Source organism: Kluyvera sichuanensis, assembly GCF_014218705.1.
Lineage (GTDB): Bacteria > Pseudomonadota > Gammaproteobacteria > Enterobacterales > Enterobacteriaceae > Kluyvera > Kluyvera sichuanensis.
The window spans coordinates 113,878-169,965 of record NZ_JABBJF010000001.1; the positions used below are offsets into that span (position 1 = coordinate 113,878).

Genomic DNA, 56,088 nt, shown 5'->3' on the forward strand with positions numbered 1-56,088 from the left:
TGCTGGATCTGCAACAGCATACCCTGCGTCAACTGACGGAAGGGCCGGGTGACAACAGCTTTGACGGCTTTATCACCGAAGATGACCGCGCCCTGATCTTTATGCGCCACAACCGCCATATTGTCAGGGTTGAGTTGGATACCCTACGCGAAGAGGTGCTCTACGAGCTGCCCGCGCAGTGGGTCAGCACCAGCGCCTGGGCACCGGACAGTACTGGCAGCAAGATGATCGGCATGTCGCTGTCAGCGGATACCTGGATCCCGCTGAACGACTGGAACGATTTCCAGCGGCAATATCACCTGAACCCGACCACCCGCTGCGAGGTTATCGATCTTGCCAGCGGGCATTCGGAGGTGCTGTTTGAAGAGCCGCGCTGGCTGGGCCACCCTGGCTTTCGTCCGAATGACACCAATACCATCATGTACTGCCATGAAGGGCCGCATGACCTGATTCGCAACCGCATCTGGCTGTACGATCGCCAGACCGGCCTTTCGGCGCCGGTAAGCCAGCCGGAAGTGGAAACCTTCACCCATGAATTCTGGGTGCCTGACGGTTCACGCATCGTTTTCGTCTCGCTGAATAAAGAGACGCATCAACGCCATATCTGCCAGACGCTGGCCGGCAGCGCACAGAGCGAGAAGGTGATGGAAATGCCTGCCTGTTCGCACCTGATGAGTAATTACGACGGCTCGCTACTGGTCGGCGACGGCTGCGGCACGCCGGTTGATTTAACCGATGAGGGCGGCTACACGGCGTTAACCGATCCGTGGCTCTACCTGTTTGAGCCAGGCCAAAAGCAAACACGCAAAATTACCCGTCACGACACCTCCTGGCGCGTGATTGACGGGCAGTGCCAGGCGAGCCACCCGCATCCCTCTTTTAGCCCGGATTTAAGCCACGTGCTCTACACCTCTGACCGCGACGGCCTGCCTGCCGTCTATCTGGCAGAGATTGCCCCTTTACTGAAAGGAAGCTCGAAATGAAAAAGATTGCCTTCTCGTTAATGCTCGCCTGTAGCGGCCTGCTGTGTACGGCCCCGGCGTTTGCGGACGACAGCGACACGGTGACGCTGCGTGTGGCCTGGTGGGGAGCGAACTCCCGTCACCAGAACACCCTGAAAACCATTCGCGCCTTTGAGCAGGCGCATCCGAATATCAAGGTGAAAGCGGAGTACACCGGTTGGGATGGCTTTGTGTCACGTCTTTCCACGCAGATTGCCGGGAAGAATGAACCCGATGTGATGCAGCTCGACTGGAGCTGGATTCAGGTGTTCTCACGCTCGGGCAACGGCTTTTACGACCTTAACCAACTGAGCAAAGAGGTGGGGCTGGATAACTACGCGGGCAAGCTTGGCACCGTCACCGTCAATGGCAAAGTGCAGGGGCTGCCGGTGTCGCTGGTGGCTCCCATTCTTTACTACAACACGGAAACCTGGAAGAAAGCCGGACTGGCTTACCCAAAAACCTGGGATGAACTCTTCGCCGCCGGACAGGTGTTTAAAGAGAAGCTCGGCGATAACTACTACCCGGCGATCGTCACTACCTCAATGGAGCTAATCAACTCGTGGATGGTGCAGAAGTACAACCAGCCGATGCTCAATGAAAAAGGCGAGTTCACCTACAGCGAAGCCCAGTGGCTGGAATTTGTACAGATCTACCAGAAACTGGTCGCCGAGCATGTTCTGCCAAGCCAGAAGTACATCCAATCTTTTGGCAAAGCGCAGCCGTTTGAGATGAAACCGTGGATCAATGGCGAATTTGGCGGCTCGAACCTGATGAGCTCGGCGGTCGCCAAATATGAAGACACCCTGACGCCGCCGGCGAAGCTGGAAGTCGGGCCCTATCCGCTGCTGCCGGGCGCTAAAGATGCGGGGTTGTTTATTAAACCATCGATGATCTTTGCTATCAGCCGTAACACGCAACACCCGAAAGAGGCGGCCATGCTGCTTGATTTTATGGTCAACCAGCCGGAAGGCGTGCAGCTAATGGGGCTGGAACGCGGCTTCCCGGTCAGTAAAGCGGCGGCGGACTTCGTGGTGAAAACCGATATGGCGCAGCCGAACGACCCGGTGATCACCGGGCTGAAGCTGGTGGAAAGCATGCCGTCGGACAACGTCTACGTCTCGCCATACTTCAAAAACCCGGAGATCGAACAGTACTGGCTGGATCTCACCCAGCGGATCGACTACGGCAAAATCAGCGCTGAAGATGCAGCAAAAGAGTTTGAACGCACGGCGAAACGCGCGCTGCGTAAACATGCACCGACGAAGTAAGGGGAGTTCATGGAGAGGAAACAACTGCAGTTTAGCGTCGATGAAACGGTGCTGATGACCGAAAAACTGATCGATGCGCTGGTGAATATTCGCGACGAAAACGGCGCATTTCTGATGACGCTGGCCGATGGGCGCGTGGTTGACACCAAAGGGTGGGGCGGCTGGGAATGGACCCACGGTGTGGGGCTATACGGGCTCTGGCAGTACTGGCAGCAAACCCGCGACCCGCGATGGCTGGCGATTATCGAACAGTGGTTTACGGATCGTTTCCGTGAAGGCACGCCAACCAAAAACGTCAACACCATGGCGCCAATGCTGACCCTGGCCTCAGTGTATGAAGAGAACGGCTACACCCCGTGGAAGCGCTATATCGAATGCTGGGCTAACTGGGTGATGTACGAGATGCCGCGCACCGAGCTGGGCGGGTTGCAGCATATGACCTTTAACTATGCGCACCATCAGCAGCTATGGGACGACACGCTGATGATGAGCGTGATGCCGCTGGCGAAAGCGGGCCTGGTGCTGAATCGCCCGGAATGGGTTGAAGAGGCCAAACGGCAGTTCCTGCTGCATTCGCAGTATCTGTGCGATGCGCCTACGGGGCTGTGGTACCACGGCTGGAATTTCGAAGGCCGACATCACTATGCCAAAGCGCTGTGGGGGCGCGGTAATAGCTGGGTGACGGTGGCGATCCCTGACTTTATTGAGATGCTTGACCTCCCGCAGGGCGACCCAGTGCGCGAGTTCCTGTTAGGGCAGCTTTCGCGTCAGGTAGCCGCGCTGGCGGAGCGTCAGGATAAAGAGAGCGGGCTGTGGCATACGTTGCTGGACGATCCTACCTCCTACCTGGAATCTTCCGCCTCAGCAGGTTTTGCCTACGGCATTCTGAAGGCGGTTCGTAAGCGTTATATCGATAAACGCTTCCTGGCGACCGGGGTGGCGGCGGCGGAAGGGGTCATGCGCCAGATTACGCCGCAGGGCGAGTTGGCAAACGTCTCTTTCGGCACCGGAATGGGCAAAGATCTCGACTACTACCGCAATATCGAACGCACCTCCATGCCGTATGGACAGGCGATGGCGATGCTGGCGTTGATCGAGTATCAGAATCTGTTTATCTAAGCCGCAACGGCTCCTGGTCTCAGGACTGGAGAGCCGTACGGTGGTTTATCAGCGGAAACAGCCCGTACTTGCGTACCGTGCGCGGCGGCATGCCGAAAAAGAGTTTGAAGCGATGGGAGAAGTAGTTGCTGTCGTTAAAACCGCACAGGTAGGCGATATCGGTAATGGACTGTTCCGAAGTGACCAACAGATTCATCGCATGGCATAAGCGGACGTGGGTGATGTAATCGTTGGGCGTCAGGGCGGTAATAGATTGCACTTTTCGCTCCAGCATGCGCTTTTGAATATTAAATTTCTGTGCCAGATAATCAATGCTTAATTGATCGTTTGCATAATTGTGATGCAAATAATTCAGCAAATAGATAATTGAATCTTCCTTGGCGCAGCGATGAGAGGTTTGACTCACGTGACCACGTTGTAAAAATACGGCGAGTTGCGTAAATAACGTTTCCAGCATAATGGAGCGCCAGGCTAAATCTTTGTTTAATTCTTCATTTAATAGGTTGGTATAAAATGCACTATGTACGATGGTTTGATGGGTAGCCATAAATTGTTTATTTGGCGCGAAGTCAGCTAGCAGCGTCAGCAGCGTCTCGGTGAGAAAATCCGGATGAATGAGGATATTGAGCAGTGACAGTTTTTCAACTTTCTCAAAATAATGCTCTTCATTCGGCGAGACGATAAATACCGAACCACAGCTGATAGGCCACGAGATCCCGTCAATGACGTGCATCCCACTGCCGGATGAGACGCAAACCATTTCATAAAAGTCATGGGCGTGCAGTGGACAGACATCCTGGTCAGCGATGTGCTTAATCATCAGTGATGCATTTTCAGGAAAATAGGTGGAATGACGACGCAATGCCATAGCAATAGCCTTCAGAAGAAAGATTATTTTTCGACTATAGGTTTTAATCTTTAAAAAATGAAATGTTTTTTCATTATTCTGCTGGAGTTCACAGCTAAAATTAATCAGGCAATATTAAATGTGATAAAGATCACTATGCAAACCGTTAACGCGGGTCGTTGTGCAAGATATCTTTATTATATTAGAGGAATCTATGAACGAGAATAAGTTATTAGGGCTGGCATGGATCTCACCGTACATAATAGGGCTAGTGGTGTTTACCGCTTTTCCCTTTATTTCGTCTTTTTTATTGAGTTTTACCCAGTACGATTTAATGAGTCCACCGGAATTTAACGGCATTGAAAACTATCGCTACATGCTGACGGAAGATCCACTCTTCTGGAAATCCATGGCGGTGACCTTTGTCTACGTGTTCCTGACCATTCCCGTCAAACTGGCGTTCGCGCTGGGCATTGCCTTCGTGCTTAATTTCAAACTGCGGGGCATCGGTTTCTTTCGCACCGCGTACTACATCCCGTCGATTCTTGGCAGCTCGGTAGCTATTGCGGTCTTATGGCGAGCGCTGTTCGCCATCGACGGCCTGTTCAACAGCATGCTGGGGGCGATCGGCGTAGATCCGATCAACTGGCTGGGTGAACCCTCGCTGGCGCTGATTTCCGTTACGCTGCTGCGCGTCTGGCAGTTTGGTTCGGCGATGGTCATCTTCCTGGCGGCGCTGCAAAACGTCCCGCAGTCGCAGTATGAAGCCGCGATGATCGACGGCGCGTCGAAATGGCAGATGTTCCTCAAGGTGACGGTGCCGCTGATTACGCCGGTAATCTTCTTTAACTTTATTATGCAGACCAGTGGTACCTTCCAGGAATTTACCGGCCCGTATGTGATTACCGGCGGGGGCCCGACCTACTATACCTACCTGTTCTCGCTCTATATCTACGATACCGCGTTTAAATATTTCGATATGGGCTACGGCGCTGCGCTGGCGTGGGTCCTGTTCCTGGTGGTGGCTGCCTTTGCGGCCGTGGCCTTCAAATCATCGAAATACTGGGTCTTCTACTCCGCCGATAAGGGAGGCAAAAATGGCTGATCTGCAAACCATGTCTGCTACCGAGCAGGAGGCCGCACGTGAAGTGGCCCGCACGCTGCGCCACGAAAAAGTGAGTCGGTCGCTGCGTTATACCATTCTGCTGGTGGTCGGGCTGATGATGCTCTATCCGTTGGCGTGGATGTTCTCGGCATCGTTTAAACCGAACCACGAAATTTTCACTACCCTGAACCTCTGGCCGGTTCATGCTACCTGGGATGGGTTTATCAACGGCTGGAAAACGGGGACGGAATACGACTTCGGTCACTATATGATTAACACCTTCAAATATGTGATTCCGAAGGTGATTCTGACCATTGTCTCTTCTACCATCGTGGCCTACGGCTTTGCCCGCTTCGAGATCCCATGGAAGAAATTCTGGTTTGCCACGTTGATTGCCACCATGCTGTTGCCGAGCACGGTGCTGCTGATCCCGCAGTACCTGATGTTCCGCGAAATGGGCATGCTCAACAGCTATCTGCCGCTGTATCTGCCGACGGCGTTTGCCACACAAGGGTTCTTCGTTTTTATGCTGATTCAGTTCCTGCGCGGCGTACCGCGTGACATGGAAGAAGCGGCGCAGATTGACGGCTGCAGCTCCTGGCAGGTGCTGTGGTACGTGGTGGTGCCCATCCTTAAACCGGCGATTATCTCGGTGGCGCTGTTTCAGTTTATGTGGTCGATGAACGACTTTATCGGCCCGCTGATTTACGTCTACAGCGTGGATAAATATCCGATTGCACTGGCGCTGAAAATGTCCATCGACGTGACCGAAGGCGCACCGTGGAACGAAATTCTGGCGATGGCGAGCATCTCGATTCTGCCGTCAATCATTGTCTTCTTCCTGGCGCAGCGCTACTTCGTCCAGGGTGTCTCCAGCAGCGGAATTAAAGGTTAAGAGGGAACTATCATGGCTGAAGTGATTTTCAATAAACTGGAAAAGGTCTACTCCAACGGCTTCAAAGCGGTACATGGTATCGACCTTAAGATTGCGGAAGGGGAGTTTATGGTGATTGTCGGCCCGTCCGGCTGCGCCAAATCGACTACTTTACGCATGCTGGCGGGGCTGGAAACCATTAGCGGTGGGGAAGTGCGCATTGGCGAGAAGATTGTCAACAACCTGCCGCCGAAAGAGCGTGGGATTGCGATGGTGTTCCAGAACTATGCGCTTTATCCGCACATGACGGTGCGCGAGAACCTGGCGTTTGGCCTGAAGCTGAGCAAGCTGCCGAAAGAGCAGATTGCCGCACAGGTGAATGAAGCAGCGAAAATTCTTGAACTGGAGGATTTGCTTGACCGCCTCCTGCGTCAGCTTTCCGGCGGCCAGGCGCAGCGCGTGGCGGTAGGCCGCGCGATTGTGAAAAAGCCGGACGTGTTCCTGTTCGATGAACCGCTGTCGAACCTTGATGCCAAACTGCGCGCGTCAATGCGTATTCGTATTTCCGATCTGCATAAATCGCTCAAACGCTCCGGTAAACCGGCGACCACCGTTTACGTCACCCACGACCAGACCGAAGCGATGACCATGGGTGACCGTATCTGCGTGATGAAACTCGGCCATATTATGCAAGTCGATACGCCGGATAATCTCTACCACTATCCGCAAAATATGTTCGTGGCCGGGTTTATCGGCGCGCCGGAGATGAACATCAAACCGGCCAGTATTGTGCGGAAAGATGACGGTCTGCACATCACCGTCGGCCATGACACGCTACCGCTTAACGCGCAGCAGCAGGAGAAGGTGGCGCACTACGTCGATAAAGCGGTCTGCTTTGGGATTCGCCCCGAGTACGTTCACGTCTCAACGCAGCCGTTTGCTGAAGGCGGTGGTCGGGGTACGCTGATTCGCGTTGAGAATATGGGCCACGAGTTCTTTCTCTACCTGCAGGTGGGGGATTTTGAACTGACGGCGCGGATGCCTTCCGATCAGGTGAAGTCGATTCTGGATGCCGGTCTGAATAGCCAGGTATGGTTCCGCTTTGAGATGGCGAAATGCCATATTTTTGATGCCGAGAGCGAGCTGAATATTTCACTTTAAGAGAGGGAATAAAGAGGTCGCCGTTTAGTGATAAACGGCGACTATGACCTTATTTATTGAGCAAATGCCCCATCTTGGCCGCTTTGGTATCGAGATAGTGGGCATTTTTTGGGTTACGGCCCACGATCAGCGGCACACGTTCAACGATATTGATGCCCGCTTCGGTCAGGATCTCAACCTTTTTCGGGTTGTTGGTCAGCAGACGTACGGCGTCTACGCCCAGCAGTTTAAACATATCGGCACACAGGGTGAAATCACGCTCGTCGGCGGCGAAACCCAGCTGATGGTTTGCCTCAACGGTGTCATAGCCCTGATCCTGCAGCGCGTAGGCGCGGATTTTATTGAGCAGACCGATGTTACGGCCTTCCTGGCGATGGTACAGCAGGATCCCACGGCCTTCTTCCGCAATGTGCGACAGCGCGGCTTCAAGCTGGAAACCACAATCACAGCGCAGACTGAAAAGCGCATCGCCGGTCAGACACTCAGAGTGGACCCGCGACAGTACTGGGGTTTGCCCGGTAATATCACCAAAAACCAGCGCGACGTGGTCGTGCCCGGTTGCCAGTTCTTCAAAGCCCACCATCAGGAAATCGCCCCAAGGGGTTGGCAGTTTGGCTTCTGCCACTCGTTTAAGCTGCATGTGATTCTCCAGATTATCTCAGCGCGATCAGCGCCTTCTGTTTTCCTTATTTTGCCACAACGTGCTTTACTTCACCTAATTGTGCGCGGGTGACCGCTCGTAAAGCGCACAAATTTGACACTTTATCCTTAGGTTGGACGATGACATTGATGCAAGAGGGAAGAGAAATGCGCACCATCGCGGGACGAACGACCATTGCCGCCGCCCTATTGCTACTGATGCCGCTGGCGGTGTGGCTTTCCGGCTGGCAGTGGCTGCCAGCGCCGAGCGGATGGGGGCTACACGCGCTGTATGCGATAACGGAAACCGTGACCCAACCGTGGGGCATTATTACCCATTTGCTGCTGTGCGCGCTGGTTATCGTGATGTTGCGGCCTGGGCGGCGCAATGCGATTATCCTGGTTCTGGTACTCAGCGCGACCGTGCTGCTGGGCCAGGGGGCGAAATCGCTGGTAAAGGAGCAGGTGCAGGAACCACGGCCTTTTGTGGTCTGGCTGGAAAAAACGCAGCAAATTCCCGTCGCACAGTTCTACACTTTAAAGCGTAAAGAAAGGGCGGCGCTGGTGAAAGAACAGCTGGCGCAACAAAATGATATTCCCGGCTTTTTACGCCATCACTGGCAAAAAGAGACCGGATTCGCCTTTCCCTCCGGTCACACCATGTTTGCGGCGACCTGGGCGCTGCTGATGGTGGGGCTGCTGTGGCCGCGTCGTCAGGTGCTGACGGTGGCGCTGGCGATGGCCTGGGCGATAGGCGTGATGGGCAGCCGTCTGCTGTTGGGCATGCACTGGCCGCTGGATCTGATGGTGGCGACGGTGATGTCGTGGCTGCTGGCAACGGTAGCCTGTTGGCTGGTGCGCTATTGGTGTGGGCCGCTGGAAAAAACGGCATAAACGCGGGCGCGGCGAAGAGAATTCAGGGGAAAGGGTTGATTTCCATCGTGGCTAACCACAGATCTAAGCCTCTCAGTGCGCTTTTCCATTTCGTCGTCGCGGTGAAGATGTTATTTTATAAGGCTGGGTGCGGTGTCGACACTGCCAAAGCCACATAACGGGAAGTCATGTGAAATACCTACTCATTTTCTTATTGGTGTTAGCGATTTTTGTCATTTCGGTGACGCTGGGTGCACAAAACGATCAGCTGGTAACCTTCAACTACCTGCTTGCTCAGGGCGAATTCAGAATTTCTACGCTGCTGGCGGTGCTGTTTGCCGTGGGCTTCGCGATTGGCTGGCTGGTCTGCGGCCTGTTCTGGCTGCGCGTGCGCGTCTCGCTGCTGCGTGCCGAACGTAAAATCAAAAGACTCGAACATCAAATGACGCCCGACGCGACGGCACCGGTAACCCCGGCCGTTCCGGCGGCGAAGGAATAATTACATGCTGGAGTTGTTGTTTCTGCTTTTACCCGTAGCAGCAGCCTATGGCTGGTATATGGGCCGCAGAAGTGCACAACAGTCCAAACAGGACGAAGCGAACCGCTTGTCGCGTGACTACGTGGCAGGGGTGAACTTTCTTTTAAGCAACCAGCAGGATAAAGCGGTTGACCTGTTCCTCGATATGCTCAAAGAGGATACCGGCACCGTGGAAGCGCACCTGACGCTGGGCAACCTGTTCCGCTCACGCGGCGAGGTTGACCGCGCTATCCGCATCCACCAGACGCTGATGGAAAGCGCCTCTCTGACCTATGACCAGCGCCTGCTGGCGGTGCAGCAGCTGGGCCGTGACTATATGGCCGCTGGGCTGTATGACCGTGCCGAAGACATGTTTAATCAACTGGTAGACGAAACCGACTTCCGCATCAGCGCGCTGCAGCAGCTGCTGCAAATCTACCAGGCTACCAGCGACTGGCAAAAGGCTATCGATACCGCCGAGCGCCTGGTGAAGCTGGGTAAAGATAAACATCGCGGCGACATCGCTCACTTCTGGTGCGAGCTGGCGCTGCAGCAAATGGGCAATGACGATCTCGATAAAGCCATGTCGCTGCTCAAGCGCGGCGCGGCGGCCGACCCGTCAAGCGCGCGAGTGTCCATTATGATGGGGCGCGCGTGGATGGCGAAAGGCGACTACGCCAAAGCGATGGACAGCCTGCTGCGGGTGATTGACCAGGATAAAGAGCTGGTCAGCGAAACCCTGGAAATGCTGCAAACCTGCTATCACCAGCTCGGCAAAGACAAAGAGTGGGAGCATTTCCTCCAGCGCTGCGTGGAAGAGAACACCGGTGCCACGGCGGAGCTGATGCTGGCGCAGGTGATGGAACAGAGTAAAGGCGGAGAAGCGGCGCAAACCTACGTGACGCGCCAGCTGCAGCGTCACCCAACCATGCGCGTGTTCCACAAGCTGATGGACTACCACCTCAACGAGGCGGAAGAAGGGCGCGCCAAAGAGAGCCTGATGGTGCTGCGTGACATGGTCGGCGAACAGGTACGCAGCAAGCCGCGCTATCGCTGCCAGAAGTGCGGCTTTACCGCCTATACGCTTTACTGGCACTGTCCATCCTGCCGCTCCTGGTCGACCATTAAGCCGATTCGCGGGCTGGACGGCCAATAACTTCTGAAAAATAGCCCGCTTAGTTACAACATACTTTAATTTCCTTCTTCGTTCATGCCCTCGGCATTGTGCCTGTTCGGTCAGGCAGGTAGAATGCTGCCCGTTTACCTTTTCCGCACCCCGCGTGCCCATCAATAAGAAGGTCCAGTCATGTCCGTTGCTTCATCTTCTTCTCGTGTTGTCATCACCTCTCCCGTTGTTGTTGCCCTTGACTACAATAATCGCGACAACGCGCTCGCCTTTGTTGATCGCATTGACCCGCGTGACTGCCGCTTAAAAGTGGGCAAAGAGATGTTTACGCTGTTTGGCCCGCAGTTTGTGCGTGACCTGCAGCAGCGTGGCTTTGAGATTTTCCTGGACCTGAAATTCCACGATATTCCGAACACCACCGCCCATGCGGTTGCCGCGGCGGCGGATCTGGGCGTCTGGATGGTAAACGTACACGCATCCGGCGGGGCACGAATGATGACCGCGGCGCGTGAAGCGCTGACGGCGTTTGGCGCTGATGCGCCGCTGCTGATTGCGGTTACCGTGCTGACCAGCATGGAGTCTAGCGACCTGCAAGACCTGGGCATTGCACTGTCTCCGGCGGACTACGCCTTGAAGTTGGCAACGCTGACCAAAAACTGTGGTCTGGATGGCGTGGTGTGCTCGGCACAGGAAGCCGTTCGCTTTAAGCAGGAACTGGGCCAGGCGTTTAAGCTGGTGACCCCGGGCATTCGCCCAACCGGCAGCGAAGCCGGCGATCAGCGTCGTATTATGACGCCAGAGCAGGCGCTGACCGCAGGCGTAGACTATATGGTTATCGGTCGCCCGGTCACACAGTCTGCTGACCCGGCGCAAACTCTGCGCGACATTAATGCATCGCTGAATCTGGGGGCCTAATGAGCGACAACAACAGCCGTCTGGTCTACTCGACGGAAACCGGCCGTATCGATGAGCCTAAAGCCGCCGTGGTGCGTCCGAAAGGCGACGGCGTGGTGAGAATTCAGCGCCAGACCAGCGGGCGTAAAGGGAAGGGCGTTTGTCTTATCACCGGTATCGATCTCAACGACGATGAGCTGACCAAACTTGCCGCCGAGTTGAAAAAGAAATGCGGTTGCGGCGGTGCGTTGAAAGACGGCGTGATTGAAATTCAGGGCGACAAGCGCGATTTGCTTAAAACGCTGCTGGAAGCCAAAGGGATGAAGGTCAAGCTGGCTGGCGGTTAATTGCCGGATGGCGCTACCGATCCTGTAGCCCGGGCGAGCGCATGCGAGCCCGGGAATGTCACCTTTACTCACGGTGAAATAAAAAGGGCCCCGATTCTCATCGGAGCCCTGATATTCGAATTGCGGTTTATTTGCCGACCTGATGGCCGATAATACCACCTACCGCTGCGCCGCCCAGCGTACCCAGCGCGCTACCGTCCGTTAACACCGCACCACCGATTGCACCTGCACCGGCACCCAGCGCGGTATTACGGTCACGTTTGGACCAGTTAGAACATGCACTCAGCGACATTACCAGCGTTACCGCTAAAACAGCAGCCGTCATTTTTTTCATTGAAGTCATTTTTTTCTCCTGAATATTCTATTCACGGAAAAAGCCCTTTAACTATAGCAGTTGCCACCAGTACTCAGTGCATATTCCGTGAAGCTTGTTGCGCAGGTTGTAAATTTTGTTGCTAAAAGTCACGCAAGTGATAGTTACTTCCTGTTATATCGCTAACATTAATTTTACGAATTTGTGATGTAAGTTCCAGGGAAAAAGTCTTAATTCCGGCGTAGGAAAAGTCTCATAGCGAAACGGGGCAAATGGGGGGAGATAAAACGGGAGAAAACCCGACGCCAGAACAGGCATCGGGCGGGGTGACTAAGGGCGCTTGACGATATTCACGGTAAGCCCGGTTTGCTCCAGCTGCAGCTGTTTTTCCGTGGATAAATTGTCGTCGGTAATCAAACGATTGAAGTGGCTCATCGGCCCGAGCGGATACGGATGCGTAGCGCCAAACTTCGAGCTGTCGGTCAGAACGATGGCTTCGCTGCCTTTTTCCAGCACGGCGTTAACAATATCGGCGCGCATCATGTCGCGACCGGTAAAGCCGGTCTCCGGCTGCCACCCGTCAATACCGATAAACGCTTTGCTGAAATGCACCTGCTGAATGTACTGACGCGTCAGCGGGCCAACCATGCTCTCGCTCTTCTTCTGGTAGATCCCGCCGAGCAGGATAACTTCACCCGGGGTCTCTTTCAGCAGGTGCGCGATATAGCTGCTGACGGTGATGATGGTAATATCCGGCTGCTTTGCCAGTTCGCGCGCCAGCAGCGCATTGCTGCTACCGTTCTCAATAAACACCGTTTCGCCCGGACGCACCAGCGAGGCCGCAAAGGCCGCCAGTTCACGCTTGAGCGCAAAGTTGTTCATCATGCGTGTTTCCACGTCTTCGCTGTCCAGAGGAACGGCGAAACCGTGCGTACGTCTCAGATAGCTCTGCTTTTCCAGCAGATTCAGATCCTGACGAATAGTGACTTCCGAAACGCCGGTCATTTTCGCCAAATCGGCGACGCTCATTCGGCCTTTATCAATCACCAGTTGTAATATGGTTTGCTGTCGGGAATTCATAATCAATGCATCAATTTTTAGGGCGAGGGCGGAAATTGCGATTAGGCCGCCGCTCGCAGGGCGAATGGTGTCAGATTTCCCACGGGGATTTTGGCTGACCTGTGCGGCTGTCGCGTTCGTCTGCCGCGTAGGCCAGTAATTCCGCTTTGAGTATTTCAAGATTATTGATTGCGGAATGGGTGTCGCCGCCAACCAGAATATCAAGTACGGTATCAATACGTTGGGCTACCTGACGCGCATCGAGCTCGGACATAATGGGATCCTGTTGATAAATTCGATTGAAATCAATGATGCAAAATTTACCGACAAAAGAGAAGTGAAAAAATGGCTTACCTTATAACCCCGAATGCTCACTCAGCCAGCGTTCCAGCTCGGCGACGGGCATGGGGCGCGCAAAAAGGTAGCCCTGTCGTTCATCTACGCCGTGCAGCTTCAAAAACGCATCGTCAGCCGCGTCCTCGACGCCTTCCGCAATAATGCGCAAATTCAATGCTCGGGCCACGGCAATAATCGCCACTACCAGCGATTGGGAGACCGAATGGTCATGCACGCTCTGCACAAAAATATGGTCGAGCTTAATGGTATCGATAGGGAAGCGGGCCAGCTGCGACAGCGACGAATAGCCGGTGCCGAAATCATCTAAATGGATTTGCGCTCCCAATGCGCGAAACTGTTCCATCACCGCCAGCGCCTGTTCGGCGTTATCAATAAGGCAGCTTTCGGTCAGCTCAATGTCTATCGGGCACGTCTCGAATCCCTGAGCGGCCATCGCCTGTTTCAGATCGCTGAAGATAGCGTGATCGACCAGTTGCCTTGCAGAGACGTTAACCGCCACGCGCAGGTGAATGCCTCGGTCGCGCCACTGCGCCACCTGACGAATCGCGTCCAGCATTACCCAGCGCCCCAGCGGAACAATCAGCCCCGACTCCTCGGCGTAAGAGATAAAATCCATCGGCGGGATAAGCCCACGTTCGGGCGAGTTCCAGCGCACCAGCGCCTCCAGGCTATGAACCTCGCCGTTTAAGTCCACCTTAGGCTGATAATAGATAACCAACTGGTCGCACTGCAGGGCTTTGCGCAGGTTGGTATCCAGCCACAGATACTCAAATACCCGCAGATTCATCTCCGGTTTAAAGACGCTAAAACGCCCGCGCCCGTTCTCTTTGGCGGTGTACATCGCCGTGTCGGCGTTGCGAATCAGGCTCTCCCGGTCTTCGCCGTGCTGCGGGGCGATAGAGATGCCCAGCGAACAGCCGCTATAGACCTCAATCAGGCCGATGCGGAAAGGATCGCGCAGGCGGGTCAGCACCCTGGATGCCATCGCTTCCAGTTCGCTCTGTGAGGTGTGGGTGGCAAGGACGATAAACTCATCGCCGCCCAGACGTGCGAGGGTCTGGTTCTCTTCCAGGCAGCTTAAAATCGACAGAGCCACCGACTGTAGCAGTTGATCGCCAAAGACGTGCCCGTAGGCGTCGTTCACCTTCTTGAAGTTATCGAGATCGAAATAGACCAGACCAACTTGTTCGTCAGGCTGACGGCTTTCGATGGCACTGCCGATCAGCTCATTGATGGCATGACGGTTGGGCAAGCCGGTGATAGTGTCGGTGTTCGCCAGCACCCGCAACCGTTCTTGCGCTTTGCGCTCCTCGGTAATATCGGTGCCGGAACAGATAAGGTAGATCTCGTTCTTACCGCTACCGCTGTGGACGAAGCGGTTGCGAAACAGAAAAAGGCGTGGCCCTTTGCGGGTTTTGATCCAGCGTTCGACTTCATAGGGCCCGCCGTTGCTAAAAAAACGGCTCACGTTCTCCCGCGCGGCGGCGGCTTCCGGCGCAGACATAAAAAGCTCAAACGCGGTTTTGCCGATCACGTCCTGCTCTTTTACCCCGGTGTACTCTTCGCATAGCCGGTTGAAGCGCTGAATTTTGCCTTCCCGGTCGAGAATAACAATCACCGAATTCGCTTCTGACACCACCTGTTCGGCAAACAGTAGCCCCTGCAGCAGGTCGCGGGCGACGGAGGAGGTATCAAACCAGGAAGACGCCGTGCCGGCCCATTCCGTACAGCTCACCTTGCGACCAATAAGATGAATGGGCACATCATGGCCGTTGACCTGAATATTGACCGCCAGGCTTGAGGTGGTGACGCTCATGGTATGAATGCGCTGGACATTTTCTTCGCTGAGAGGGATGGCGAGGTCGGACCCAGCGCCGGAATCGGGGTCAATGCTTAGGTAGAGGATAGGTTCGGCACGTGACAAACGCCAGTAGAGACTGGTTTCACTGGGGGTTGGGTCGAGCAGATTTTGTGCCAGAGACTTCACCATGCGTGCTCCTCGTACACCTGCATTCGAATGCGTCCGGATCCAATACCATGGTATTCAGTGTGAACGTTTTTTGAAATTTCGCGTAGAAAAAAGAGGGTAGAGGTATAGGGGCGGGCAAAAAAAACGGCCCCCGAAGGAGCCGCTTTAGACAGCAGAGAACGCTTACGCCGCAGGGCGAGCAATCACGCTGCGAGTCTCCATGCGCACTTCCGCAATGGTGACATCAATGACGTCAGTGACCTTATAAACCACTTCACCTTTGATCTGCACGGTACCGCTCTCCTGGCTGCAAACCATCTCATCACGCACGGCGTGCAGGAATGGCGCAGGGATAAAGGCAACCGCGCCGTTATCCACCAGACGTACGCGCATGCCGCCGCGGCTAACGTCGATGATCTCCGCTGCGAAACGGGTATCTTTACCCGCCTGCGGATTCAGATAACGGGCGTACAGCCAGTCAGCCACATCGCGTTCCGCCATGCGGTTCAGGCGACGACGCTCGGCCATCTGCACGGTGACATCTTCTTTCGGACGGGAAGGGTTTTCGCCTTTGATGATCGCTTTCAGCAGACGATGGTTCACCATGTCACCGTACTTACGAATTGGCGAAGTCCAGGTCGCATACGCTTCGAGGCCTAAACCAAAGTGTGGGCCCGGCTCGATGCTGATTTCCGCAAATGACTGGAAGCGGCGAATGCGGCTGTCGAGGAAGCCAGAAGGCTGAGCGTCAAGCTCGCGGCGCAGCTTGCAGAAACCGTCCAGGGTCAGCACTTCAACCGGGTCGACGTGAACGTCGTGGGTTTTCAGCAGCGCAGCCAGCGCTTCGGTGTTGTCTGGCGCAAAGCCGGTGTGGACGTTGTAGATACCAAAGCCCAGCTTGTCGCGCAGCACGCGAGCCGCGCAGATGTTGGCCGCAATCATCGACTCTTCAACGATGCGGTTAGCAATGCGGCGCGGTTCGGCGACGATATCCAGCACTTCGCCTTTCTCACCCAGCACGAAGCGGTAGTCAGGGCGGTCTTTGAAGACCAGCGCATGGGTTTTACGCCATTCGCTACGAATCTGGCAAACGCGCTGCAGCAGGGTAATCTGACGCGCGATGGCATCGGTCTGCGGCTTCCAGTCGCCGCTGTTTTCCAGCCAGTTGGAAACGTCGTCATACACCAGTTTGGCTTTTGATTCGATGTTAGCGGCGAAGAACTCAATGTTGTCTTCGATGGTGCCGTCGGCCGCCAGCGTCATGCGGCAGGCCAGTACCGGGCGAACCACTTCCGCACGCAGCGAGCAGAGGTCGTCGGACAGCTCACGCGGCAGCATCGGGATGTTGAAGCCCGGCAGATAGTTGGTGAAGGCGCGAATTTTCGCGGCGTCGTCCAGCTTGCTGCCTTCCACAATCCAGGCGGTCGGGTCGGCGATAGCCACGGTCAGCAGCAGTTTGCCGTCGGTGGCTTCTTCCACAAACAGCGCATCGTCCATATCTTCGGTGCTGGCGCTGTCGATGGTGACGAAGTCGAGGGCGGTCAGATCGCGACGCTCCAGACCTTCATCCTGCATTTCGGTCGCCACGCCGTTTGGCGCTTCTTTTTCCAGGTTATGACGGGCGAGGGTTACCCACCACGGCACAAAGTGGTCGTCACCAAAGGTGATGAATTTGGTCAGCTCAGCGTAGAAGCTACGATCGCCTTTCAGCGGATGACGGCGCATTTCAGCAACGGCCCAGTCACCCTCTTTGAAATCATGTGTGACACCGCGTTCAGCGCGGCAGGGAATGGCATCTTTTAACAGCGGATGGTCAGGAACGATAGACAGTCTGTCATCCTTGCGGTGAATCTTTCCGACAAAACGGGTCAGGAAAGGCTCAACCAATTCTTCCGGCTCGGCGCTCTCTTTCTCTTTTTCAGAGTGGATGACAGCGATAATACGGTCGCCGTGCATCACTTTTTTCATCTGCGGCGGCGGAATAAAATAGCTTTTCTGCGCGTCGACTTCGAGGAAACCGAAGCCTTTTTCCGTGGCTTTTACGACCCCTTCAGCACGAGGCGTCTGGGAGTGAAGTTGCTGTTTTAGCTGCGCGAGCAGCGGGTTGTCCTGAAGCATATTGATCTATTTTCGTGGCCAAAAGAGCGGCTGACATTGTTACGCGAATCTATAGGTTGCAGCAAGCGCTCTTTCACCCTTTTACGTAACTTGTTGCGCGTTGCCAAGGGCGATGCGCAGGCGGTTTAGCCAGCCGCTCAATGCGCTCCAGGCAAGCAGCGTGATGGCATCCGGTACCGAAAGACCTTGCTCGATGACTGGTGTTAGCTGAGCGGCGCTAAACCGGTCCGGCGCGCGGGTTAAAAGCTGTGTTGCCTGCGCCATTGCCCGCTCACGCGGATAGTGGTGGCTCCAGGCCTGGATAGCGCGCTCGCCGTTGCGTACCGCCTCCGGCAGACCGCTGGCGCCTTGCCACTGACCGCTGTAGTAATGAAAACAGCTCGTGCTACCGTTGATGCGGGCCGGGATAAGCGAGGCCAGCGGCTGAAGGGGATGGGCGAAGGCGAGGGCGTCGATAAGCTCACCCAGTCCCTCCAGCAGCGTCTCCTCGGCGACCAGTGCGTTTGCCAGATCCGTAAGTTCGGGTAGCTGCTGCCAGCGTGCCAGCGCGTCACCCTGCGGGGTATTGGCCTGGTGCGGTGCGGTACTGACAAAGTCGGTATGCCACGGCGCGCTTTCACTCTGGAAGCGTTCTGCGTCAGCATCCTCCTGCACCGGCATACCGGGTATCCAGCGCACCGGGAAACCGAGATGCGCCTGGAAAATGGCGATAACGCGCGCCTGAAAGCCGACGAAGCCGACCACCTGGTTAATCAGAATAATATCGTGTGCGGTAAGCCCTACGCCGTCCAGTTGTTGACGTTCGCGCGGTGTGATCACCGACGGTGAGCTGGCAAGCTGGCGGGCGTACTGGGTGATTTGCGCCAGCCGATGGTTGCTTTCGCGCGATGAATCCGGCCCCGGCAGAGGCGCCAGACGCGCGGCGTAGTGGTTACATAGGCGCTGAACCCCGGAAACCTGCGCGACGGTGAGTGCAGTACTCAAACGGTCGTAGGCGCTGAAGGTGCGCAGGCGGTTGACGGTGACCACATCCGGGAACAGCGTTTGGGCAAACGTACGGGCAACGCGCAGCCAGCGCTGATTGGCGCTGTAGAGGGCATCAGGTAACGTGAGGTCCAGTAAAAAACGGTCGTCAACGTGTGCGGCTTCGGGAACCAGCGGCATCACGTCGCTGTGTTGGGCTCTCGACTGGGTTTCGTGATACCAGTGGCTTTTGCCGTAAACGCGGCGTGGCTCCATGGGTATTCCTTGATCTATAGGTGGCGAGCCGGCGGGTATTGAGAGGGGTTGCCGGATCGTTATAGGTAAATATCCTGGCGCATGCGTGGCGAGGGAGAAAATATTGTTCGGCGATAATTAATAACTGACTGGAATAACAGAAGGGTAAGAAGCGGTGAATCGTAGCCCGCCGAACGCCGTGACGCCGGAGAAATTCCCGGCGTCGGCGTAAACGCCTTGTCCGGGCTACTGAGTGAGGTGCGTTGTAGCCCGGCCGAACGTAGTGACGCCGGGAAATCCTAAGGCCTACAGTTCGAGTTCGTTCATCGCAGCGATGCTGAAACCGCCGTCAACGTGCACCACTTCCCCGGTTATCCCAGCGGAAAGATTAGAGCACAGGAACGCCGCTGAATTACCGACATCTTCAATGGTGACGGTGCGGCGAATCGGGGTTACCGCTTCGCAGTGTGCCAGCATTTTTCGGAAATCCTTGATGCCGGAGGCGGCAAGTGTGCGAATCGGGCCAGCCGAAATCGCATTGACGCGAACGCCCTCCGGCCCCATCGCGTTTGCCATATAGCGCACGTTGGCTTCCAGAGATGCTTTCGCCAGCCCCATCACGTTGTAGTTCGGAATTGCACGCTCAGCGCCCAGATAGGAGAGGGTTAGCAGAGCAGAGCCAGGGTTCAGCATGCTGCGGCAGGCTTTCGCCATCGCCACAAAGCTGTAGGCGCTGATGTCGTGGGCGATTTTGAAGCCTTCACGGGTTACCGCGTTGACGTAGTCGCCGTCCAGCTGATCCGCTGGCGCAAAGCCGATGGAGTGGACGAAACCGTCAAACGTCGGCCAGACCTTAGCCAGCTCGGTGAACAGAGATTCGATGCTCGCATCTTCCGCCACATCGCACGGCAGGACGATGCTGGAGTTCAGAGAAGCGGCGAACTCTTCTACGCGGCCTTTCAGTTTGTCGTTCTGATAGGTGAACGCCAGCTCGGCTCCTTCACGCTGCATCGCCTGGGCGATACCGTAGGCGATGGAGAGCTTACTGGCGACGCCTGTAATCAGAATACGTTTACCGGAAAGAAAACCCATGGTGTTTGATCCTTCTCTTCAGTGTTAGCGGTCTTTACGCCAGGCGTCGGCGGTCAGCGCCTCGCCAAAGTGGCCCGCAATCAGGCGCTTGGTTAAATCGTGCAGCGGGGAGGCCAGCACGTCGGCGGTGCTGCCGCGTTCTACCACTTCCCCCTGGTGCATCACCAGCACCTGATCGCTAATGTGCTTCATCATGCCCAAATGCTGGGTCACGTAGATATAGGAGATACCCTGTTTTTCCTGCAGCTCCAGCATCAGGTTCACCAGCTGCGAGCGCATCGACATATCGAGTGAAGCCAGCGCTTCATCGCAGATAATCACTTTTGGACGCAGGATCAGCGCGCGGGCCAGGCCCAGACGCTGTTTCTGCCCCGGCGCCAGCATATGCGGGTAGTAGCTGACGTGGTCCGGCAGCAGGCCGACCAGGCGCAGGGTGTCGATAATCTGCTTCTGGCGCGCTTCCGGTTCGAGATCGGTGTTGAGACGAAGCGGGAAATCGAGGATCTGGGAAATACGCTGACGCGGGTTCAGCGAGGTGCTCGGATCCTGGAAGATCATGCGGATACGCTGGCTGCGGAACGAGTAGTCGCCGAACTCCAGCGGATGGTCGTCAATCAGCAGCTCGCCGGTGGTCGGTTCCACCATCCCCGCCAGCATTTTTGCCAGCGTTGATTTGCCCGAGCCGTTCTCGCCGATAATCGCCAGCGTCTGCTTTTCACGCAGGGTAAAGCTCAGCGGTTTGACCGCCTGCAGCGTCTGACGATGGAACCATCCGGTGCGGTAGCGAAAGGTCTTACTCAGATTACGCACTTCAAGCAAGGTTTCGACCATTTCACTCTTTCTCCATGTTCAGCGGGAAATGACAGGCGAACAGGTGGTTCTTCGCACCCGTCAGGCGCGGGGTTTCAATACATTTGCGCTGGGCGTAAGGGCAGCGCGGCCCCAGACGGCAGCCCATCGGCAGCTGCTCCAGCAGCGGGATCGCACCAGAGAGCGTGTTCAGGCGGCTTTTATGCGGCATGGAACGGCCAAAGTCAGGAATCGCGCGGATCAGCGCCTGGGTATACGGGTGATGCGGAATGGTCACCAGCTCTTCGCTTGGCGCACTCTCCACCGTCTGCCCGCAGTACATGACGTTAATCTTATCCGCCCAGTGGGTCAGCATCTGCAAATCGTGGGAGATCAGCAAAATGGTGGTGTTGTTGTTCTGGTTAAGACCGGTGAGCAGGCGGAAGATCTGCGCCTGAGTGGTCGGCTCCATGGCATTGGTCGGCTCATCGGCAATCAGCAAACGCGGCTGATTGGCCAGCGCGATAGCGATCATCACCTTCTGACACTCCCCTTCGGTCAGCTCGTAGGGGAAGCTGCGCATTGCGTCTTTGTGGTCTTTAATCCCCACGCGGTGCAGCAGTTCGATAGCGCGGCGTTTACGCCAGCCCAGGCGCTGCCACCAGTGGCCTTTAAAGGTCCAGCCTGGAATGTTCTGCATCAGCTGTTCACCGATACGTTCAGATGGATCGAGACAGGACTGCGGCTCCTGGAAAATCATCGACACGTTGTGGCCGACTAGCTTGCGGCGTTCACGGTTGGACAGGCGCAGCAGGTCGATATCATCAAAACGCATACGGTCAGCCGTCACGCGCCAGTTATCTTTAGTGACGCCGCAAATCGCTTTGGCGATCAGGCTCTTGCCCGAACCGGACTCGCCGACCAGCCCGCGAATTTCACCTTCGGCCAGCGTCATGCTGACGCGGTCCACGGCCTTCACCCAGCCTTCGTTGGTCTTAAATTCTATGGTTAGGTTGCGAATATCAAGTAACGGCATTATTCCACCCCCGCGTTGATGGCACGGCGAATGCCATCGCCCAGCAGGTTAACCAGCAGGACGCTGACCATAATGGCCGCACCCGGCAGCATCACCGTCCACGGTGCAACGTAGATAAGCTCCAGCGCATCGCCCAGCATCGCGCCCCATTCCGGAGAAGGAAGTTGTGCACCCAGATCAAGGAAGCCCAGCGCGGCGATATCCAGAATCGCCATCGACAGCGCGCGGGTGATTTCGGTCACGAGCCCTGCGGCAATGTTCGGTAAAATCGCAAACCACAGAATGTTGAGCGTCGAAGCGCCGTCGAGGCGGGCGGCGATAACGTAGTCACGCTCCAGCTCGTCGTGCACCATGCTGTAAATCGAGCGCACCATGCGCGGCAGCAGCGCCAGCCAGACGGCGAACATGGCATGCGACAGGTGCGGGCCAGCAAAGGCGACCACGATAATCGCCAGCAGCAGCGAAGGGATGGAGAGCAGGGTGTCGAGAATATGGTTCAGCACCGCCGAGCGCAGGCCACGCGTTGAGCCGGCAAAGGCGCCGAGCCCCAGGCCGAAGACGGTTGCCCCCAGCGTAACCACAAACGCACCGCCAACGGTGGGCGCCGCGCCGCTCAACAGGCGGCTTAACACATCGCGGCCCAGGTCATCGGTGCCAAGGAAGAATGACACTTCACCGTAGCGTGACCATGACGGCGGCAGCAGTTGATAACCGAGGAACTGCTGGTCGATGCCGTACGGGGCAAACCAGCCGCCGAATACGCACACCAACACCAGCCCGATGCAGCCGTAAAAACCAATCATTGCCGTGGTATCGCCGTAAAACTTACGCCACACGGTGCGCAGGGCACCCGGCGTACGCTTCTCGAGATAGACGCTATCGTAAGGCATACCATTCCTTATGTTTCAGTGGGTTAGCCATGGCACCCAAAATATCGGAGATCACGTTCACAATGATCACCAGCGCGCCAATCACCATCACACCGGCGGAGATCGCCGCATAGTCCTGCTGGCGAATGGCGTTAATCAGCCAGCGCCCCAGGCCCGGCCAGCTAAAGACCATTTCGGTGATCATCGCCAGCGTCAGCATGGTAGAAAACTGCAGCCCCAGACGCGGGATCACCGGCGGCAGGGCGTTATGCAGCACGTGGCGGCGCAGAATGGTCAGGCGAGAGACCCCGCGCGTCGCGGCGGCTTTCACGTAGTTGGTGTCATATACCGCGATGGTGCTGATACGCATCAGGCGCACTACCTCAGTGGTTGGTGCAACCGCCAGCGTCAGCACCGGCAGCACCATATGGCGCAGGGCGCTGATGATCATTTCATGTCGCCACGGTGAGTCGGAAAGCCAGGCGTCAATCAGCGCGAAGCCGGTGACGTTTTTCACTTCATACAGCAGGTCAAAGCGCCCGGAAACCGGCAGCCAGCCCAGCGTCAGCGAGAAGAACAGGGTAAGCAGCAGCGCCAGCCAGAACACCGGAATAGAAAAGCCGAGCAGCGCGAAAAAGCTGATGACCTTATCCTGCCACTTGTTGCGGGTGATTCCGGCCAGCATGCCGACGGGAATGCCGACCAGCAGGGCGAAGCCAAACGCCAGGATGCAAAGCTCCATGGTTGCCGGGAATACTTCCCGCAGCTGTTCGGATATCGGCTGGCCGTTGATGCTGGAGACGCCGAAATCCCAGTGCATCACGCTTTCAAACCAGAACACCCACGCGTTCCAGAGTGACGCGCCCTGTAGCGGCGCATGGGGCGTGAAATAGCTCAGGCTGAAGCCGACGAAGGTCAGGAAAAAGAGCGTAACCAGCAGCAGCAACAGACGACGAAGGGTGAAAATAATCATGGTTTCTGCACCTTCTCTTCTTTTTCCCGCGACACGCCCGCAAACGAGGCGTTACCAAACGGACTCAGCACCAGCCCTTTCATATCGTAGCGATAGGCCTGCAGACGCAGCGACGAAGCCAGCGGCAGCACCGGCAGTTCGCGAGCGAGGATCTGCTGGGCCTCATCGTAGGCATCAATGCGCGATGCCAGCTGCTGGGAGTCCAGCGCTTTGCGCAGCACGCTGTCGAATTCGCGGTTACACCAGTGCGTCAGGTTGGTCTGCGAGGTGATGGCCGCACAGCTCAGCAGCGGACGGAAGAAGCTGTCCGGGTCGTTACTGTCGGTCGCCCAGCCGGAGAGCGTCAGGTCATGGTTCATGTCCATCAACCGAGCTTCCTGGAAACGGCCCTCCACCGGCACGATCACCACTTTCACGCCAATCTGCGCCATATCGGCCTGAATCAGCTCGGCGGTTTTAAGCGGGCTAGGGTTCCAGGCCTGCGAACTGGTCGGCACCCACAGGTGCAGCGTCAGTTTCTGCAAACCTAACGCTTCAAGACGACGACGCGCTTCCTTCGGGTTGTATTCGGTAATTTTAGCTTCGTTATCGTAAGCCCAGGAGGCGCGCGGCAAAATTGAAGCCGCGGTTTCCGCCGTACCGTAGTAGATCGACTGCATCAGGCGCTGGTTGTTGATAGCCAGCGACAGGGCGTGTCGCACTTCAGGGTTATTCAGCGGTGGCTTGTCGGTGTTAAACGCCAGATAGGCGATGTTCATCCCCGGACGCAGCGTCAGGCGCAGACGCGGGTCGTCGCGCAGAATGGTCAACTGGCTGGCAGCAGGCCAGGCCAGCACGTCGCATTCGCCGGTCAGCAATTTGGACAATCGCCCGGTACCGCCGGAGCCTAAATCGACCACCACCTGCGGCATCAGCGGGGTGCCACGCCAGAATGTCGGGTGGCGCTGTAAACGGATGTACTGTCCAGCCCGATACTCATCAAGCTGGAACGGCCCGGTGCCGACCGGTTGGCGGTCGAGCAGCTCCTGGTGATCCTGTTTGGTCAGCTTGTCGGCGTACTCGGCGGACATCACCGAGGCGTAGTGGGTGGCCAGATGCCAGAGGAACGAGGCGTCCGGGCGGGTCAGACGAAACTCCACGGTGTGGTTATCCAGCTTGCGCACGCTCTGCACGCTATCGGCAAACTGCAGGCTGTCAAAGTAAGGGAAGGCGCCACCGTTGACGTTATGCCACGGATGATTGCGATCGAAAATACGTTCAAAGGTAAAGACCACATCGTCGGCGTTCAGCGCGCGCGTGGGCGTAAACCAGCGGGTGGTCTGGAACTGCACGTTGTTACGCAGGTGGAAGCGGTAGGTCGCGCCGTTATCCAGTACTTCCCAGCTTTCGGCAAGTTCCGGCACCAGACGATAGGTGTAAGGGTCAACGTCCAGTAGACGGTCGTACAGCTGAGCCGCCAGCGTGTCGACAATTAGCCCGCTGCCCGCCTTTTGCGGGTTGAAGGTGTTGACCTGCCCGCTGACGCAGTAGACAAATCCGCTGTCGCGAATATCGCCGCGAGGGGGGGCTAGCGGTTGCGGTGCGGCAATCGCCTGGCCGCAAAAGAGCCCCAATGCGGCGAGGAAGGATGGCAAATTCAGGCGCATAGTTTCGTTATATTTTCGATTGATCTGCAAAGTGTATCGCACTTACGGCTACCAGGTACAAATCTCTACGTGCAACTGCTTTAAAAGTCATCAAATCAGTGGGGTTAACTCATATAACACCAGCGCATTGCTCTCCAGCGCGTCAACCACCTGCCAATTTTCCACTACGTCTTCTTCACGCACGCTGAGCGCCGGTCGGGTTTTGTGCGCAAGCCAGGTCCAGGTCTCCTCATCCGGGCCGCTGCTGCTGTCGATGGCTTCCAGGTGAGGGAACAGCGCCCCGTTGAGCTGGTCGAACAGATGCCGCTTGATCTTCCAGCGGCCATTCAGCCCTTGAAGCGCGACCGGATACTGCTGGCGAAAGCGCTGAATAAACGCCTCTTCGCTGGAGAGCCACGGGTTAAAGACCACCGGATTACGCAGCAAAAGCTGATAGCGCCCGCGATGATGCAGCAGCAGGATATTTTTATCGTTGACCAGCACATCACCCTGCAGACGCCGCCAGAGCCAGAGCACCCAGAAAATAGGCCGCGTCAGCCCATGATGGTAGTACAACGCCAGGCTTGAGGTATCAAAGGTGCCGTTGCTTCGCGCTTCACCCTGCTGGCTGGAGTTAAGCCAGAAGCCGGTAAGCTGCACCTGTTCAGCGAGGCCCAACAGGTTATTCATCAGCAGTGCGCCGCGGAAAAATTCGCCGTTGGTGCGCCGGGTTGAGCCGGTCAGGGTGTTCCACGACAGCAGCCACAGCGGTAGCGCAAGGTGGTGCTGCCGCAGCGCGCGCTGGATTTGGCGCACTTTGTCGACCGGGTAGCTCTCGGCGGCGGCCAGCCGGGCACCGTCAAAAGACTGTTGCTGAAAACGCTCGTTGGCATTTGCCGAACAGGCAAGAAAATCGGCCTCTTTTAACAGCGGCGAGCTGAGGATGACATCGTCAACGGTGCCGTCTTCGGTCGGCGTAAAACGGTGCCAGACCCCGAGTAACGAATCTGGAGACAAGCTTCTGATGATGGCTTTCTGCTGAGCCCAGATTTCTGCGCTGGCCTGCGGCGACCAGTGCCAGACGAACTGCCAACTGGCAAGCGTAGACGGCGGAAAATGCTGGGCGGCGAGGGCGAGAAACTGGCGGAGCAGGTCCGGGCGTGTCGTCAGGCTGGTATGCAGTAACACGCGCCAGCCCATGCGCGCCAGAAACGTGAACACCTGCTGTAGGTTGTACCAGCAAGCGTAACCGACCATCTGCGGGTCGTCCCAGCCTTCGCTGAACAGACGGCTACTGAGAAACGGTTCATGAATATCAATCCCGACAATCGGGATCTGCGCATGCAGCGCCAGCAAGGACTGACGCACGTCATCGCGCAGCAGATCGTCAAGCTCGCGCAGGGTAATGATGACCTGGCTATGGCGCAGCGGCACGCGGCGCAGGGGCAGCGTATTTAACGCTATCTGTCGTGACTGCGGATGATGCTGGAGCGGCGGCGGGTTATCCCATGCCTGGATACCCGTGTGGTTCAGCAGCGCGTACAGCGTTTCAGCGGCCACCGGCAGCGCCTGGTCAGGCACGTTTTCCCGCGCACGCTGGCGGCTGTTCACCGTTGGCTGCTGGCGATACTGACGGGGCGTCATGCCGTGGCGGCGCTTAAACAGGTCACTCATCACCCGCGCACTGGCAAAACCCTGCTGCTGGGCAATCCGCTGCACCGGTAGGGCGGTGGTCAGCAACTGCTCGGCGGCTTTCTCTAGGCGTAATGCGGTGATGAACTGCATGAAACTGACGCCCACCTCTTTATGAAACAGGCGGGAGAGCCAGGCCTCGGACACCCGCTCGGCGCGGGCAATTTCGGCGAGTGAAAGCCGCTGGGTGTACTGCGACTCAATCCGGGCGACCACCTGACGTATGCGATGGCTCCATGTTGCTGCACCCTGAGGGGTGACGGATTGGCGTGGTTGCTGAAAATGGGTAGCCAGCAGCAGAGCAATTTCACTCATCCAGCGGTTGGCTTCTAGCCGTGCGTGCGTTTGGTGATTGATGAGATGGGTTATCAGCAGCTGGCGCATCAGCGAGCGCAGCCGGGCTTCATGTTCTAGCGTTGCATGGGGCTGAGCGGCTATCTGGTAGTCAAAACCGAAAAAATGAGCATCCAGTCGGGTGAGCCAACTGCTGGCGATGGTTAGCGTCATCAGCGCATTGGGCCGTTCGCTACCAAGCTGCCAGCGCTGGTCAGGATTGATGAGCGCGAGTGCACCATCCTGCAACTTGCGCACACCGGCGACGGTCTCCAGCGTCACCTCTCCCTGAAGGATCCACAGCAGCGTCAGCGCGGACTGCTCTTCATGAGTCTGATGGCGGACATCCTGCACGGCTAGGAAAAAGTCACTGATTTGCGGCATTGGCATCTCGTTCTCCTGAGACAAAAAACAGCTGTATATTTTTTGTCATAACCAAATCGTATGAAAAATAGTCATATCATTTTCCGTCAATATAAAACAAAAACCTGCACTTTAAAGCCCTGGCGGCGGCATAAACTCGACGTTATCACCGTGGAGCCATAAAGGGATAACAAAAATGACACATCCTATTGTTGAAGCATTGCAGAGCCGTGAGGCGGAATTTATTGCGCTACGCCGTCGCTTCCACCAACAGCCAGAGATCGGTTTTCAGGAGCATAAAACCAGCGCTGAGGTGGCGAAACTATTGGCCAGTTGGGGTTATGAGGTGGACTACGGTCTGGGCGGTACCGGCGTGGTGGGAACGTTAAAAGTGGGCAGCGGCAGTAAAACGTTGGGGTTGCGCGCGGACATGGACGCGCTACCGATGCAGGAGCGCAGCGGTAAGCCGTGGGCCAGCGAAACCGACGGTAGCTTCCACGGCTGTGGTCACGATGGTCACACCACCATGCTGCTTTACGCGGCGGAATATCTGGCGCGCACCCGTGCGTTCAACGGCACGCTGCATCTGATTTTCCAGCCCGCGGAAGAGTTGCTGTACGGCGGTCGCGTGATGCTGGAAGACGGCCTTTTTGCCAAATTTCCCTGCGACCGTATTTTTGGCCTGCACAATATGCCGGGGCAGAAGCTCGGCAAAATAGGCCTGCGTGACGGTGCCATGATGGCATCGTCCGATACGCTGCATATCGATGTTCAGGGCGTCGGTGGGCACGGCGCGGTGCCTGAACATACCGTCGATGCCACCGTCGTGGCTTGCCATATTACTTTGGCACTGCAGACGATAGTGTCGCGAAATATCAGCCCGTTCGATCCGGTGGTGGTGACCGTAGGCAGCATTCAGGCGGGGCAGGCTCCGAACATCATTAACGATAAAGTACAGATGAAGCTAACGGTGCGCACCTTGAGTGAGTCGGTGCGTAAAACCGTGCTGCAACGCATTCACGATATCGCGGTATCCCAGGCAGAGAGCTTCAACGCTACCGCCTCACTTACGCACGTTAATGGCAGCCCGGTGTTACGTAACGACCCGCAGGCGAATCAGATGGTGCGTGAGGTGGCCACCTCGCTGTTTGGTGAACAATCTATCGCCACGGTTAACCCGTTTATGGGCAGTGAAGATTTCGCCTTTATGCTCGAGCAGAACCCTAACGGTGCCTATTTCACTATCGGGGCGGGTGATGAGCCGGAACGCTGTATGGTCCACAACCCGGGCTATGACTTTAACGACGATATCCTGCTGACGGGGGCGGCGCTGTGGTGCGGCCTGACGGAAGATTATCTGCGGGCCTAAGTGACGCGCAACCTGAGGGCGAGCCATGAGTACCGTTTCGTTGACTGAAGCGCCGTATGTCGGTACCGACCGACTGTTGGCGGGCATTGTGCTAAGCGTGTTGACCTTCTGGCTGTTTGCCCAGTCGGTTATCAACGTGGTTCCTGTCGTAAAAAGCAGTATCGATATTTCGCTGGAGACGCTCACCCTTGCGGTCAGCCTCAGTGCGCTGTTTAGCGGTTGTTTTGTGGTCGCCAGCGGCGGCCTGGCGGATAAGTTTGGCCGGGTACGCCTGACGCTTATCGGCCTGATGCTGAGCATCGTTGGCAGCGTGCTGCTGGTGGTTTCTCAGGGACCGATGTTGTTTCTGGCCGGGCGTGTCGTTCAGGGATTGTCTGCCGCCTGCATCATGCCAGCGACGCTGGCGCTGATTAAAACCTGGTACGAGGGGCGGGCGCGGCAGCGCGCGGTTAGTTTCTGGGTGATTGGCTCCTGGGGCGGCAGCGGCCTGTGCTCCTTTGTCGGCGGGGCGATTGCCACCGGGCTTGGCTGGCGCTGGATTTTTGTCTTCTCCATCGCCGCCGCGCTGGCTGCCTTCCTGCTGATTCGCGGCACGCCAGAAAGCCGAAGCGCCACCGCCGCGCAGCATAAGCTGGACGTTAGCGGACTGCTGAGCCTGGTGGCGGGCCTGGTGCTGTTTAACCTGTTTATCTCCAAGGGGCATCACTGGGGCTGGACCAGCGGCCTGTCGCTGTCGATGCTGGCAGGCGCCGTGGTGGCGATGGGCTGGTTTATCCGCAGCGGTCTGCGCAAAAAGGAGGCCGCGCTTATCGACTTCGCGTTGTTTAACAACCGTTCCTATAGTGCGGCGGTGCTGTCGAACCTGATGCTTAACGGCGCGATTGGCACCATGATGATTACCAGCATCTGGCTACAACAGGGGCGACATCTGAGTCCGTTCCAGACCGGGATGATGACGCTGGGCTATCTGGTGACCGTGCTGTTGATGATTCGGGTCGGAGAGAAACTGCTCCAGCGCTACGGCGCAAGGCTGCCGATGATGGGCGGCCCGGCCATCGCGATGGTGGGGATTTTCCTGATTTCCTGCACCTTCCTGGAGACCTGGACCTATATCGTGACCGTCTTTTTCAGCAACGTGCTGTTCGGTTTGGGGTTGGGCTGCTACGCCACACCGTCGACCGATACCGCCGTCACCAGCGCGCCAGAGAATAAAGTGGGCGTGGCTTCCGGGATCTACAAAATGGGCAGCTCGCTCGGCGGGGCGTTTGGCCTGGCGATGACCGCTTCGCTCTATGCGCTGTTCCTGCCGCACGGGATGGCGAAGGCGGCACAGTATGCGCTGTGGTTTAACTGCACGCTGTGCCTGGGGGCGATAGTGGTGAGTGCGCTACTGCTGCCGCGTCGACGTCAAAGCTGATGCTTTTTCAACAGCGCGCGCAGTTGGTGGTAGGTTAGTCCCAGCAGTTCGGCCGCCTGTTTTTGGTTGAATCGGGCCTGTTGCAGACTTTGCTGCAACAGGCCTTTTTCTTGTTCAAGCTGGAACTGGCGCAGATCCAGTGGCAGTGTCGGGCCGACGTTTTCCCCTGCAGGCTCAGCATGAACCGACGGTTGGCGGCGGAACGGGTCGATAATAATATCGTCCAGCGGTTCATCAATGGAGCCGTGGCGGTAGACCGAACGCTCCACCACGTTTTTCAGCTCACGGATATTTCCCGGCCAGCGGTAGTGCAGCAGCGTTTCTCGGGCGCGTTCGGTAAAGCCGGGAAACAGCGGCAGACCCAGTTCACGGCACATCTGAATCGCGAAGTGTTCCGCCATCAACATAATGTCGCTCTGACGTTCGCGCAGCGACGGCAGCAGCACCACGTCAAAGGCCAGCCGGTCGAGCAGGTCGGCACGGAAGGTGCCTTCCTCCACCAGCTGCGGCAAATCCGCATTGGTGGCGCACACCAGGCGTACGTTGACCTGTAATGGCTGGCTGCCGCCGACGCGTTCAAGCTCGCCGTATTCGATGACTCGCAGCAGTTTTTCCTGCACCAGCATCGGCGCGGTGGCCAGCTCATCGAGAAACAGCGTGCCGCCGTCGGCGCGCTCAAAACGCCCTGGGTGACGTTTTTGCGCCCCGGTAAACGCCCCGGCTTCATGACCAAACAGCTCGGAGTCGAGCAGGTTTTCGTTCAACGCCGCGCAGTTAAGCGAAATAAACGGCCCCTGCCAGCAGGAGGAGAGGTAGTGCAGGCGGTTGGCGATAAGCTCCTTGCCCGTCCCGCGCTCGCCGATAATCAGCACCGGTTTGTTCAGCGGCGCCAGTCGGGAAACCTGCTCCAGCACCTCAATAAAGCGGTTCGCTTCGCCGAGGAGAGTATCTTTGTTATCTGCCATGATGAAATTCGCCACATGTTGGTGTAATTCGCCATTTCACTGTAGGCGTTTAACGGCTGAAATTCAATCACCTCTTTGATAATCAATAAGATAAAAAGTTGGCACGGAAGTTGTAATAGTCATTACGCAGGGCTCAGCCCGATACACAGAACTAAGAGGATTGAACAATGGGTATTTTTTCTCGTTTTGCCGACATCGTGAACGCCAACATCAACTCGCTGCTTGAGAAAGCGGAAGACCCACAGAAGCTGGTCCGCTTGATGATCCAGGAGATGGAAGACACCCTGGTGGAAGTGCGCTCCACCTCTGCCCGTGCGCTGGCAGAAAAGAAAGACCTGTCCCGCCGTGTGGAACGTGCGCAGGCGCAGCAGGTTGAATGGCAGGAGAAGGCCGAACTGGCACTGCGTAAAGAGAAAGACGATCTGGCGCGTGCGGCGCTGATTGAAAAACAGAAGCTGACCGACGTTATCGGCACGCTGGAACATGAAGTGACGCTGGTGGATGAAACCCTGGCACGCATGAAAAAAGAGATCGGTGAGCTGGAGAATAAACTCAGCGAAACCCGCGCTCGTCAGCAGTCTCTGGCGCTGCGTCATCAGGCGGCGAGTTCATCCCGCGATGTGCGTCGCCAGCTGGACAGCGGTAAACTGGATGAAGCGATGGCCCGCTTTGAGTCCTTTGAACGCCGCATTGACCACATGGAAGCGGAAGCCGAAAGCCATCGTTTTGGCAAAACGCCATCGCTGGACCAGCAGTTTGCCGAGCTGAAAGCCGATGACGAAATCAGCGAGCAGCTGGCGGCGCTGAAAGCCAAAATGAAGCAGGACAACGAATAATAAGTATTGCGTAGCCCGGACGAGGCGTTCACGCCGACTCCGGGGGAGAACCCGGCGTCGCTTTGCTCGGCCGGGCTACCAAAAATATTGAGCAGTACAGACGGTACTGTTGCTCATCACCAATAAGGAGTTTACATGAGCGCGCTTTTCCTCGGCATTCCCCTGACGTTGTTTGTGCTGTTTGTTTTGCCGATTTGGCTGTGGCTTCACTATAGCAATCGCTCCCGCTCCGGCGAGCTGTCACAGGGCGAGCAGCAGCGGCTGATGCAGTTGACCGATGACGCGAAGCGGATGCGCGAGCGTATTCAGGCGCTGGAAGCCATTCTGGATGCAGAACATCCAAACTGGAGGGACAAATAATGGCGCTGGATTTGAACAAAAAGCTGTGGCGTATCCCGCAGCGAGGCATGGTGAAAGGGGTCTGCGCCGGTATTGCCGAGTACCTCGACGTACCGGTGAAGCTGATTCGTATTATTACCGTGCTGGCGATGCTGTTTGGTCTGTTTTTCTTTGTCGTCGTCGCCTATGTGATTTTGACGTTTGCCCTCGACCCGATGCCGGAAGGGGCGATGAACAACCCGCATCAACCCTCCAGCCGCGATTTGCTGGATACGGTGGATGCTGAATTAGCCGCTGGCGAGCAGCGACTGCGCGAGATGGAACGTTACGTGACATCTGACACTTTTACCCTGCGCAGCCGGTTCCGTCAGCTCTGAGCAAGAGGTCACTGATGAATAATAAATGGCAGCGGGCAGGCCAAAAGGTGAAGCCCGGTTTGAAAATCGTTGGCAAGCTGGCGCTCCTGACGGCCCTGCGTTACGGGCCGGCAGGCGTAGCCGGATGGGCGGTGAAGTCCGTCGCCCGTCGCCCGCTGAAAATGTTTCTGGCGGTGGCGCTGGAACCGCTGTTGTCCCGCCTCGCCAAACGTTATTTCCCCATGGCAAAATAGGGCTATCGGCGTAGCGAGGAGTGTCTGATAAGCAATGAAGCGACTCAAAAATGAATTCAATGCGCTGGTCAACCGTGGCGTTGACCGGCATCTTCGTCTTGCCGTTACCGGCCTCAGCCGCAGCGGCAAGACCGCCTTTATCACCGGCCTGGTGAATCAGCTACTCAATATTCATACCGGCGCGCGCCTGCCGCTGTTGAGCGCGGTGCGCGAAGAGCGCCTGCTCGGCGTCAAGCGCATTCCCCAGCGCGACCTCGGTATCCCGCGATTCACCTACGACGAAGGGCTGGCGCAGCTATACGGCCAGCCGCCGTCCTGGCCGACGCCGACGCGTGGGGTAAGCGAAATACGTCTGGCGCTGCGCTATAAATCGAACGACTCGCTGCTGCGTCACTTTAAAGAGACCTCCACGCTCTATCTGGAAATTGTCGACTACCCTGGCGAGTGGCTGCTCGACTTACCGATGCTCAACCAGGACTACCTGAGCTGGTCGCGCCAGATGACCGGGCTGTTGACCGGCCAGCGTGCCGAGTGGTCGGCAAAATGGCGGCAGCTGTGCGAAGGGCTGGATCCGTTTGCACCCGCTGACGAAAACCGGCTGGCGGAAATCGCTCAGGCGTGGACCGACTACCTGCACCAGTGCAAGCAGGAAGGGCTGCACTTTATTCAGCCGGGTCGCTTTGTGCTGCCTGGCGACCTGGCCGGTGCCCCGGCGCTGCAGTTTTTCCCGTGGCCGGACGTGGACGCCATCGGTGAGTCAAAGCTCGCGCAGGCGGACAAACACAGCAACGCCGGAATGCTGCGCGAGCGCTTCCATTACTACTGCGAAAAAGTGGTGAAGGGGTTCTACCGGGATCACTTCCTGCGTTTCGACCGCCAGATTGTACTGGTCGATTGCTTACAGCCGCTCAACAGCGGCCCGCAGGCGTTTAACGATATGCGCCTGGCGCTGACGCAGTTGATGCACAGCTTCCATTACGGGCAGCGTACCCTGTTCCGTCGTCTGTTTTCGCCGGTTATCGACAAGCTGCTGTTTGCCGCCACCAAGGCGGATCACGTCACCGTCGATCAGCACGGCAATATGGTGTCGCTGCTGCAACAGCTGATCCAGGACGCCTGGCAGAACGCGGCCTTTGAAGGCATTACCATGGACTGTCTGGGGCTGGCTTCGGTACAGGCAACGCAGAGTGGGCTGATTGAGGTTAACGGCGAGAAGATCCCGGCGTTACGCGGTCATCGCTTAAGCGACGGCCAGCCGCTCACCGTCTACCCAGGTGAAGTCCCAGCGCGTCTGCCCGGGCAGGCTTTCTGGGATAAACAAGGTTTTCAGTTTGAGGCCTTCAGACCGCAGACGATGGACGTTGACCAGCCGCTGCCGCATATCCGTCTGGATGCCGCGCTGGAGTTTTTGATTGGAGATAAGCTGCGATGAACGACGCCTATAAACCACGCATTGATTTTGACGGCCCGCTTGAGGACGTAAAAGCAGAACAGTTTAAAACCTCGCAGGCGTTTGATGACGTCACGGCGGAAAAATTCGCACCGGTCACGCTCGATGAAGCGCCGGAGCAGGAAGGACAGGTGGAAGCCACCCTCGATGCCGCGCTGCGCCCGAAACGCAGCCTGTGGCGCAAAATGGTCAGCGCGGGGCTTGGCCTGTTTGGCATCAGCGTCGTCGCCCAGGGCGTACAGTGGACGATGACCGCCTGGCAAACCAACGACTGGGCGGCGCTCGGTGGCTGTGCCGCCGGGGCGCTGATTGTTGGTGCGGGTGTCGGTTCGGTGGTCACCGAATGGCGCCGACTCTGGCGCTTGCGCCAGCGCGCGGAAGAACGCGATGAAGCGCGTACCCTAATGCACAGCCACAGCGTGGGCAAAGGGCGTGCGTTCTGCGAAGGGCTGGCGCGTCAGGCGGGGCTTGACCAGTCGCACCCGGCGCTACAGCGCTGGTACGCGGCTATCCACGAAACCCAGAGCGATCGCGAAGTGGTCAGCCTGTATGCCCATCTGGTGCAGCCGGTGCTGGACGCGCAGGCGCGTCGTGAAATCAGCCGCTCGGCGGCGGAGTCGACGTTGATGATTGCCGTCAGCCCGCTGGCGCTGGTGGACATGGGCTTTATTGCCTGGCGTAACCTGCGCCTGATTAACCGTATCGCGAACCTCTATGGCATCGAGCTTGGCTACTACAGCCGCCTGCGCCTGTTCCGACTGGTGCTTATCAACATCGCCTTTGCTGGGGCCAGCGAGCTGGTGCGGGAAATCGGGATGGACTGGATGTCTCAGGATCTGGCCGCGCGTCTGTCGACCCGTGCGGCGCAGGGGATTGGTGCCGGGCTGCTGACCGCGCGTCTAGGGATCAAGGCGATGGAGCTTTGCCGACCGCTGCCGTGGATTGATAACGATAAGCCGCGCCTCGGTGACTTCCGCCGCGAGCTGATAGGGCAACTGAAAGCGACGGTGCAGAAAGGAAAATCGGCGGCACAACGGGATAGTTGACGAGATAAAATATGGTTATGCAAAAATTGTATAACCTATTTCTATACTTATCTTTACTGAAAGTGACAAGCAGCGCTACTTTAGCTGAATCGTCCACAACACGTTCATTTTCAGGAAGTCCCGATGACCAAAAAACTGCTGCCGTTACTCGTGCTGACCGCGCTGTCAGCTTCCGCATACGCCGCTACGCCGCCGAACACGCTGGTCGTGGCTCAGGGTCTGGACGATATTGTCAGTCTGGACCCGGCGGAAGCCAACGAGCTCTCCAGCATCCAGACGGTGCCAAGCCTCTACCAGCGTCTGGTCCAGCCGGATCGTAACGACCCGGCAAAAATCACCCCGATTCTGGCAGAAAGCTGGCAGGCTGATGCGGCGAAGAAAACGCTGACCATCAAGCTGAAAAGCGACGCCAAATTTGCCTCCGGCAACCCGCTGCGCCCGGAAGATGTGATCTTCTCTTACACCCGTGCCGTCACGCTCAACAAATCTCCGGCGTTTATCCTTAACGTCCTCGGCTGGGAGCCTGGCAACATTGCCAGCCAGCTGAAGAAAATTGACGACCATACGCTACAGCTAAGCTGGACCGCTGACGTCAGCCCATCGGTGGCGCTGAATATTCTCTCTACGCCGATTGCCTCGATTGTGGATGAGAAGCTGGTGGCAGCCAACGTGAAGGGTAATGACTTCGGTAACGAATGGCTGAAAATGCACTCGGCGGGCAGCGGTGCGTTCAAAATGCGCGTCTACCAGCCGCATCAGGCTATCGTGCTGGAAGCCAACGACACTTCACCAACCGGCGCACCGAAACTGAAAAGCGTGATCATTAAAAACGTGCCGGATCCGGCCTCCCGCCGCCTGCTGATCCAACAGGGCGATGCTGATGTGGCGCGCGACCTCGGCGCCGATCAGATTGACGCCCTCCAGGGTAAGCCGGGCTTACAGGTATTAAGCATTCCGTCTGCCGAGCAAAACTACGTGGTGTTCAATACCGCGAACACCGCCAACCCGCTGCTGGCGAACCCGGCGTTCTGGGAAGCGGCGCGCTGGCTGGTGGACTACAACGGCATCACCAAAGATCTGCTGAAAGGGCAGTACTTCGTGCATCAGAGCTTCCTGCCGGTCGGTTTCCCGGGCGCGCTGGACAACACGCCGTTTAAATTTGACCCTGCCAAAGCCAAAGAAATTCTGGCGAAAGCGGGCATCAAAGACGCCCACTTCACTCTCGATGTGGAAAACAAACCGCCGTTTATCACCATTGCGCAGTCGATGCAGGCAAGCTTTGCCCAGGGCGGCGTGAAGGTGGATCTGCTGCCAGCAGCGGGCAGCCAGGTTTACGCTCGCGTGCGGGCGAAGCAGCATCAGGCGGCGATTCGTCTGTGGATCCCGGACTACTTTGACGCGCACTCCAACGCCAGCGCCTTTGCCTTTAACGACGGTAAATCCAGCACCGTGGCGGGGCTGAACGGCTGGAAAATCCCTGAGCTGAATAAAGCCACGCTGGCGGCCGTCGCCGAACCGGACGTCGCAAAACGCCTTGACCTGTACAAAAAAATGCAGGAAGAGCTGCAGCGTAATTCGCCGTATGTCTTTATTGACCAGGGCAAAACGCAGATTGTGGTTCGCGACAACGTGAAGGGCTACCAGCAAGGGCTGAACGCCGATATGGTCTGGTACGACCGCGTGACGAAATAGTCCGTCAGATAACCCTGGCCCGGCGGCGTAAACCGTCCGGGCCATTGTCGTTTTCTCGTTGATATACGGAAATACCCATGCCCGCCGCTTTACCGAATCCCACCGCGCTGCGAACGCGTCGGTTACTGTCTGCGCTTTTTCAGGGCTTGCTAACACTCGCGCTCACGCTGCTGGGGCTGTTGCTTGTCACCTTTGCGCTCTCTGCGCTTTCACCCGTTGACCGCGTGCTGCAAATTGTTGGCGACCACGCCAGCCAGTCGACCTACGATCAGGTTCGCCATCAGTTGGGCCTTGACCGTTCTCTACCGGTACAGTTCTGGCACTATCTGGTTAACCTGTTCCATGGCGATCTCGGCACCGCCAGCGCCACCGGGCAACCGGTGCTGCACGATCTGCTGGCCGCCTTTCCCGCAACGCTTGAACTCGCCACGCTGGCGCTGGTTATCGGCGCGGTGTTCGGCGTGATTGCTGGCGTCCTCTGCGCCCGCTACGCGGGTTCCCCCTGGGATTTTGCCGTACGAACGCTGACGCTGTTGGGTAACTCGGTGCCGATTTTCTGGCTCGGGCTGCTGATGCTGGCGCTGTTCTACGCGAAGCTGCAGTGGAGCCCTGGCCCCGGTCGGCTCGACGACATCTACCAGTTCACCATCGAACCCAAAACCGGTTTTGCGTTGATTGATACCTGGCTTTCCGGCGACAAAGAGGCTTTCCGCAACGCGTTCAGCCATCTGGTGCTGCCGGTGCTGCTGCTGGCCTACTATTCGCTGGCCAGTATCACGCGCCTCACGCGTTCCGCCTGCCTGAGCGAGATGAACAAAGAGTACATCCTGCTGGCACGCGCCAAAGGGGCAGGTGAGATGAGCATTCTGCTGCGTCACGTGCTGCCGAATATCCGCGGTACGCTGCTGACGGTCATCGCGCTGGCCTATACCTCAATGCTAGAGGGCGCGGTGCTGACCGAGACGGTGTTCTCCTGGCCGGGGATTGGCCGCTACCTGACGACGGCGCTGTTCGCTGGCGATACGGCGGCAATAATGGGGGGAACGCTGCTGATTGGCGTTTGTTTTGTATTGATTAATAACCTCACCGATGTGCTGGTGCGGCTGACCGACCCGAGGGTTCGCTGATGCCATCATCTCTGTTTTTGCGCCGATTACTGCGCTCGCCTGCGGCCTGCTGCGGGCTGATTATTATTGCCCTGCTGGTACTGACGGCGTTGTTGGCGCCGTGGCTTGCGCCGCAGGATCCCAACTGGCAGGACGCCGCCGCGCGTTTGCAAATGCCCAACGCGCAGCATTGGCTCGGCACCGACAGCTACGGGCGCGACCTGCTCTCAAGGCTGATTTACGGTACTCGTCCGGCACTGGGGCTGGTGGCGCTGGTGACGGTGATTACGCTGCCGGTTGGGCTGCTGATTGGCATTCTTTCCGGCTATTACGGCGGCTGGCTGGAGCGCATTCTGATGCGTTTTACCGACGTGGTGATGTCGATGCCGCGCCTGATTCTGGCCTTTGCCTTCGTGGCGATGCTGGGCCCAGGGTTGGTTAACGGCGCGTTAGCGCTGGCGCTGACCACCTGGCCTGCCTATGCACGACAGGCGCGCAGTGAAATCCAGCGTCTGCGGCATAGCGACTATTTAGCCGCCGCCGAAATGATGGGGATTCGCGGCCTGCGCCTGCTGATCGGCCATATTCTGCCGCTGTGTCTGCCGTCGGCGATCGTACGTCTGGCGCTGGATCTGGCGGGGATCATTCTGGCCGCTGCGGGTTTAGGCTTCCTCGGCCTGGGCGCACGCCCGCCGATGGCGGAGTGGGGGGCGATGATTGCCGATGGCATGCAGGTGATCTTTGATCAGTGGTGGATTGCCGCCGCACCAGGTGCGGCGATTCTGATTGCCAGCCTGGCGTTTAACCTGCTGGGCGATGGTTTACGTGACGTTCTGGAGCCGCAACATGACTGAGCAACGCCTTTCCGTACAGGGGCTGAATATTGATTATCCCCGCGCGCGGGTGGTCAACAATATGAGCTTCACGCTCGGCAATGAGCGACTGGCGCTGGTGGGGGAATCCGGCTCCGGCAAGTCGATGACCGCGCGGGCGTTGATGGGGCTGGTGCGCAAGCCGGGTATCGTCAGCGCCGACCGTCTCAACGTGCTTGGCCATGATGTGCTCTCCCTGAATGCGCGCGGCTGGCGTGCGCTGCGGGGCAACGACATCGCCATGGTGCTGCAAGACCCTCGCTATGCGCTGAACCCGGTGAAAACGGTACGTGAGCAACTGGAAGAGGCGCTCACTCTCCATCAGCGGCTGAACCGCCGCGAGCGGCAGGAAAAGTGTGAGTCCGCGGTGCTGGCGATGGGGCTCGACGTGGCGGTGCTGAACCGCTATCCGGGCGAACTGTCCGGCGGCATGGGCCAGCGGGTGATGATTGCCATTGCGCTGATTAACGACCCTAAAGTCCTGATTGCCGATGAACCCACCTCGGCGCTGGATGCCCGTCTGCGTAATCAGATCCTCGAGCTGCTGGTGGCGCAGTGCGAACAGCGGCAGATGGCGATGCTGCTGATTAGCCACGATTTACCGCTGGTGGCTCAGCACTGCGACCGGGTATTGGTGATGTATCAGGGTAACGGCGTGGATGAGATGGCGGCACGCGATTTACCGCAGGCCACGCACCCTTACACCCGCACCTTGTGGACCTGCCGCCCGAACGCGCAGACCTATGGTCAGATGCTGCCGACGCTGGATCGCAGTCAGAACTTTGAGGAGACGGCGCATGGCGATCGTTGATATTCAGGCGTTACAGGTGACGTTTGGCGAGAAAACGGCGGTGTCGGCGGCCAGTTTCCACGTCAACGCTGGCGAAACCTTCAGCCTGATTGGGGAATCCGGCTGCGGGAAATCGACCATTCTGCGGGTTATCGCTGGGCTGCAGCGCGAGTGGGGCGGGCTGGTTTCGCTGTTCGATAAACCGATCACCCCCGGTGCACGCTTCCAGGGTGAACTGCGCCGCAACGTGCAGATGGTTTTCCAGGACCCGTACGCTTCGCTACATCCGAACCATACGTTGTGGCGTACGCTGGCCGAGCCGCTGAGTATTCATGGTGAAACGGACATTGAAGCACGAGTGCAGACGGCGCTGGAGCAGGTGGGGTTGCCCGCCGATGCCGCCAGCCGCTATCCGCATCAGCTTTCCGGCGGCCAGCGTCAGCGCGTGGCGATTGCCCGCGCGCTGCTGCTGCGGCCAAAAATCCTGCTGCTCGACGAACCCACCTCGGCGCTGGATATGTCGGTGCAGGCGGAGATCCTGAACCTGCTCAACCGCTTGAAGCAGGACCACGGTATGACCTATCTGCTGGTGAGTCACGATGCGGATGTGATTGCGCATATGTCCGACCGCGCGGCCTTTATGGCGGGTGGGATGATTCAGCGTTTCTTCGACCGTAACGCGCTGGAGCGTGGCGAGCATCGAATGGGGTAATTTTTAACATCCTGGCACAATCTGCCCCCTCTCCCTTTAAGGGAGAGGGTTGGGGTGAGGGTTAATCCACCGCCGCTACAATCATCTCATTACGGATTGGCTATCGTGCCGTCCCCTCACCCTAGCCCTCTCCCCAGAGGGGCGAGGGGACCGTTAAGTGCGGTTTATTAATTGAACGCATAACTTTACGGCACAACGCCCATTTTTCCGCCATACTGTCAATAATTGTTGACACTCATCTTCACGCCAGCGAATAAGTGTCTTATTATTCATACGTCTTTGGCTTATAAGGGTGAACACTCCCATGCGTCTTGAAGTCTTTTGTGAAGACCGTCTCGGTCTGACCCGTGAACTGCTCGATCTTCTGGTGCTACGCGGCATTGACCTGCGCGGTATCGATATCGACCCTGTTGGCCGAATCTACCTTAATTTTGCGGAGCTGGATTTCACCAGCTTCAGCAGCCTGATGGCGGAAATCCGCCGCATTGCGGGCGTGACCGACGTTCGTACCGTCCCGTGGATGCCCTCCGAACGTGAACATCTGGCGCTGAGCGCGCTGCTGGAAGCGATGCCGGAGCCAGTATTGTCGCTGGATACGCGCAGCAAAATCGAACGCGCTAACCCGGCGAGCTGCCAGCTGTTTGGCATGAGCCAGGATAAAATGCGCAACCACAACGTGGCGCAGCTAATTAGCGGCTTTAACTTCCCGCGCTGGTTCGAAAGCGACGAAGTGGAGTCTCATGCCGAACACGTGGTGATCCACGGGCAGAACTTCCTGCTGGAAGCCACGCCGGTCTACCTGAGCGGCGAAAACGACGCCCGTGTGCTGGCCGGGGCGGTGCTAATGCTACGCTCCACGCTGCGTATGGGCCGCCAGCTGCAAACCATGACCACCCAGGACGTTAGCGCGTTCAGCCAGATTGTGGGCGTTAGCCCGCGTATGCGTCAGGTGGTGGATCAGGCGCGCAAGCTGGCGCTGCTGACTGCGCCATTGCTGATCGTCGGGGAAACCGGCACCGGTAAAGATCTGCTGGCCCACGCCTGTCACCTGGCAAGCCCGCGTGCAGCGAAGCCGTACCTGGCGCTGAATTGCGGCTCCATTCCGGAAGATGCGGTTGAGAGCGAGCTGTTCGGTGATGCCGCTGAGGGTAAAAAAGGGTTCTTCGAACAGGCTAACGGCGGCTCGGTGCTGCTGGATGAAATTGGTGAAATGTCGCCGCGCATGCAGACCAAACTGCTGCGTTTCCTCAACGATGGCACCTTCCGCCGCGTAGGTGAAGATCATGAAGTGCATGTCGACGTTCGCGTTATCTGCGCCACCCAGAAAAACCTGGTGGAGCTGGTGCAAAAAGGGCTGTTCCGCGAGGATCTCTACTATCGCCTTAACGTGTTAACCCTTAACCTGCCGCCGCTGCGCGATCGTCCACAGGACATCATGCCGCTGACCGAACTGTTTGTGGCGCGCTTTGCCGATGAGCAGGGGATCTCCCGTCCGAAACTTTCTGCCGATCTCAATACCGTACTCACCCGCTACGGCTGGCCGGGCAACGTTCGCCAGCTGAAGAACGCGGTGTACCGTGCGCTGACCCAGCTCGAAGGCTACGAACTGCGTCCGCAGGACGTACTGCTACCGGATCACGATGTATCAAGCGCGGCGGTAGGGGAAGAGGCGATGGAAGGCTCGCTGGACGATATTACTCGTCGCTTTGAACGTTCGGTGCTGACGCAGCTTTATCGCAGCTATCCAAGCACTCGAAAACTTGCCAAGCGTCTGGGCGTATCGCACACGGCGATTGCCAATAAATTGCGGGAATATGGCCTGAGCAACAAGAAGGGCGAAGAGTCATAAAAAAACAGCCTCTGAAAAGAGGCTGTTTGTCTTTTGCGGTGCGGTGATTACGCTTTCAGGGCAGCCAGTGCCGCATCGTAGTCTGGCTCGTTGGTGATTTCGTTCACCAGCTCGCTGTAGACCACGTTGTCGTTTTCATCGATAACCACAACAGCACGTGCCGCCAGACCTTTCAGTGCGCCGTCTGCGATGCCTACGCCGTAGGTCTGCAGGAATTCTGGAGCACGCAGGGTAGACAGAGTAACTACGTTGCTCAGGCCTTCTGCGCCGCAGAAGCGAGACTGCGCGAACGGCAGGTCGGCGGAAACGCACAACACCACGGTGTTGGCCAGCTCGCCAGCCAGTTGGTTGAATTTACGCACAGATGCCGCGCAGACGCCGGTATCGATGCTTGGGAAAATGTTCAGAACTTTACGTTTGCCCGCGAACTGGCCGAGGGTGACGTCTGACAGATCTTTTGCCACCAGCGTAAACGGTTGAGCTTTATCGCCCGCCTGTGGGATAGAACCTTGAACAGCAACGGGATTGCCCTGGAAATGTACGGTTTGCGACATGATTATCTTCCTGTTTACATATAGTTAACGTCAACCCTAGTGTATGACAACAGGTGTTAACACGGCAAACCCTATTTACGCCTGATTGTAAGGAGCAAAAAATGAGAAAGCTGCGAGTCTTCGAAGAAGCCTGGCCATTGCATACCCCTTTCGTTATCGCACGCGGTAGCCGCAGTGAAGCGAAGGTCGTGGTGGTCGAACTGGAGCAGGATGGCGTAAAAGGGGTGGGTGAGTGCACGCCGTATCCGCGCTACGGCGAAAGCGTCGCTTCGGTGATGGCGCAAATCATGGCGCTGGGCGAACAGCTGGAACAGGGGTTAACCTGCGAACAGCTGGCCACGCTGCTGCCGGCCGGGGCCGCGCGAAATGCGATCGACTGCGCGCTCTGGAGTCTGGAAACGCACTTGTTGAAAAGTGACGTTGTCACGCAGTTAGGTGTTCGCCTACCTGACACCCTTACGACTGCCCAAACGGTAGTCATTGGTACCCCAGAGCAAATGGCCGCTAGCGCAAAGGCCCTGTATGAAAGCGGTGCCCGATTGCTCAAAGTGAAGCTGGATAACCATTTTATTTGTGAAAGGATGGTGGCGATTCGCGCCGCCGCGCCGGATGCCACGCTGATTGTTGATGCCAATGAATCCTGGCACGGCGATGGGCTTGCCGCGCGCTGCCAGCTGCTGGCGGATTTGAACGTCGCGATGCTCGAACAACCTTTACCGGTGGGCGAAGACGAGGCGCTTAGCCACTTTATCCATCCGTTGCCGATTTGTGCCGATGAAAGCTGCCATACCCGGGAAGATTTGCCCGTGCTGCGCGAGCGCTATGAGATGGTGAACATTAAACTCGATAAAACCGGAGGCCTGACCGAAGCGTTGGCGCTGGCCGCCGAGGCCAAAGCGCAGGGCTTTGCGCTGATGCTCGGCTGCATGCTGTGTACCTCGCGGGCCATTGAAGCCGCGCTACCGCTGGCACCGCAGGTTCGCTTTGCCGACCTCGACGGCCCGACCTGGCTTGCCGCCGATGCCGAACCGGCGCTGCGTTTTACCTGCGGTGAGCTTCACTTGTGATGCGCTGACTGCCAGTGCAGCAGCGCCGTCATCGCCGCCAGATACTTCTCACTGGCCTCGTCGGAGGAGACAGGAGGGAACTCGGCGGTGATACAGTGCAGGCCAATATCGGCGCACCAGCTGCCAAACGACCCTGGCGTTTCATAACCGACGCTGCTGACCAGTGGCAGGCTGAACGCCTCGGCAAGCCATTGCCCCAGCTCGCTGTGACGGCTGTCCTCAATGCAGGCCAGCGGATCGTGGAACGACACTACCCACGCTGGGTTAATCTGATGAATCAGCTGACAAAGCGCCCGGCTCTCCGGTTCGGAGCCGGGGCGGCTACCGGTCTGCAACACCACGTCGCGTTGTTCCGCCGCGCTGTTCCAGCGGTACACCGTGTCGCCCGCCTTCCAGTTTGCCGACGGGAAGTTGCGGTTCAGATCCACGCCGTTTGCGTTCGCCCGCAGACCCAACTGACAGCCGTCCGGGTTTACCGCCAGCACCACGTGGTGGCGGCGAAGGTCCGGGGCCAGCGTACGCAGCGCGCAGGAAAGGGTGACGACCGAGGCGTTTTCATCACCGTGCGTGCCGGCAATGATCAAACCGCTCTGCGGGCCAGCCAATGGGGCGGGAAACCAGATGAGCGGAGCCCCAAGCAGAGAACGACCATAGTGTTGTGTTCCGGGCGGGAACGCGCCGCGCTGGGCGCGAGGGCGGGTGGATGACATACGCTGAGTCCTGATACGCAATGGGGATATTGAGCAGTGTTGTGCAAAAATCGCCGCGAATCAAATAGTTTCCCTGATAGATATTGCTGGTGACATATCAAGTTTATGTGACATGTTGTTTGCAATTACCGCGACTGAAACAAATAATATTTTCATCAAGTTGTGTGGGTTTGCCAATTTTAAGGGGATGACATGAAGTTACCGTTCACCTTGACCTGTTGCGCCGTCTTGCTTTCAGGTCTGAGTTCTATCGCCGTCGCGGCCGACGTTCCCGCTGGGACGGTGCTGGCGAAGCAGCAGGAGCTGGTTCGTCATATTAAAGATGAACCCGCTTCATTAGATCCCGCAAAGGCGGTGGGGCTGCCGGAGATTCAGGTCATTCGCGATCTGTTTGAAGGGCTGGTGAACCAGGATGCCAACGGCAATATCATTCCAGGCGTCGCCACCCGCTGGCAGACGAACGATCAGCGTATCTGGACATTTACCCTGCGCAATGATGCAAAATGGTCCGACGGTACGCCGGTCACGGCGCAGGACTTCGTTTACAGTTGGCAGCGTCTGGTTGATCCGAAAACCACCTCGCCGTTTGCCTGGTTTGCCGCGCTAGCTGGTATCACTAACGCTCAGGATATTATCGACGGTAAAGCCAAACCGGAGACGCTGGGGGTCACCGCGGTGGATGCCCACACCCTGCGCGTTCAGCTGGATAAACCGCTGCCGTGGTTTGTGAACCTGACCGCCAACTTCTCGCTCTATCCAGTCAATAAAGCCAACGTCGAGAGTGATAAAAACTGGACGCGTCCAGGTAAGCTTATTGGCAACGGTGCCTACGTGCTGGCAGACCGCGTGGTGAATGAGAAGCTGGTAGCGGTACCGAACAAGCACTATTGGGATAACGCGAAGACGGTTATTCAGAAAGTCACCTTCATCCCGATAAACCAGGAGTCCTCCGCCACCAAACGCTACCTGGCGGGTGATATTGATATCACCGAATCCTTCCCGAAAAACCAGTATCAGAAGCTACTCAAAGAGCTGCCGGGCCAGGTCTATACGCCGGCGCAGCTGGGTACCTATTACTACGCGTTCAACACCCAAAAAGGGCCAACCGCCGATGCGCGTGTGCGTCTGGCGCTGAGCATGACCATCGACCGCCGGATTATCGCTGAGAAGGTCTTAGGCACCGGTGAGAAACCGGCATGGCGCTTTACCCCTGATGTGACCGCTGGCTTTAAGCCGCAGACCTCAGAGATGGCGCAAAGCAGCCAGGCCGAACTGAACGCGCAGGCGAAGATGCTGCTGCAGGCGGCAGGCTACGGCCCAAATCGTCCGCTGAAGCTGACGCTGTTGTACAACACCTCGGAAAACCACCAGAAAATCGCGATTGCGGTGGCATCGATGTGGAAGAAAAACCTCGGCGTTGACGTGAAGCTGCAAAACCAGGAGTGGAAAACCTATATCGATAGCCGTAACACCGGTAATTTCGACGTGATTCGTGCGTCGTGGGTGGGCGATTACAACGAGCCGTCAACCTTCCTGTCGCTGCTGACCTCCACCAACACCGGCAACATTTCCCGTTTCAGCGACCCGGCGTATGACAAGGTGATCCGCCAGGCGACGCTGGAGAACACGGCCGAGGCGCGTAACGCGGACTACAACACCGCCGAGAAAATTCTGGCCGAGAAAGCGCCTATTGCGCCTATCTACCAGTACACCAACGGACGGTTGATCAAGCCGTGGGTAAAAGGCTACCCGATCACCAATCCGGAAGACGTGGCTTATACGCATACGATGTATATCGTGAAGCACTAGTTGAATACATGCTCCTGATAACCTTCGTTAACCTCATCTAAAACTAGAGCTGGCGCGGATTACAGCGCCAGTACCTAAAATTAATGCTGATAGCTTATAACAAATAAAATTAGCCTCAAGCCGGCTACTAAACCGAACTCAAGCCCCGTTAAGGGGCTTTTTTAAATCTCAGGCAAAGGAGGTAAAACGGGTGACCGAAGCCACCCCGAATTTTAGTAACAAGTCCCACCTTTATGGTGAGAACCCGTGCCTCCATGCGGATGTGTGCCTTTAGGGCAGGCCATCGTAGAAGCTGAGATCATGCCGAAAGCGGCAACCAGTAATAGTGCTATTATCTTTTTCATTCATTAACCTTACCGAAAAATGTAATGCGATGGTGCAGGACCGTTTTGTAACGGTTAGTTGTTATTTCAAGTAGTATTTAATTGAGAAACTGGTCTTAAATCCTCAGTGGATAGGCCATTTAAATGTTATTTTTATTTATCAAGATTTCTCATTTTTGAAAATTTAAATATAGCCCTGCATGAGAAATATTAACTAATTGCAACCATATTGATTACAATTGTGATAGTACGATTCACCTTGTGAGTTCGTTCCCGAAATAATTCGATTACCTCCACCCATATTGGTCTGTGTTTCGTTCCAACTCTCACCATCTGCGGCTGTGCCGTTAGTGTAAGTGCTATTTCCTATGGTTTTGGAGGTCTGAGACCAACTGGTACCGTTCGCCGAGTTTCCATTTACTATGGTGGTATTACCCATACGATTAACAGTGTAGGTATTTCCATTGTTATCATAACAAGTCGATAACGCATCGGTGCCAATGCATTGTGCATTTGCACCATATGATGCGAAAGCGAGCAGTAAAACTAATAGTTTTTTCATTTTATTAACCTTGTTTGAAGAATAAGTCATGATTATATATCTGTTGAGAATATGACTTAAATAATATATTGGATGTAATTATGACAGTAACTACGTATTCCTGGTATTTATCACTCGGTGCGGGAGTCATCGAATATAGCCAGATGGTACGGTCGGCCCAGTTCGGTGATGGTTATGAATAGGTATCCGAACACGGGTTGATGATGTGCACGATACTGCGATTACGCGCAACCAACGGATAGGATGAAAACATCAGACATTTGCTCAGGTTAAGCAATAAAATCGACTTTATTGCAGATAAACAGCGTTTAATCTCAAAAACGGTAATCTTTAACCCTATTAATGGTTGGACTTTCCATCGGCAGAGTCTTATCTTGGGAGGAAACATACGAGGTTATCATCATGAAAGACGTAGTGGATAAATGCAGTACCAAAGGGTGTGCAATCGATATTGGCACCATCATTGAGAATGATAATTGTACCAGCGTTATTGAGCGTATCTTCCCATCGGAAAATGAAGCCGAGCTCGCCGTGGCTAAGATTAAGAAACTAGCCGCAGCAGCGTCATCGGATGAAGACGCTGTGGTGACTTATCAGGTTGTGAAAGCCGATAACGACGTGAAGCTGACTGCTTCAGTGACCTTCTCTTGCCAGGCTGAAATGATTATTTTTGAATTATCATTGAGATCGGCATTCTAAGCGTAGCGTTCCCGTCATTCTCATCGGGAAGCGTCTTTCAGAAAGACAGGTAAGGCGGAAACGCTTACCTGTCTTTTTGCGTTATAATTCGCTTAATTTACAGGCTGGCAGCTTTCGATAGCCCACAATAATCCAGATTACCGTCATCACCGCAGCGGCAAATGCCACCGTTCTCAAGCCCTGCGTCATGTCCGACTCCGCATTCAGAAGTAACCCAAAAATGGCTACACCGCTGACGCCCCCCATTTGCCTGGCGCAGTTAAAAAACGCTGACGCTGAACCGGCGGATTGATGAGACGCTTGCGACAATATCAGGTTGGTCATGATTGGCATGGCAAAGGAGGTTCCGCTACCGAGGAGGACCATGGGAATAAAGAGTTGGTATGCGCTCCACGCTGGCGAAACGAACATCACAATGATAAACCCCAGCATACTGATCCCGCTGCCCAGAAGAGACAGCCTCCTGATGGAATACCATGAAGAAAACCATTTCGATGAAAAATTTACCAGCGCGGTGACGGCCATCATCGGCATAAAGGCAATCCCGGTATCCAGTGCGGACAAATGCAGCTGATTCTGGAAGAAAATACTGAAGATAAATACCGCGCCATAGAAAACCAGATTGCACAGGAAGCCGACCATGACCGCACTCGGGATATATTTACTGGAGAGCACGTCCCGGGCGATGACCGGATTCGGTGAATGTTTATCCATGCGTCTATTGGACACCAGCAGCAGTATCCCCAGCACGAGTGTGGTCAGAATAATGGGGCTGCTCCAGCCGTATTGTCCCGCTTCGGTGAGCGTAAATGTCAGCAGGGCCAGGCTTGCAGCGATAAAAGATTGGTTCAGAAAATTAATGCGTACAGGGGCAATTGGGCTAACCGGCGCCAGGGACTGAATAAGTGCGATACTGACGAGCCCCAGCGGAAAGTTAATAAGAAAAATGCTTTTCCAGCCGCAGTATTTAATTAACACACCGCCGACAACAGGGCCTGCTACCAGTGCCAGAGAGCCCGCGGCGGCCCACATGGCAATAGCCGCCGATCGCTCACGGGCATTGGCGAAATATTGCCGAAGCAGCGTCAAAGAGCTTGGCAGCAGTAACGCTGCGCCAATGCCCTGGACTCCCCGCATAAGGTCAAGCCAGTAAATCGTCGGGGATAGGGCGCAGCAGACCGAGGCGAAAATGAAGATGGCGACCCCGGTGATAAAGGTTTGTTTAGAACCAAACCGATCGACCAGGCTTCCTGAACTCAGCATCAGCGCGGCGAAGACAAGGGCATAGGCATTAATGACCCACTCCAGGTCAGACACGGTGGCGTCATAGGCCACTTTAAGCGAATGCAACCCGACGTTCACGATACTGACATCAAGCTGAACAAGCACGATTCCCAGGCAGGATGCAAAGGTAAACAGGCGCTTTTGCGCCGTCGTTTGACTGGCCATATATTTCCCATTTCATTACGGTGCTGCCGGCGTTATCCGCAGACAGGGTTAAAACGGCCACTGAGTATCAGGTCTCTCTGATAAAAAGCAGCAAAACTTACCGTAAAAGGGTATCGCCATCTTATGAGATTATTAATAATCAATAATCCATATTTATTTTGTCAAAATCTCATTTTGGGTCGATTGAATGAAAAGCATGCAGAGGGTAAACGGGGCCTTCAAGGTACGCTGCGCGATGCGCTGTGGGGGACTCGCCATAGATTCGCTTGAATGCGGTGCAAAACGTACTCTCAGCAGCATACCCTAATCGCCAGGCCAGTTGTTTTACCGGTTCTTTGGTCAGTCGAAGCGCTCTGCTGGCGATGTGCATCCGCCAGCGAGTCAGATAATTCAACGGTGAAGTTCCTGCCGACTCGGTAAATCGTCTGGAGAAACCTGCGCGCGACATCCCTGAAATTGCGGCTAGCTCTGCAAGCTGCCACGGCTTTTCCGGCTCGGCATGTATCGCTACCAGGGCCGCGAGGATCCGACTATCGCGTAGCGCACCCAGCCACCCGTTCAAGGCCTGCTCTTCCGATAAAATCCAACTTCGGATCCCTTCAATCATGACCAGTTGCATCAGATGGTTGCCAGCGAGTGACGCGCCCGGACGCAGTGACATATTTTCCTCGTGGAGTCGCGCCATCAGCCAGTTGAGGGTAGAGGAGGATTCTGAACCGGTATTGATGGGAATAATCACCGGGAGGGCGTCCAGCAGTTGCCCGGCACCAGTCTGGTCGATCTCCATCTTTCCGGCCAGCAATAGGCTTTCGTCGCCGCCATAGTCAGCGATACCATTGCGCTTCTGATAAGGGACCTGTTCAGAATTTATGGGCTCGAGTTCAGGGTCAGAGGCCATAATAAAAGGGGCCGAACGCGTAAGAATCACCCCGTCTCCCGCGGTGAGTTTTCGCCAGGCTGATTCACTTTCCAGCCGGAACCACAATGTACCTTTGCGCAGCGCGATAAATTTCATCCCGGAAAAACCGGGGTAGCGCATGGACCAGCACTCACCGGCTGACTGCCCGCTGGTGATATAACTGCGGGCGGAAAGAAGCTGCAGTACGTCTGATAAAGGGTCCATGACGGCCTTCTCCATAAGCTAAAAAACGGCATGATAGGGTAAAAAGAGTTAGCGGGGCCACTCTAATGGTCATTTCTCATTGCCCATGAGCGGCATTAGCACTTCCATATTAATAAGAATGAAGCGATGATTGCAGTCATAGTCATTAGTAAGGCTTCTTAATGATGGAAAACTTTAATGAGCTGGCCGCGTTTGCGCTGGTTGCCAGTGAACGTAGCTTCACCCGAGCGGCCGCTAAAATGGGAGTGTCGCAATCGGCATTAAGCCAGACAATCCGGAATCTTGAGGCGAGACTGGAAGTGCGGCTATTGACGCGTACAACTCGCAGCGTTTCGCTGACGGAGGCTGGCGAGTTTTTGCTCAGTAATCTCGGGCCTAAACTCGATGAAATTGTTCATGCTGTGAATATGCTAAAGGGGATGCGACAAAGACCGGCGGGTACGGTCAGGATTGCTGCAGCGGCCCATGCCGCGATCTCAGTGATTGAACCCGGCCTTCGACAACTACTAAGGGATAACCCGGACATCCACGTTGAAATCTCGGTTAATGACTCTCTGGAAGACATCGTTGCGGAGCGCTTTGATGCCGGAGTCAGGCTGGGGGAGCAGGTTGCCAGGGACATGATCGCGACGCGGATAAGTCCGGACATCCGTATGGCGGTTGTAGGTTCTGCTGATTATTTTTCACGCTATCCTGAACCCCAGGTACTTCAGGACCTGACCCGCCATAACTGCATCAATTTACGTCTTCCGACCTACGGTGGGCTGTATGCCTGGGAGTTTGACCACAATGGCGATACCTTAAGTGTGAAAGTGGAAGGGCAGTTGATCGTAAACAGCCTGGAACTCATGCTCAATGCGGTACGAGTCGGAAGCGGACTCTGCTGCATTCCAGAGGATGTTGTGGCAAATGACATCAGAGAAGGGACGCTGATACGTGTGCTGGAGGCCTGGAGCCCGCTCATGCCGGGGTATCATTTGTATTACCCGGACAGACGTCACCATTCCCCCGCATTTTTGCTGGTGCTGGATGCGCTAAAGAACCTGCGTTACCCACCACGTTGAGTGTTCCTCGAATGAGAGTACGGATGAATATCCCGCAAAGCGAATCGGCCAGCGTACTGGCCGTAGGGCATTACAACTCTTGCGCTGTCGGGCGGAAAATAATTTCGCTGACCCCAACATCTTCCGGCTCGTTAATCGCAAATGCCACCATTCGGGCATAGGTCTCAGGCGGTACGCCTACGTTTTCAACGTACTCCCGGTTTGCTGCCTGGACGTCTTTATCCGAAATATGCTCCAGTAGTTCGGTTTTAACTGCCCCTGGCGAGATGAGCGTCGCGCGAATGTTATCTGCCGCTGTCTCCTGACGTAGACCTTCAGTCAATGCCCGTACGGCAAATTTGGTCGCGGAATAAACGGCTGAGCTCTGGAAAACCAGATGGGCGGCAACGGAGGCCGTGTTGATAATATGGCCTGATTTCTGCGCCTTCATATGAGGTAGAACCGCGGCGATACCGTGCAGAACGCCCCGTAAATTCACGTCAATCATCTGATTCCATTCATCCACATTACCCTGGTCAAGACGAGAAAGTGGCATTAGCCCTGCGTTGTTGATCAGTACATCAACCCGACCAAACGTGCTGATGGCTTTCTGGATAAGCGCCTCCACATCAGCGAGTTTCGTGACATCGGTTGCGACAGCGATAGCGTCTTTACCGCGCTGCTTTAATTCGTTAGCGATAGCGTCGATGCGGTCAGCTCGACGAGCGGCCATCACCACTTTCGCGCCTTTGTCGGCGAGATGGCGTGCGGCGGCTTCGCCCATACCGCTAGAAGCTCCGGTGATGACAATCACTTTGCCCTGGATCTTATCTGTCATTTTACGCTCCTGATAGGTGGATGATGAGTAAACGTGTGTGCCGCAGACGGCTTTGCATTCGGCCTTTTATACGGCCTATCGTGTTAAGCAGGACTCATCCTATCAGGGTGAAATTCATTCGATAATACCCGTAATTTTCTAACATAAATAAGTACAGCTAATTAATGGTCCGCCGTTTGCTAAATATCGCCATGGTAAGCGAAGCGTGATAACCGTCGTACCACTGATACACATCCGGATTAATGAATTCACTGCATAAGTCAAATCACGGATTGCCGACTAATCCTCATGATGTTTCTGTCCTAAAATCAGCTTTTAACCTGCCGGGAGCCGTACCGTGGAATATTCCGTTTTAAGTAACAACCTCAAAATGCCGATGCTGGGCTTTGGCGTTTTTAAGGTCACCGATAAAGAAGAATGCAAGCAGTCGGTGTTAACCGCTATTCGCACGGGCTATCGTCTGATTGATACCGCCGCCGTCTACGGTAACGAAGACGCCGTGGGTGATGCCGTTCGTGAAGCGATTGCCGAAGGTCTGTGCACCCGCGAAGAGCTGTTTATCACCTCTAAGCTGTGGGTACAGGACATGGCAAACGAGGATGCGGCAAAAGGCGGTATTGACGCGTCGCTGAAAAAATCAGGCTTAGCCTATTTTGATCTCTATTTGCTGCATCAGGCGATGGGCGACTATTTCAGCGCCTGGCGCGCGCTGGAAGAGGCATATGCTGACGGGAAACTGAAGGCCATTGGCGTCTCGAACTTCTATGCTCATGTGTTAACCAACTTCTGTGAAACCGTTAGCGTTAAGCCGATGGTAAACCAGGTCGAGCTTCACCCTTATTTTGCACAGCCTGAAGCGCTTGAGACCATGAAACGCTACAACGTTCAGCCGGAAGCCTGGGCACCATTAGGCGGCGGCAGACATCAGGCACATGAAGATAAAATGCTGCAGGGGATTGCCGAGGCGCATCAAAAAACCGTTGCCCAGGTGGTCCTGCGCTGGAACGTGCAGCGTGGCGTCACGGTGATCCCTAAATCGACCCGCCAGGAACGTATTGCAGAGAATTTTGCTATCTGGGATTTCTCGCTGACCGAGGGTGAAATGGCGCAGATTAGCGCGCTGGATTTAGGCTATGTGGGCGAGGCGGTGAAGCATTTTAATCCGGAATTTGTACGCGGCTGTCTTGGGGTAAAAATCCACGATTGACCGGGTTTAGCATCAAAAAAAACAGGCGCCGTTTCGCGCCTGTTTTGTCATCACCCTGGCTTCAGCTATCGCAGCAACTCGGCAAACTTCGCCAGCCACTGCGGATGCGCAGGCCACGCCGGGGCGGTGACCAGATTACCATCGACATACGCCTGATCGATGCCAATCTCCGCATATTCCCCGCCGCTTAGCCGCACTTCCGGGGCGCAGGCCGGATAGGCGCTACAGGTGCGTCCCTTCAATACGCCAGCAGCAGCCAGCAGCTGCGGGCCGTGGCAGACGGCGGCGATGGGTTTGTTCGCCACATCAAAGGCCTGCACCAGCTTAATCACCGCCTCATACAGCCGCAGGTACTCTGGCGCACGTCCGCCGGGGATCAGCAGCGCGTCATAATCCGCTTCGTTGACGCTGGCAAAATCGGCGTTGAGCACAAAGCGGTGCCCTGGTTTTTCGCTGTAGGTCTGCGCGCCGTCAAAATCATGAATAGCCGTCATGATGTAGTCACCTTTCGGCTTATCCGGGCAGACCGCGTCCACTTGGTGACCAATCATCTGCAGCGCCTGAAAAGGCACCATGGTTTCATAATCTTCGGCATAATCGCCTACCAGCATCAGAATCTTTTTACCTGCCATAACCCGTCCTCGTTGAGTAAAGATGACTAAGATATAGCCTGGTGGCGGGGGGATAGCGAACCGCAAAGCGCGCGCGGCGTCACGGATATGACGATGTATTATGTGGCGGTGAAAAAGGGTGGCCTGACGCCAGCCGCCCATTGTCGCTCAGGCACCAAATCCGCCGTCGATGGTGTGCATCGCCCCGGTGACAAAGGCGGCTTCCGGCCCGGCGAGCCAGGCGACCATACCCGCCACCTCTTCAGGGCGACCGTGACGTTTAACCGCCATAAAGCTGTGCATCACCTCCTTAAGCGGCCCGTCCTCGGGGTTGGCATCGGTATCAATGGGGCCGGGCTGGACGACGTTGACGGTGATCCCTAATGGGCCAAAATCACGAGCGAGGCCCCGTGCCAACCCTTGTAACGCTGATTTGCTGACCGCATACGCGGCGAGGCCGGGAAGTGGCATACGGTCGCCATTCACCGAGCCAATCACGATGATGCGTCCGCCTTCGGGCATTCGACGCGCTGCTTCAACGGCGGCATGATAGGGGGCATGGATATTGATGCGAAAAAGACGGTCGACGGCATCGCTGTCCTGTTCGAGCGCATCGCCGAAGAGAATGATCCCGGCGTTGATCACCAGAATATCCAGCGGGCCGCTGTGATGAACCAGCGCAATAACCGCATCGCGATCGGCGCTATCTGCCCGTTCGGCGGTGCTACCCGTTTCGGCTGCCAGACGTTCTGCTGCCTCTTGCGAACCGGAATAGCTGAATATTACCGACGCACCGTCAGCGCGAAAGCGCCGGACAATCGCCGCGCCAATTCCGCGACTGCCGCCGAGAACCAGTACCGATTTGTTCTGAAATACCGTCATCACCACGCCCCTCATATTCGAACCGAAACGATGAACTTCAACCCGGCAGGCGAGGCTGCCAGCATGGAGTATAGTTCTGCTCATTCACTCGCGTTGGGCGCAGCGGACTGGTGGTCGTGGAGAACGGTAATCGCGGAGATTCCCCGAGGTCGCGTAGCCCGGTCGAGCATCGCGACGCCGGGAGGGTCAATCAGCGCCCAACGCGAGCCTGGATGGACGCCGGATAACGGTCACCCACAATCTTAATCGCATCCAGCGCCTGGGTGATTTTCTGCAGGTCGTTTGCCGCGAGTACAATCTCTGCCGCACCCAGATTCTCTTCCAGACGGTGTAACTTGGTGGTGCCCGGAATCGGCGCAATCCACGGTTTCTGCGCCAGCAGCCACGCGAGGGCAATCTGTGCCGGGGTAATTCCGCGCTCGGCGGCCAGGTCAGCCAGCACGGTCAGCAACTGGGCATTGGCTTCGCGGGCCTCAGCCTGGAAGCGCGGCACTTTACTGCGGAAATCATCGCTACCAAAGGCGGTGTCGGTGGTGATGGCACCGGTCAGGAAGCCTTTACCCAGCGGGCTGAACGGC

At 56.4% G+C, this 56,088-nt stretch carries 55 protein-coding genes (2 of these 55 cut by a window edge); 30 read left to right on the plus strand and 25 right to left on the minus strand.

Annotation, left to right across the window (positions count from 1 at the left end; genetic code table 11):
* The 3 genes in view from HII27_RS00545 to bglB are tightly spaced (at most 9 nt apart) and all read left to right on the plus strand, a layout consistent with a single transcriptional unit that may run on beyond the window.
* Positions 1-983, plus strand: partial view of an oligogalacturonate lyase family protein gene (locus HII27_RS00545; protein ID WP_185666037.1) — the 3' portion only. The gene continues 190 nt to the left of window position 1, outside the view; only the last 983 of its 1,173 coding nucleotides appear in the window; its start codon lies beyond the left edge, outside the window; the stop codon is at positions 981-983.
* Entirely contained in the window at positions 980-2,272 is a 1,293-nt protein-coding gene (locus tag HII27_RS00550) for an ABC transporter substrate-binding protein (RefSeq protein ID WP_185666038.1), read from the plus strand. The genes HII27_RS00545 and HII27_RS00550 overlap by 4 nt, the downstream gene beginning before the upstream one ends.
* Positions 2,273-2,281: 9 nt before the next feature.
* Entirely contained in the window at positions 2,282-3,391 is a 1,110-nt protein-coding gene (bglB, locus tag HII27_RS00555) for a beta-galactosidase BglB (protein ID WP_185666039.1), read from the plus strand.
* Positions 3,392-3,410: 19 nt separating this feature from the next.
* On the opposite strand, the gene HII27_RS00560 is transcribed toward bglB, so the two are convergent.
* On the minus strand, positions 3,411-4,259 hold the full coding sequence (locus tag HII27_RS00560; protein WP_185666040.1) for a helix-turn-helix domain-containing protein: 849 nt from the start codon (positions 4,257-4,259) through the stop codon (positions 3,411-3,413).
* 193 nt (positions 4,260-4,452) lie between these two features.
* Here HII27_RS00560 and HII27_RS00565 point away from each other — a divergent pair, with 193 nt between their 5' ends.
* Genes HII27_RS00565 through HII27_RS00575 form a run of 3 tightly spaced genes read left to right on the plus strand, consistent with a single transcriptional unit; the run spans position 4,453 to position 7,378 of the window.
* Positions 4,453-5,343 carry a carbohydrate ABC transporter permease gene (locus HII27_RS00565; RefSeq protein WP_035892909.1) on the plus strand — a complete coding sequence of 297 codons (891 nt, stop codon included), beginning with the start codon at positions 4,453-4,455 and terminating at the stop codon, positions 5,341-5,343.
* Entirely contained in the window at positions 5,336-6,238 is a 903-nt protein-coding gene (locus HII27_RS00570) for a carbohydrate ABC transporter permease (protein ID WP_185666041.1), read from the plus strand. The genes HII27_RS00565 and HII27_RS00570 overlap by 8 nt, the downstream gene beginning before the upstream one ends.
* A gap of 12 nt (positions 6,239-6,250) precedes the next feature.
* A complete protein-coding gene (locus HII27_RS00575) occupies positions 6,251-7,378 on the plus strand; it encodes an ABC transporter ATP-binding protein (RefSeq protein ID WP_185666042.1) in 1,128 nt (375 codons plus the stop codon).
* Between the two features lie 49 nt (positions 7,379-7,427).
* On the opposite strand, the gene ribA is transcribed toward HII27_RS00575, so the two are convergent.
* Positions 7,428-8,018 carry a GTP cyclohydrolase II gene (ribA, locus tag HII27_RS00580; protein WP_185666043.1) on the minus strand — a complete coding sequence of 197 codons (591 nt, stop codon included), beginning with the start codon at positions 8,016-8,018 and terminating at the stop codon, positions 7,428-7,430.
* A 167-nt stretch (positions 8,019-8,185) separates the two neighbouring features.
* On the opposite strand from ribA, the gene pgpB reads away from it, so the two are divergent.
* From pgpB to yciH, 5 genes are all read left to right on the plus strand, one after another.
* Positions 8,186-8,911: a phosphatidylglycerophosphatase B gene (gene pgpB, locus HII27_RS00585; RefSeq protein ID WP_185666356.1), complete on the plus strand. Its 726-nt coding sequence runs from the start codon at positions 8,186-8,188 to the stop codon at positions 8,909-8,911.
* Between the two features lie 169 nt (positions 8,912-9,080).
* The gene (locus HII27_RS00590) at positions 9,081-9,389 is read left to right on the plus strand and encodes a LapA family protein (RefSeq protein WP_185666044.1); all 309 of its coding nucleotides are present in this window, start codon (positions 9,081-9,083) and stop codon (positions 9,387-9,389) included.
* Positions 9,390-9,393: 4 nt separating this feature from the next.
* Positions 9,394-10,563, plus strand: coding sequence for a lipopolysaccharide assembly protein LapB (gene lapB, locus HII27_RS00595; RefSeq protein ID WP_185666045.1), 1,170 nt, complete (start codon positions 9,394-9,396; stop codon positions 10,561-10,563).
* Positions 10,564-10,713: 150 nt separating this feature from the next.
* Positions 10,714-11,448 (plus strand): orotidine-5'-phosphate decarboxylase, encoded by a 735-nt coding sequence (gene pyrF, locus HII27_RS00600; RefSeq protein ID WP_185666046.1) that lies wholly within the window; start codon positions 10,714-10,716, stop codon positions 11,446-11,448.
* Positions 11,448-11,774: a stress response translation initiation inhibitor YciH gene (gene yciH / locus HII27_RS00605; protein WP_185666047.1), complete on the plus strand. Its 327-nt coding sequence runs from the start codon at positions 11,448-11,450 to the stop codon at positions 11,772-11,774. Before pyrF ends, yciH begins: the two co-directional genes overlap by 1 nt.
* A gap of 127 nt (positions 11,775-11,901) precedes the next feature.
* Here yciH and osmB read toward each other — a convergent pair whose 3' ends face one another.
* From osmB to HII27_RS00670, 13 genes are all read right to left on the minus strand, one after another.
* Positions 11,902-12,117, minus strand: a complete 216-nt coding sequence (gene osmB / locus HII27_RS00610; protein WP_035896313.1) for an osmotically-inducible lipoprotein OsmB — start codon at positions 12,115-12,117, stop codon at positions 11,902-11,904.
* A gap of 300 nt (positions 12,118-12,417) precedes the next feature.
* On the minus strand, positions 12,418-13,167 hold the full coding sequence (gene yciT, locus HII27_RS00615) for a DNA-binding transcriptional regulator YciT (protein ID WP_185666048.1): 750 nt from the start codon (positions 13,165-13,167) through the stop codon (positions 12,418-12,420).
* 70 nt (positions 13,168-13,237) lie between these two features.
* On the minus strand, positions 13,238-13,420 hold the full coding sequence (locus HII27_RS00620; protein ID WP_035896315.1) for a YciZ family protein: 183 nt from the start codon (positions 13,418-13,420) through the stop codon (positions 13,238-13,240).
* An 81-nt stretch (positions 13,421-13,501) separates the two neighbouring features.
* Positions 13,502-15,493, minus strand: a complete 1,992-nt coding sequence (gene pdeR / locus HII27_RS00625; protein WP_185666049.1) for a cyclic di-GMP phosphodiesterase — start codon at positions 15,491-15,493, stop codon at positions 13,502-13,504.
* Positions 15,494-15,655: 162 nt separating this feature from the next.
* Positions 15,656-17,590 (minus strand): exoribonuclease II, encoded by a 1,935-nt coding sequence (locus HII27_RS00630; RefSeq protein WP_185666050.1) that lies wholly within the window; start codon positions 17,588-17,590, stop codon positions 15,656-15,658.
* Positions 17,591-17,671: 81 nt separating this feature from the next.
* The gene (locus HII27_RS00635; RefSeq protein ID WP_185666051.1) at positions 17,672-18,829 is read right to left on the minus strand and encodes a CMD domain-containing protein; all 1,158 of its coding nucleotides are present in this window, start codon (positions 18,827-18,829) and stop codon (positions 17,672-17,674) included.
* 285 nt (positions 18,830-19,114) lie between these two features.
* Positions 19,115-19,900 carry an enoyl-ACP reductase FabI gene (gene fabI, locus HII27_RS00640; RefSeq protein ID WP_185666052.1) on the minus strand — a complete coding sequence of 262 codons (786 nt, stop codon included), beginning with the start codon at positions 19,898-19,900 and terminating at the stop codon, positions 19,115-19,117.
* 24 nt (positions 19,901-19,924) lie between these two features.
* On the minus strand, positions 19,925-20,731 hold the full coding sequence (sapF, locus tag HII27_RS00645) for a putrescine export ABC transporter ATP-binding protein SapF (RefSeq protein WP_106928998.1): 807 nt from the start codon (positions 20,729-20,731) through the stop codon (positions 19,925-19,927).
* 1 nt (position 20,732) lies between these two features.
* On the minus strand, positions 20,733-21,725 hold the full coding sequence (gene sapD, locus HII27_RS00650; protein WP_185666053.1) for a putrescine export ABC transporter ATP-binding protein SapD: 993 nt from the start codon (positions 21,723-21,725) through the stop codon (positions 20,733-20,735).
* Positions 21,725-22,615 carry a putrescine export ABC transporter permease SapC gene (sapC, locus tag HII27_RS00655; RefSeq protein WP_185666054.1) on the minus strand — a complete coding sequence of 297 codons (891 nt, stop codon included), beginning with the start codon at positions 22,613-22,615 and terminating at the stop codon, positions 21,725-21,727. Before sapC ends, sapD begins: the two co-directional genes overlap by 1 nt.
* Positions 22,602-23,567 (minus strand): putrescine export ABC transporter permease SapB, encoded by a 966-nt coding sequence (gene sapB, locus HII27_RS00660; RefSeq protein ID WP_185666055.1) that lies wholly within the window; start codon positions 23,565-23,567, stop codon positions 22,602-22,604. Before sapB ends, sapC begins: the two co-directional genes overlap by 14 nt.
* Positions 23,564-25,213 (minus strand): ABC transporter substrate-binding protein SapA, encoded by a 1,650-nt coding sequence (sapA, locus tag HII27_RS00665; RefSeq protein ID WP_185666056.1) that lies wholly within the window; start codon positions 25,211-25,213, stop codon positions 23,564-23,566. The genes sapB and sapA overlap by 4 nt, the downstream gene beginning before the upstream one ends.
* 90 nt (positions 25,214-25,303) lie before the next feature.
* Complete coding sequence (locus HII27_RS00670; protein WP_185666357.1) at positions 25,304-27,601, minus strand: helix-turn-helix domain-containing protein; 2,298 nt, start codon at positions 27,599-27,601, stop codon at positions 25,304-25,306.
* A gap of 175 nt (positions 27,602-27,776) precedes the next feature.
* On the opposite strand from HII27_RS00670, the gene HII27_RS00675 reads away from it, so the two are divergent.
* Positions 27,777-28,949, plus strand: coding sequence for a M20 aminoacylase family protein (locus HII27_RS00675; RefSeq protein ID WP_185666057.1), 1,173 nt, complete (start codon positions 27,777-27,779; stop codon positions 28,947-28,949).
* A 25-nt stretch (positions 28,950-28,974) separates the two neighbouring features.
* The gene (locus tag HII27_RS00680) at positions 28,975-30,366 is read left to right on the plus strand and encodes an MFS transporter (protein WP_185666058.1); all 1,392 of its coding nucleotides are present in this window, start codon (positions 28,975-28,977) and stop codon (positions 30,364-30,366) included.
* Here the strand turns inward: HII27_RS00680 and pspF are convergent.
* Positions 30,357-31,331, minus strand: coding sequence for a phage shock protein operon transcriptional activator (gene pspF / locus HII27_RS00685; RefSeq protein WP_185666059.1), 975 nt, complete (start codon positions 31,329-31,331; stop codon positions 30,357-30,359). The two genes, HII27_RS00680 and pspF, sit on opposite strands and share 10 nt — an antisense overlap.
* A gap of 167 nt (positions 31,332-31,498) precedes the next feature.
* On the opposite strand from pspF, the gene pspA reads away from it, so the two are divergent.
* From pspA to tyrR, 12 genes are all read left to right on the plus strand, one after another.
* The gene (gene pspA, locus HII27_RS00690; RefSeq protein WP_185666060.1) at positions 31,499-32,167 is read left to right on the plus strand and encodes a phage shock protein PspA; all 669 of its coding nucleotides are present in this window, start codon (positions 31,499-31,501) and stop codon (positions 32,165-32,167) included.
* Between the two features lie 135 nt (positions 32,168-32,302).
* Positions 32,303-32,527: an envelope stress response membrane protein PspB gene (gene pspB / locus HII27_RS00695; protein WP_035894063.1), complete on the plus strand. Its 225-nt coding sequence runs from the start codon at positions 32,303-32,305 to the stop codon at positions 32,525-32,527.
* The gene (gene pspC / locus HII27_RS00700; RefSeq protein ID WP_185666358.1) at positions 32,524-32,883 is read left to right on the plus strand and encodes an envelope stress response membrane protein PspC; all 360 of its coding nucleotides are present in this window, start codon (positions 32,524-32,526) and stop codon (positions 32,881-32,883) included. The genes pspB and pspC overlap by 4 nt, the downstream gene beginning before the upstream one ends.
* Before the next feature lie 14 nt (positions 32,884-32,897).
* The gene (gene pspD / locus HII27_RS00705; RefSeq protein ID WP_185666061.1) at positions 32,898-33,116 is read left to right on the plus strand and encodes a phage shock protein PspD; all 219 of its coding nucleotides are present in this window, start codon (positions 32,898-32,900) and stop codon (positions 33,114-33,116) included.
* 34 nt (positions 33,117-33,150) lie between these two features.
* Positions 33,151-34,548, plus strand: coding sequence for a YcjX family GTP-binding protein (locus tag HII27_RS00710; RefSeq protein WP_185666062.1), 1,398 nt, complete (start codon positions 33,151-33,153; stop codon positions 34,546-34,548).
* Entirely contained in the window at positions 34,545-35,612 is a 1,068-nt protein-coding gene (locus HII27_RS00715; RefSeq protein WP_185666063.1) for a YcjF family protein, read from the plus strand. The genes HII27_RS00710 and HII27_RS00715 overlap by 4 nt, the downstream gene beginning before the upstream one ends.
* 123 nt (positions 35,613-35,735) lie before the next feature.
* Positions 35,736-37,304: an ABC transporter substrate-binding protein gene (locus tag HII27_RS00720; protein ID WP_185666064.1), complete on the plus strand. Its 1,569-nt coding sequence runs from the start codon at positions 35,736-35,738 to the stop codon at positions 37,302-37,304.
* A gap of 77 nt (positions 37,305-37,381) precedes the next feature.
* Positions 37,382-38,431 carry an ABC transporter permease gene (locus tag HII27_RS00725; RefSeq protein WP_223883117.1) on the plus strand — a complete coding sequence of 350 codons (1,050 nt, stop codon included), beginning with the start codon at positions 37,382-37,384 and terminating at the stop codon, positions 38,429-38,431.
* Complete coding sequence (locus HII27_RS00730) at positions 38,431-39,264, plus strand: ABC transporter permease (protein ID WP_185666065.1); 834 nt, start codon at positions 38,431-38,433, stop codon at positions 39,262-39,264. Before HII27_RS00725 ends, HII27_RS00730 begins: the two co-directional genes overlap by 1 nt.
* Positions 39,257-40,093: an ABC transporter ATP-binding protein gene (locus tag HII27_RS00735; RefSeq protein ID WP_185666066.1), complete on the plus strand. Its 837-nt coding sequence runs from the start codon at positions 39,257-39,259 to the stop codon at positions 40,091-40,093. Before HII27_RS00730 ends, HII27_RS00735 begins: the two co-directional genes overlap by 8 nt.
* A complete protein-coding gene (locus tag HII27_RS00740; RefSeq protein WP_185666067.1) occupies positions 40,080-40,784 on the plus strand; it encodes an ABC transporter ATP-binding protein in 705 nt (234 codons plus the stop codon). Before HII27_RS00735 ends, HII27_RS00740 begins: the two co-directional genes overlap by 14 nt.
* A 304-nt stretch (positions 40,785-41,088) precedes the next feature.
* Complete coding sequence (gene tyrR, locus HII27_RS00745) at positions 41,089-42,633, plus strand: transcriptional regulator TyrR (RefSeq protein ID WP_185666068.1); 1,545 nt, start codon at positions 41,089-41,091, stop codon at positions 42,631-42,633.
* A gap of 47 nt (positions 42,634-42,680) precedes the next feature.
* On the opposite strand, the gene tpx is transcribed toward tyrR, so the two are convergent.
* The gene (gene tpx, locus HII27_RS00750; RefSeq protein WP_064545896.1) at positions 42,681-43,187 is read right to left on the minus strand and encodes a thiol peroxidase; all 507 of its coding nucleotides are present in this window, start codon (positions 43,185-43,187) and stop codon (positions 42,681-42,683) included.
* A 101-nt stretch (positions 43,188-43,288) separates the two neighbouring features.
* Between tpx and ycjG the strand changes: the two genes are divergently transcribed.
* Positions 43,289-44,254 (plus strand): L-Ala-D/L-Glu epimerase, encoded by a 966-nt coding sequence (ycjG, locus tag HII27_RS00755; RefSeq protein ID WP_185666069.1) that lies wholly within the window; start codon positions 43,289-43,291, stop codon positions 44,252-44,254.
* On the opposite strand, the gene mpaA is transcribed toward ycjG, so the two are convergent.
* A complete protein-coding gene (gene mpaA, locus HII27_RS00760; RefSeq protein WP_185666070.1) occupies positions 44,245-44,964 on the minus strand; it encodes a murein tripeptide amidase MpaA in 720 nt (239 codons plus the stop codon). The genes ycjG and mpaA overlap by 10 nt on opposite strands.
* 192 nt (positions 44,965-45,156) lie before the next feature.
* On the opposite strand from mpaA, the gene HII27_RS00765 reads away from it, so the two are divergent.
* Positions 45,157-46,773 (plus strand): peptide ABC transporter substrate-binding protein, encoded by a 1,617-nt coding sequence (locus HII27_RS00765; protein WP_185666071.1) that lies wholly within the window; start codon positions 45,157-45,159, stop codon positions 46,771-46,773.
* Between the two features lie 537 nt (positions 46,774-47,310).
* Here the strand turns inward: HII27_RS00765 and HII27_RS00770 are convergent.
* Positions 47,311-47,658, minus strand: coding sequence for a hypothetical protein (locus tag HII27_RS00770; protein ID WP_185666072.1), 348 nt, complete (start codon positions 47,656-47,658; stop codon positions 47,311-47,313).
* A 402-nt stretch (positions 47,659-48,060) separates the two neighbouring features.
* Between HII27_RS00770 and HII27_RS00775 the strand changes: the two genes are divergently transcribed.
* Positions 48,061-48,357, plus strand: a complete 297-nt coding sequence (locus HII27_RS00775) for a DUF406 domain-containing protein (protein ID WP_185666073.1) — start codon at positions 48,061-48,063, stop codon at positions 48,355-48,357.
* Positions 48,358-48,438: 81 nt separating this feature from the next.
* On the opposite strand, the gene HII27_RS00780 is transcribed toward HII27_RS00775, so the two are convergent.
* Positions 48,439-49,806 carry an MFS transporter gene (locus HII27_RS00780; protein ID WP_185666074.1) on the minus strand — a complete coding sequence of 456 codons (1,368 nt, stop codon included), beginning with the start codon at positions 49,804-49,806 and terminating at the stop codon, positions 48,439-48,441.
* Positions 49,807-49,975: 169 nt separating this feature from the next.
* A complete protein-coding gene (locus HII27_RS00785; RefSeq protein ID WP_185666075.1) occupies positions 49,976-50,929 on the minus strand; it encodes an AraC family transcriptional regulator in 954 nt (317 codons plus the stop codon).
* A 161-nt stretch (positions 50,930-51,090) separates the two neighbouring features.
* Between HII27_RS00785 and HII27_RS00790 the strand changes: the two genes are divergently transcribed.
* Entirely contained in the window at positions 51,091-51,993 is a 903-nt protein-coding gene (locus tag HII27_RS00790) for a LysR family transcriptional regulator (RefSeq protein WP_185666076.1), read from the plus strand.
* Positions 51,994-52,063: 70 nt separating this feature from the next.
* Here HII27_RS00790 and HII27_RS00795 read toward each other — a convergent pair whose 3' ends face one another.
* Positions 52,064-52,810 carry an SDR family oxidoreductase gene (locus tag HII27_RS00795; protein ID WP_185666077.1) on the minus strand — a complete coding sequence of 249 codons (747 nt, stop codon included), beginning with the start codon at positions 52,808-52,810 and terminating at the stop codon, positions 52,064-52,066.
* A gap of 337 nt (positions 52,811-53,147) precedes the next feature.
* On the opposite strand from HII27_RS00795, the gene HII27_RS00800 reads away from it, so the two are divergent.
* Complete coding sequence (locus tag HII27_RS00800) at positions 53,148-54,017, plus strand: aldo/keto reductase (RefSeq protein WP_185666078.1); 870 nt, start codon at positions 53,148-53,150, stop codon at positions 54,015-54,017.
* 65 nt (positions 54,018-54,082) lie between these two features.
* On the opposite strand, the gene HII27_RS00805 is transcribed toward HII27_RS00800, so the two are convergent.
* The 3 genes from HII27_RS00805 to HII27_RS00815 all read right to left on the minus strand — a co-directional run.
* Positions 54,083-54,649, minus strand: coding sequence for a DJ-1/PfpI family protein (locus tag HII27_RS00805; RefSeq protein WP_185666079.1), 567 nt, complete (start codon positions 54,647-54,649; stop codon positions 54,083-54,085).
* A gap of 147 nt (positions 54,650-54,796) precedes the next feature.
* Complete coding sequence (gene bdcA, locus HII27_RS00810; RefSeq protein ID WP_185666360.1) at positions 54,797-55,510, minus strand: SDR family oxidoreductase; 714 nt, start codon at positions 55,508-55,510, stop codon at positions 54,797-54,799.
* Between the two features lie 190 nt (positions 55,511-55,700).
* A protein-coding gene (locus tag HII27_RS00815; protein WP_185666080.1) for an aldo/keto reductase crosses the window boundary here: on the minus strand, positions 55,701-56,088 show its 3' end. The gene runs 602 nt beyond the window's last position; only the last 388 of its 990 coding nucleotides appear in the window; the start codon falls outside the window, past its right edge — the gene reads right to left on this strand; it ends in the stop codon at positions 55,701-55,703.

What these genes read in the sequence shown, in the direction of transcription:
- pspF (WP_185666059.1), bottom strand. Translation starts at nt 31,331, where the DNA reads ATGGCAGATAACAAAGATACTCTCCTCGGCGAAGCGAACCGCTTTATT.
- HII27_RS00780 (WP_185666074.1), bottom strand. Translation starts at nt 49,806, where the DNA reads ATGGCCAGTCAAACGACGGCGCAAAAGCGCCTGTTTACCTTTGCATCC.
- HII27_RS00670 (WP_185666357.1), bottom strand. Translation starts at nt 27,601, where the DNA reads ATGCCGCAAATCAGTGACTTTTTCCTAGCCGTGCAGGATGTCCGCCAT.
- pdeR (WP_185666049.1), bottom strand. Translation starts at nt 15,493, where the DNA reads ATGGTGAAGTCTCTGGCACAAAATCTGCTCGACCCAACCCCCAGTGAA.
- HII27_RS00680 (WP_185666058.1), top strand. Translation starts at nt 28,975, where the DNA reads ATGAGTACCGTTTCGTTGACTGAAGCGCCGTATGTCGGTACCGACCGA.
- sapA (WP_185666056.1), bottom strand. Translation starts at nt 25,213, where the DNA reads ATGCGCCTGAATTTGCCATCCTTCCTCGCCGCATTGGGGCTCTTTTGC.
- tyrR (WP_185666068.1), top strand. Translation starts at nt 41,089, where the DNA reads ATGCGTCTTGAAGTCTTTTGTGAAGACCGTCTCGGTCTGACCCGTGAA.
- mpaA (WP_185666070.1), bottom strand. Translation starts at nt 44,964, where the DNA reads ATGTCATCCACCCGCCCTCGCGCCCAGCGCGGCGCGTTCCCGCCCGGA.
- HII27_RS00630 (WP_185666050.1), bottom strand. Translation starts at nt 17,590, where the DNA reads ATGCTTCAGGACAACCCGCTGCTCGCGCAGCTAAAACAGCAACTTCAC.
- HII27_RS00575 (WP_185666042.1), top strand. Translation starts at nt 6,251, where the DNA reads ATGGCTGAAGTGATTTTCAATAAACTGGAAAAGGTCTACTCCAACGGC.
- HII27_RS00765 (WP_185666071.1), top strand. Translation starts at nt 45,157, where the DNA reads ATGAAGTTACCGTTCACCTTGACCTGTTGCGCCGTCTTGCTTTCAGGT.
- ribA (WP_185666043.1), bottom strand. Translation starts at nt 8,018, where the DNA reads ATGCAGCTTAAACGAGTGGCAGAAGCCAAACTGCCAACCCCTTGGGGC.
- HII27_RS00570 (WP_185666041.1), top strand. Translation starts at nt 5,336, where the DNA reads ATGGCTGATCTGCAAACCATGTCTGCTACCGAGCAGGAGGCCGCACGT.
- bglB (WP_185666039.1), top strand. Translation starts at nt 2,282, where the DNA reads ATGGAGAGGAAACAACTGCAGTTTAGCGTCGATGAAACGGTGCTGATG.
- sapC (WP_185666054.1), bottom strand. Translation starts at nt 22,615, where the DNA reads ATGCCTTACGATAGCGTCTATCTCGAGAAGCGTACGCCGGGTGCCCTG.
- pspD (WP_185666061.1), top strand. Translation starts at nt 32,898, where the DNA reads ATGAATAATAAATGGCAGCGGGCAGGCCAAAAGGTGAAGCCCGGTTTG.
- pyrF (WP_185666046.1), top strand. Translation starts at nt 10,714, where the DNA reads ATGTCCGTTGCTTCATCTTCTTCTCGTGTTGTCATCACCTCTCCCGTT.
- HII27_RS00550 (WP_185666038.1), top strand. Translation starts at nt 980, where the DNA reads ATGAAAAAGATTGCCTTCTCGTTAATGCTCGCCTGTAGCGGCCTGCTG.
- sapD (WP_185666053.1), bottom strand. Translation starts at nt 21,725, where the DNA reads ATGCCGTTACTTGATATTCGCAACCTAACCATAGAATTTAAGACCAAC.
- sapF (WP_106928998.1), bottom strand. Translation starts at nt 20,731, where the DNA reads ATGGTCGAAACCTTGCTTGAAGTGCGTAATCTGAGTAAGACCTTTCGC.
- HII27_RS00735 (WP_185666066.1), top strand. Translation starts at nt 39,257, where the DNA reads ATGACTGAGCAACGCCTTTCCGTACAGGGGCTGAATATTGATTATCCC.
- tpx (WP_064545896.1), bottom strand. Translation starts at nt 43,187, where the DNA reads ATGTCGCAAACCGTACATTTCCAGGGCAATCCCGTTGCTGTTCAAGGT.
- HII27_RS00770 (WP_185666072.1), bottom strand. Translation starts at nt 47,658, where the DNA reads ATGAAAAAACTATTAGTTTTACTGCTCGCTTTCGCATCATATGGTGCA.
- HII27_RS00775 (WP_185666073.1), top strand. Translation starts at nt 48,061, where the DNA reads ATGAAAGACGTAGTGGATAAATGCAGTACCAAAGGGTGTGCAATCGAT.
- lapB (WP_185666045.1), top strand. Translation starts at nt 9,394, where the DNA reads ATGCTGGAGTTGTTGTTTCTGCTTTTACCCGTAGCAGCAGCCTATGGC.
- yciT (WP_185666048.1), bottom strand. Translation starts at nt 13,167, where the DNA reads ATGAATTCCCGACAGCAAACCATATTACAACTGGTGATTGATAAAGGC.
- osmB (WP_035896313.1), bottom strand. Translation starts at nt 12,117, where the DNA reads ATGACTTCAATGAAAAAAATGACGGCTGCTGTTTTAGCGGTAACGCTG.
- HII27_RS00785 (WP_185666075.1), bottom strand. Translation starts at nt 50,929, where the DNA reads ATGGACCCTTTATCAGACGTACTGCAGCTTCTTTCCGCCCGCAGTTAT.
- HII27_RS00790 (WP_185666076.1), top strand. Translation starts at nt 51,091, where the DNA reads ATGATGGAAAACTTTAATGAGCTGGCCGCGTTTGCGCTGGTTGCCAGT.
- pspA (WP_185666060.1), top strand. Translation starts at nt 31,499, where the DNA reads ATGGGTATTTTTTCTCGTTTTGCCGACATCGTGAACGCCAACATCAAC.
- HII27_RS00710 (WP_185666062.1), top strand. Translation starts at nt 33,151, where the DNA reads ATGAAGCGACTCAAAAATGAATTCAATGCGCTGGTCAACCGTGGCGTT.
- HII27_RS00730 (WP_185666065.1), top strand. Translation starts at nt 38,431, where the DNA reads ATGCCATCATCTCTGTTTTTGCGCCGATTACTGCGCTCGCCTGCGGCC.
- HII27_RS00635 (WP_185666051.1), bottom strand. Translation starts at nt 18,829, where the DNA reads ATGGAGCCACGCCGCGTTTACGGCAAAAGCCACTGGTATCACGAAACC.
- HII27_RS00725 (WP_223883117.1), top strand. Translation starts at nt 37,382, where the DNA reads ATGCCCGCCGCTTTACCGAATCCCACCGCGCTGCGAACGCGTCGGTTA.
- pspB (WP_035894063.1), top strand. Translation starts at nt 32,303, where the DNA reads ATGAGCGCGCTTTTCCTCGGCATTCCCCTGACGTTGTTTGTGCTGTTT.
- ycjG (WP_185666069.1), top strand. Translation starts at nt 43,289, where the DNA reads ATGAGAAAGCTGCGAGTCTTCGAAGAAGCCTGGCCATTGCATACCCCT.
- HII27_RS00720 (WP_185666064.1), top strand. Translation starts at nt 35,736, where the DNA reads ATGACCAAAAAACTGCTGCCGTTACTCGTGCTGACCGCGCTGTCAGCT.
- HII27_RS00740 (WP_185666067.1), top strand. Translation starts at nt 40,080, where the DNA reads ATGGCGATCGTTGATATTCAGGCGTTACAGGTGACGTTTGGCGAGAAA.
- pgpB (WP_185666356.1), top strand. Translation starts at nt 8,186, where the DNA reads ATGCGCACCATCGCGGGACGAACGACCATTGCCGCCGCCCTATTGCTA.
- HII27_RS00675 (WP_185666057.1), top strand. Translation starts at nt 27,777, where the DNA reads ATGACACATCCTATTGTTGAAGCATTGCAGAGCCGTGAGGCGGAATTT.
- yciH (WP_185666047.1), top strand. Translation starts at nt 11,448, where the DNA reads ATGAGCGACAACAACAGCCGTCTGGTCTACTCGACGGAAACCGGCCGT.
- HII27_RS00565 (WP_035892909.1), top strand. Translation starts at nt 4,453, where the DNA reads ATGAACGAGAATAAGTTATTAGGGCTGGCATGGATCTCACCGTACATA.
- bdcA (WP_185666360.1), bottom strand. Translation starts at nt 55,510, where the DNA reads ATGACGGTATTTCAGAACAAATCGGTACTGGTTCTCGGCGGCAGTCGC.
- HII27_RS00560 (WP_185666040.1), bottom strand. Translation starts at nt 4,259, where the DNA reads ATGGCATTGCGTCGTCATTCCACCTATTTTCCTGAAAATGCATCACTG.
- HII27_RS00620 (WP_035896315.1), bottom strand. Translation starts at nt 13,420, where the DNA reads ATGTCCGAGCTCGATGCGCGTCAGGTAGCCCAACGTATTGATACCGTA.
- fabI (WP_185666052.1), bottom strand. Translation starts at nt 19,900, where the DNA reads ATGGGTTTTCTTTCCGGTAAACGTATTCTGATTACAGGCGTCGCCAGT.
- sapB (WP_185666055.1), bottom strand. Translation starts at nt 23,567, where the DNA reads ATGATTATTTTCACCCTTCGTCGTCTGTTGCTGCTGCTGGTTACGCTC.
- HII27_RS00795 (WP_185666077.1), bottom strand. Translation starts at nt 52,810, where the DNA reads ATGACAGATAAGATCCAGGGCAAAGTGATTGTCATCACCGGAGCTTCT.
- HII27_RS00715 (WP_185666063.1), top strand. Translation starts at nt 34,545, where the DNA reads ATGAACGACGCCTATAAACCACGCATTGATTTTGACGGCCCGCTTGAG.
- HII27_RS00805 (WP_185666079.1), bottom strand. Translation starts at nt 54,649, where the DNA reads ATGGCAGGTAAAAAGATTCTGATGCTGGTAGGCGATTATGCCGAAGAT.